At 63.6% G+C, this 56467-nt stretch carries 53 protein-coding genes, 1 tRNA gene and 1 riboswitch (2 of these 55 cut by a window edge); of the genes, 25 read left to right on the top strand and 29 right to left on the bottom strand.

Annotated features, from left to right (window positions below):
* A protein-coding gene (locus tag RCO31_RS21840) for a MarR family winged helix-turn-helix transcriptional regulator (protein ID WP_308970611.1) crosses the window boundary here: on the bottom strand, positions 1-442 show its 5' portion. It extends 38 nt beyond the left edge of the window; 442 of the gene's 480 nt are visible here — the first part of the coding sequence; its start codon is at positions 440-442; its stop codon lies off the left edge, out of view.
* Positions 443-582: 140 nt separating this feature from the next.
* Here RCO31_RS21840 and gstA point away from each other — a divergent pair, with 140 nt between their 5' ends.
* Positions 583-1197 carry a glutathione transferase GstA gene (gene gstA, locus RCO31_RS21835; RefSeq protein ID WP_308970610.1) on the top strand — a complete coding sequence of 205 codons (615 nt, stop codon included), beginning with the start codon at positions 583-585 and terminating at the stop codon, positions 1195-1197.
* Positions 1198-1415: 218 nt separating this feature from the next.
* Here gstA and RCO31_RS21830 read toward each other — a convergent pair whose 3' ends face one another.
* Genes RCO31_RS21830 through RCO31_RS21810 form a run of 5 tightly spaced genes read right to left on the bottom strand, consistent with a single transcriptional unit; the run spans position 1416 to position 8328 of the window.
* Positions 1416-3629, bottom strand: coding sequence for a 3-hydroxyacyl-CoA dehydrogenase NAD-binding domain-containing protein (locus tag RCO31_RS21830; RefSeq protein WP_308970609.1), 2214 nt, complete (start codon positions 3627-3629; stop codon positions 1416-1418).
* A gap of 10 nt (positions 3630-3639) precedes the next feature.
* Positions 3640-4848, bottom strand: coding sequence for an acetyl-CoA C-acetyltransferase (locus RCO31_RS21825; protein ID WP_308970608.1), 1209 nt, complete (start codon positions 4846-4848; stop codon positions 3640-3642).
* A gap of 24 nt (positions 4849-4872) precedes the next feature.
* Positions 4873-6030 (bottom strand): acyl-CoA dehydrogenase family protein, encoded by a 1158-nt coding sequence (locus RCO31_RS21820; RefSeq protein ID WP_308970607.1) that lies wholly within the window; start codon positions 6028-6030, stop codon positions 4873-4875.
* 39 nt (positions 6031-6069) lie between these two features.
* Positions 6070-6534 carry a GFA family protein gene (locus RCO31_RS21815; protein ID WP_308970606.1) on the bottom strand — a complete coding sequence of 155 codons (465 nt, stop codon included), beginning with the start codon at positions 6532-6534 and terminating at the stop codon, positions 6070-6072.
* Between the two features lie 3 nt (positions 6535-6537).
* Positions 6538-8328 carry an acyl-CoA dehydrogenase C-terminal domain-containing protein gene (locus RCO31_RS21810; RefSeq protein WP_308970605.1) on the bottom strand — a complete coding sequence of 597 codons (1791 nt, stop codon included), beginning with the start codon at positions 8326-8328 and terminating at the stop codon, positions 6538-6540.
* A gap of 354 nt (positions 8329-8682) precedes the next feature.
* On the opposite strand from RCO31_RS21810, the gene RCO31_RS21805 reads away from it, so the two are divergent.
* The 3 genes from RCO31_RS21805 (at position 8683) to RCO31_RS21795 (ending at position 13959) form a co-directional block, all read left to right on the top strand.
* Complete coding sequence (locus tag RCO31_RS21805) at positions 8683-11910, top strand: hypothetical protein (RefSeq protein ID WP_308970604.1); 3228 nt, start codon at positions 8683-8685, stop codon at positions 11908-11910.
* Between the two features lie 343 nt (positions 11911-12253).
* Complete coding sequence (locus RCO31_RS21800) at positions 12254-13180, top strand: sulfite exporter TauE/SafE family protein (RefSeq protein ID WP_308970603.1); 927 nt, start codon at positions 12254-12256, stop codon at positions 13178-13180.
* Entirely contained in the window at positions 13177-13959 is a 783-nt protein-coding gene (locus tag RCO31_RS21795; protein ID WP_308970602.1) for a TIGR02186 family protein, read from the top strand. Before RCO31_RS21800 ends, RCO31_RS21795 begins: the two co-directional genes overlap by 4 nt.
* Before the next feature lie 12 nt (positions 13960-13971).
* Here RCO31_RS21795 and pdeM read toward each other — a convergent pair whose 3' ends face one another.
* From pdeM to RCO31_RS21780, 3 genes are all read right to left on the bottom strand, one after another.
* Positions 13972-14679 (bottom strand): ligase-associated DNA damage response endonuclease PdeM, encoded by a 708-nt coding sequence (pdeM, locus tag RCO31_RS21790; RefSeq protein ID WP_308970601.1) that lies wholly within the window; start codon positions 14677-14679, stop codon positions 13972-13974.
* Positions 14680-14803: 124 nt separating this feature from the next.
* Positions 14804-17335, bottom strand: coding sequence for a ligase-associated DNA damage response DEXH box helicase (locus tag RCO31_RS21785; RefSeq protein WP_308970600.1), 2532 nt, complete (start codon positions 17333-17335; stop codon positions 14804-14806).
* The gene (locus tag RCO31_RS21780; RefSeq protein ID WP_308970599.1) at positions 17329-18267 is read right to left on the bottom strand and encodes a methyltransferase domain-containing protein; all 939 of its coding nucleotides are present in this window, start codon (positions 18265-18267) and stop codon (positions 17329-17331) included. Before RCO31_RS21780 ends, RCO31_RS21785 begins: the two co-directional genes overlap by 7 nt.
* An 84-nt stretch (positions 18268-18351) precedes the next feature.
* Here RCO31_RS21780 and RCO31_RS21775 point away from each other — a divergent pair, with 84 nt between their 5' ends.
* From RCO31_RS21775 to RCO31_RS21760, 4 genes are all read left to right on the top strand, one after another.
* Complete coding sequence (locus tag RCO31_RS21775; RefSeq protein ID WP_308970657.1) at positions 18352-19392, top strand: ligase-associated DNA damage response exonuclease; 1041 nt, start codon at positions 18352-18354, stop codon at positions 19390-19392.
* The gene (locus RCO31_RS21770) at positions 19389-21026 is read left to right on the top strand and encodes a cisplatin damage response ATP-dependent DNA ligase (RefSeq protein WP_308970598.1); all 1638 of its coding nucleotides are present in this window, start codon (positions 19389-19391) and stop codon (positions 21024-21026) included. Before RCO31_RS21775 ends, RCO31_RS21770 begins: the two co-directional genes overlap by 4 nt.
* Positions 21027-21103: 77 nt before the next feature.
* Entirely contained in the window at positions 21104-21406 is a 303-nt protein-coding gene (locus RCO31_RS21765; protein ID WP_308970597.1) for a DUF6460 domain-containing protein, read from the top strand.
* A gap of 6 nt (positions 21407-21412) precedes the next feature.
* On the top strand, positions 21413-22147 hold the full coding sequence (locus tag RCO31_RS21760; RefSeq protein WP_308970596.1) for an MBL fold metallo-hydrolase: 735 nt from the start codon (positions 21413-21415) through the stop codon (positions 22145-22147).
* A 33-nt stretch (positions 22148-22180) separates the two neighbouring features.
* Here RCO31_RS21760 and RCO31_RS21755 read toward each other — a convergent pair whose 3' ends face one another.
* Together RCO31_RS21755 and RCO31_RS21750 are read right to left on the bottom strand one after the other, a co-directional pair.
* Positions 22181-23278 (bottom strand): quinone-dependent dihydroorotate dehydrogenase, encoded by a 1098-nt coding sequence (locus RCO31_RS21755; RefSeq protein WP_308970595.1) that lies wholly within the window; start codon positions 23276-23278, stop codon positions 22181-22183.
* Positions 23275-23619, bottom strand: coding sequence for a DUF952 domain-containing protein (locus tag RCO31_RS21750; protein WP_308970594.1), 345 nt, complete (start codon positions 23617-23619; stop codon positions 23275-23277). The genes RCO31_RS21755 and RCO31_RS21750 overlap by 4 nt, the downstream gene beginning before the upstream one ends.
* Before the next feature lie 213 nt (positions 23620-23832).
* On the opposite strand from RCO31_RS21750, the gene RCO31_RS21745 reads away from it, so the two are divergent.
* Positions 23833-24459 (top strand): helix-turn-helix transcriptional regulator, encoded by a 627-nt coding sequence (locus RCO31_RS21745; protein ID WP_308970656.1) that lies wholly within the window; start codon positions 23833-23835, stop codon positions 24457-24459.
* Positions 24460-24487: 28 nt separating this feature from the next.
* On the opposite strand, the gene RCO31_RS21740 is transcribed toward RCO31_RS21745, so the two are convergent.
* The 5 genes from RCO31_RS21740 to RCO31_RS21720 all read right to left on the bottom strand — a co-directional run bounded on the left by RCO31_RS21740 (position 24488) and on the right by RCO31_RS21720 (position 28586).
* Positions 24488-26125 carry a lysine--tRNA ligase gene (locus RCO31_RS21740; RefSeq protein WP_308970593.1) on the bottom strand — a complete coding sequence of 546 codons (1638 nt, stop codon included), beginning with the start codon at positions 26123-26125 and terminating at the stop codon, positions 24488-24490.
* A gap of 139 nt (positions 26126-26264) precedes the next feature.
* A complete protein-coding gene (locus RCO31_RS21735; protein ID WP_308970592.1) occupies positions 26265-27146 on the bottom strand; it encodes a transporter substrate-binding domain-containing protein in 882 nt (293 codons plus the stop codon).
* 42 nt (positions 27147-27188) lie between these two features.
* Positions 27189-27782 (bottom strand): SCO family protein, encoded by a 594-nt coding sequence (locus tag RCO31_RS21730; protein WP_308970591.1) that lies wholly within the window; start codon positions 27780-27782, stop codon positions 27189-27191.
* 19 nt (positions 27783-27801) lie between these two features.
* Positions 27802-27996, bottom strand: a complete 195-nt coding sequence (locus tag RCO31_RS21725; protein WP_308970660.1) for a hypothetical protein — start codon at positions 27994-27996, stop codon at positions 27802-27804.
* A 125-nt stretch (positions 27997-28121) separates the two neighbouring features.
* On the bottom strand, positions 28122-28586 hold the full coding sequence (locus RCO31_RS21720) for a hypothetical protein (RefSeq protein WP_308970590.1): 465 nt from the start codon (positions 28584-28586) through the stop codon (positions 28122-28124).
* Positions 28587-28844: 258 nt separating this feature from the next.
* On the opposite strand from RCO31_RS21720, the gene RCO31_RS21715 reads away from it, so the two are divergent.
* Positions 28845-30503, top strand: coding sequence for an FAD-binding dehydrogenase (locus RCO31_RS21715; protein WP_308970589.1), 1659 nt, complete (start codon positions 28845-28847; stop codon positions 30501-30503).
* Between the two features lie 93 nt (positions 30504-30596).
* A complete protein-coding gene (locus RCO31_RS21710) occupies positions 30597-30962 on the top strand; it encodes a nuclear transport factor 2 family protein (protein WP_308970588.1) in 366 nt (121 codons plus the stop codon).
* A gap of 144 nt (positions 30963-31106) precedes the next feature.
* Here RCO31_RS21710 and RCO31_RS21705 read toward each other — a convergent pair whose 3' ends face one another.
* A complete protein-coding gene (locus tag RCO31_RS21705; protein ID WP_308970587.1) occupies positions 31107-32366 on the bottom strand; it encodes a Glu/Leu/Phe/Val dehydrogenase in 1260 nt (419 codons plus the stop codon).
* 304 nt (positions 32367-32670) lie between these two features.
* On the opposite strand from RCO31_RS21705, the gene RCO31_RS21700 reads away from it, so the two are divergent.
* The gene (locus RCO31_RS21700; RefSeq protein WP_308970586.1) at positions 32671-32871 is read left to right on the top strand and encodes a hypothetical protein; all 201 of its coding nucleotides are present in this window, start codon (positions 32671-32673) and stop codon (positions 32869-32871) included.
* Positions 32868-33032, top strand: a complete 165-nt coding sequence (locus tag RCO31_RS21695; RefSeq protein WP_308970585.1) for a hypothetical protein — start codon at positions 32868-32870, stop codon at positions 33030-33032. Before RCO31_RS21700 ends, RCO31_RS21695 begins: the two co-directional genes overlap by 4 nt.
* A 106-nt stretch (positions 33033-33138) precedes the next feature.
* Here the strand turns inward: RCO31_RS21695 and RCO31_RS21690 are convergent, their stop codons facing one another.
* Positions 33139-33444: a hypothetical protein gene (locus RCO31_RS21690; RefSeq protein WP_308970584.1), complete on the bottom strand. Its 306-nt coding sequence runs from the start codon at positions 33442-33444 to the stop codon at positions 33139-33141.
* A gap of 246 nt (positions 33445-33690) precedes the next feature.
* Between RCO31_RS21690 and RCO31_RS21685 the strand changes: the two genes are divergently transcribed.
* Complete coding sequence (locus RCO31_RS21685) at positions 33691-34686, top strand: tripartite tricarboxylate transporter substrate binding protein (protein ID WP_308970583.1); 996 nt, start codon at positions 33691-33693, stop codon at positions 34684-34686.
* 39 nt (positions 34687-34725) lie between these two features.
* Here the strand turns inward: RCO31_RS21685 and RCO31_RS21680 are convergent, their stop codons facing one another.
* From RCO31_RS21680 to RCO31_RS21655, 6 genes are all read right to left on the bottom strand, one after another.
* The gene (locus tag RCO31_RS21680; protein ID WP_308970582.1) at positions 34726-35673 is read right to left on the bottom strand and encodes a cupin domain-containing protein; all 948 of its coding nucleotides are present in this window, start codon (positions 35671-35673) and stop codon (positions 34726-34728) included.
* 16 nt (positions 35674-35689) lie between these two features.
* Entirely contained in the window at positions 35690-36949 is a 1260-nt protein-coding gene (locus tag RCO31_RS21675; protein ID WP_308970581.1) for a Zn-dependent hydrolase, read from the bottom strand.
* A 6-nt stretch (positions 36950-36955) separates the two neighbouring features.
* Positions 36956-37834, bottom strand: a complete 879-nt coding sequence (locus RCO31_RS21670) for an alpha/beta hydrolase (RefSeq protein ID WP_308970580.1) — start codon at positions 37832-37834, stop codon at positions 36956-36958.
* A gap of 17 nt (positions 37835-37851) precedes the next feature.
* On the bottom strand, positions 37852-38982 hold the full coding sequence (locus tag RCO31_RS21665; RefSeq protein ID WP_308970579.1) for a pyridoxal phosphate-dependent aminotransferase: 1131 nt from the start codon (positions 38980-38982) through the stop codon (positions 37852-37854).
* Positions 38983-38994: 12 nt separating this feature from the next.
* Entirely contained in the window at positions 38995-39774 is a 780-nt protein-coding gene (locus tag RCO31_RS21660; protein WP_308970578.1) for an SDR family oxidoreductase, read from the bottom strand.
* A gap of 68 nt (positions 39775-39842) precedes the next feature.
* The gene (locus RCO31_RS21655) at positions 39843-40556 is read right to left on the bottom strand and encodes a GntR family transcriptional regulator (protein ID WP_308970577.1); all 714 of its coding nucleotides are present in this window, start codon (positions 40554-40556) and stop codon (positions 39843-39845) included.
* Between the two features lie 243 nt (positions 40557-40799).
* On the opposite strand from RCO31_RS21655, the gene RCO31_RS21650 reads away from it, so the two are divergent.
* The 8 genes from RCO31_RS21650 to RCO31_RS21615 all read left to right on the top strand — a co-directional run bounded on the left by RCO31_RS21650 (position 40800) and on the right by RCO31_RS21615 (position 48621).
* Positions 40800-41657: an ABC transporter ATP-binding protein gene (locus RCO31_RS21650; protein WP_308970576.1), complete on the top strand. Its 858-nt coding sequence runs from the start codon at positions 40800-40802 to the stop codon at positions 41655-41657.
* 38 nt (positions 41658-41695) lie between these two features.
* On the top strand, positions 41696-42463 hold the full coding sequence (locus RCO31_RS21645) for a class II aldolase/adducin family protein (protein WP_374991524.1): 768 nt from the start codon (positions 41696-41698) through the stop codon (positions 42461-42463).
* Positions 42464-42487: 24 nt separating this feature from the next.
* On the top strand, positions 42488-43504 hold the full coding sequence (locus tag RCO31_RS21640; RefSeq protein WP_308970575.1) for an ABC transporter substrate-binding protein: 1017 nt from the start codon (positions 42488-42490) through the stop codon (positions 43502-43504).
* Positions 43501-44319: an ABC transporter permease gene (locus tag RCO31_RS21635; protein ID WP_308970574.1), complete on the top strand. Its 819-nt coding sequence runs from the start codon at positions 43501-43503 to the stop codon at positions 44317-44319. Before RCO31_RS21640 ends, RCO31_RS21635 begins: the two co-directional genes overlap by 4 nt.
* Positions 44316-45077: an ABC transporter permease gene (locus tag RCO31_RS21630; protein WP_308970573.1), complete on the top strand. Its 762-nt coding sequence runs from the start codon at positions 44316-44318 to the stop codon at positions 45075-45077. Before RCO31_RS21635 ends, RCO31_RS21630 begins: the two co-directional genes overlap by 4 nt.
* 4 nt (positions 45078-45081) lie before the next feature.
* Entirely contained in the window at positions 45082-46386 is a 1305-nt protein-coding gene (locus RCO31_RS21625; protein ID WP_308970572.1) for an LLM class flavin-dependent oxidoreductase, read from the top strand.
* A gap of 76 nt (positions 46387-46462) precedes the next feature.
* Entirely contained in the window at positions 46463-47470 is a 1008-nt protein-coding gene (locus RCO31_RS21620; protein ID WP_308970571.1) for an ABC transporter substrate-binding protein, read from the top strand.
* A gap of 89 nt (positions 47471-47559) precedes the next feature.
* Complete coding sequence (locus RCO31_RS21615; RefSeq protein WP_308970570.1) at positions 47560-48621, top strand: 2-oxoglutarate and iron-dependent oxygenase domain-containing protein; 1062 nt, start codon at positions 47560-47562, stop codon at positions 48619-48621.
* Between the two features lie 88 nt (positions 48622-48709).
* Here RCO31_RS21615 and RCO31_RS21610 read toward each other — a convergent pair.
* Positions 48710-48783, bottom strand: a tRNA-Gly gene (locus RCO31_RS21610).
* Between the two features lie 525 nt (positions 48784-49308).
* Between RCO31_RS21610 and RCO31_RS21605 the strand changes: the two genes are divergently transcribed.
* Positions 49309-50466, top strand: a complete 1158-nt coding sequence (locus tag RCO31_RS21605) for a serine hydrolase domain-containing protein (RefSeq protein WP_308970569.1) — start codon at positions 49309-49311, stop codon at positions 50464-50466.
* 69 nt (positions 50467-50535) lie between these two features.
* On the opposite strand, the gene RCO31_RS21600 is transcribed toward RCO31_RS21605, so the two are convergent.
* Positions 50536-51642 carry a 2'-deoxycytidine 5'-triphosphate deaminase gene (locus tag RCO31_RS21600; protein WP_308970568.1) on the bottom strand — a complete coding sequence of 369 codons (1107 nt, stop codon included), beginning with the start codon at positions 51640-51642 and terminating at the stop codon, positions 50536-50538.
* A gap of 98 nt (positions 51643-51740) precedes the next feature.
* Positions 51741-51820: riboswitch (SAM riboswitch) on the top strand.
* A 66-nt stretch (positions 51821-51886) separates the two neighbouring features.
* Here RCO31_RS21600 and RCO31_RS21595 point away from each other — a divergent pair.
* Positions 51887-53095: an O-succinylhomoserine sulfhydrylase gene (locus RCO31_RS21595; RefSeq protein ID WP_308970567.1), complete on the top strand. Its 1209-nt coding sequence runs from the start codon at positions 51887-51889 to the stop codon at positions 53093-53095.
* A gap of 12 nt (positions 53096-53107) precedes the next feature.
* On the opposite strand, the gene RCO31_RS21590 is transcribed toward RCO31_RS21595, so the two are convergent.
* The 3 genes from RCO31_RS21590 to RCO31_RS21580 are packed head-to-tail and all read right to left on the bottom strand — an operon-like array spanning position 53108 to position 56054.
* Complete coding sequence (locus RCO31_RS21590; protein ID WP_308970566.1) at positions 53108-54070, bottom strand: SGNH/GDSL hydrolase family protein; 963 nt, start codon at positions 54068-54070, stop codon at positions 53108-53110.
* A complete protein-coding gene (locus RCO31_RS21585) occupies positions 54070-54858 on the bottom strand; it encodes an SGNH/GDSL hydrolase family protein (RefSeq protein WP_308970565.1) in 789 nt (262 codons plus the stop codon). Before RCO31_RS21585 ends, RCO31_RS21590 begins: the two co-directional genes overlap by 1 nt.
* Positions 54855-56054, bottom strand: a complete 1200-nt coding sequence (locus tag RCO31_RS21580; RefSeq protein WP_308970564.1) for an OpgC domain-containing protein — start codon at positions 56052-56054, stop codon at positions 54855-54857. Before RCO31_RS21580 ends, RCO31_RS21585 begins: the two co-directional genes overlap by 4 nt.
* A gap of 173 nt (positions 56055-56227) precedes the next feature.
* Between RCO31_RS21580 and apaG the strand changes: the two genes are divergently transcribed.
* A protein-coding gene (gene apaG, locus RCO31_RS21575; protein WP_308970563.1) for a Co2+/Mg2+ efflux protein ApaG crosses the window boundary here: on the top strand, positions 56228-56467 show its 5' portion. It continues 153 nt past the right edge of the window; the window shows 240 of its 393 coding nt (coding positions 1-240); it begins with the start codon at positions 56228-56230; its stop codon lies beyond the right edge, outside the window.

Genomic DNA, 56467 nt, shown 5'->3' with positions numbered 1-56467 from the left:
CGCACGACACGCCGAGCTGATCCAGCAGCGCTGACAGCTTTACGGCATCGGCGTCGGAAATCTTCGAACCGATGTGTCGCTCGATCGCAGCCGAATACGAATTCCACATTTTCTTTTGCAACTCGCGCCCCTTTTCTGTGATCTCGACAACCAGGCCGCGCTTGTCAACCTCACAGACCTTGCGCGCAACGAGCCCATTGTCGACAAGCCGGTCGATCAACCGCGACAGGCCGTATTGCGGCAACAGCATCTGCTTCTCGAGCTCGACCGGTCGCAACGCACCGCACGGCGCACGCGACAGCTCAAGCAACGCATCATACCATGACAGCGGTGGAAAACCGGCCTTCTTCAAGTCCTGCTCGACCGCGCCCAGCACCTGCGACTGGATGCGCACCAGGCGGATCCAGGCGGCGGTCGCTTCTGCCGACGGCTTGCGCTTCATATGACGGTTCACATCTCGTTGCAGGGCGGCGGCGCCATTGCCTGCTTGACAAAGCCGGCGCACGCGCCAACTGTATGCAACTGCATATAATATGTCCGCACCCTTGTGCAAGCCGTATCGCAACGAGAGGGAAATCGCCCATGAAACTCTACTATGCTCCCGGCGCCTGTTCGCTGTCGCCACATATCGCGCTCGCAGAAGCGGGCCTGCCGGCGGACTATGTGAAGGTGAATTTGCGGGACAAGAAAACGGAAGCCGGCGACGACTATCTCAAGGTGAGCCCGAAGGGACAGGTGCCGGTGCTCAGCCTCGATGGTGGCGGCGTGCTGACCGAAGGCCCTGCGATCGTGCAATACATCGCCGATCAGGCGCCGAACGCGAAGCTCGCTCCGGCCAACGGAACGATCGAACGTTATCAATTGCAGGAGTGGCTCAATCTGCTGACGAGCGAACTGCACAAGTCCTTCAGCCCGCTCTTCAACCCCACCATGCCGGAGGAAGCGAAGACTATCTTCCGCGACAAGATCGGTAAGACGTTCAGCTATATCGACGGCAAGCTCGCGGGCAGAGACTATCTGATGGGCAGCCAGTTCACCGTCGCGGACGGCTATCTGTTCACCATGCTGCGCTGGGCAATCGGCTTGAAGTTCGACCTCGCCCAGTATCCGAACCTGAAGGCTTACTTCGACCGCGTCGGCGCCCGGCCGAAGGTGAAGGAAGCGATGCTCGCGGAAGGCCTGATCAAGGCGGCGTAACCGTCATTGCGAGGCATAGTCGTTCGAAGAACGGCGTCGCCACGCTCGCCCCGTAGCCGTTCGAAGAACGGCGTCGCTTCGCTCGTCCCATAGCCGTTCGAAGAACGGCATCGCTTCGCTCGCCTATGGGGCGACGAAGCGATCCAGAGCGGCATCTGTGGCAGATTCAGACTGGATTGCTTCGCTTCGCTCGCAATGACGGATGAACGACCGTCGGCCTACGCCGCCGCAGCTTTCTTCGGGGCGAAGCGGCTGTAGAAGGTTTCGCCTTTCGCAGCCATCTCTTCGAGCAGCTTCGGCGGCGTGAAACGTGAGCCGTATTTCGCTTCCAGCTTGTGGCAGAGCGCAACGAAGTTCTTCGGGCCCATGAAGTCGATGTAGGACAGCGTCCCGCCGGTAAAGGGCGCGAAGCCGAAGCCTAAGATCGAGCCCACGTCCGCCTCGCGTGGATCGGTGATGACGTGATCCTCCACAGTGCGCGCGGCCTCGACCGCCTGCACCACGAGGAATCGCTGCTTCAGCTCCTCGACATCGAGTTCATCGGCGTCGAGATGCTTCGGCTGGAGCGAGGACACGCCCGGCCACAGCAGCTTCTTGCCCTTGCCCTTTTCCGGATAGTCGTAGAAACCCTTGCCGTTCTTGCGGCCGAAACGGCCCTGCTTTTCGACCATTTCGACCAGAAGCTTCTTCTGCTCCTGATCGATCGCGTTCGGGCCGAGGTCTGCTTCCGTGGCCTTCATGATCTTGAGAACCAGATCGAGCGCCACTTCGTCGGATAGCGACAGCGGCCCGACCGGCATCCCGGCCATCCGCGCCGTGTTCTCGATCATCGCCGGCGGCACGCCTTCCTTCAGCATCTCGAGCCCTTCTGCGGTGAAACGCAGCACGCATCGGTTCGCGAAGAAGCCACGCGAGTCGTTGACGACGATGGGCGTCTTCCTGATCTGCCGCACATAATCGAGCGCGGTCGCGAGCGCCACGTCACCGGTGTTCTTGCCGACGATGATCTCCACCAGCATCATCTTCTCGACCGGCGAGAAGAAATGGATGCCGATGAACTTCGACTGATCCTTCCACTCCTCCGCCAGCGAGTTGATCGGCAGCGTCGAGGTGTTGGACGCGAAGATCGCGCCCTGCTTCAGCAGCGGCTGCGCCTTGGCAAAGGTCTCGGCCTTCACCTTGCGATCTTCAAACACCGCTTCGATGATCAGGTCGCAATCCTCGATCGCGGCATAGTCTGCAGTCGCGGTAATACGCGACAGCACTGCGTCGCGCTCCGCTTCGGTCGCGCGGCCACGGGCGATGTTGGCGTCGATCACGTTTTTCGCGTGCGCCTTGCCCTTGTCGGCGCTGGCCTGATCGCGGTCAATCAGCACCACCTCGATGCCGGCCTGTGCCGAGACGAAGCCGATGCTCGCCCCCATGAAGCCGGCGCCAATGACGCCGAGCTTCTTGACTTTCGTCGGCGGCACATTCTGCGGTCGCCGTGCCCCCTTGTTCAGCTCCTGCATCGACACGAACAGGCTGCGGATCATCGCCGCGGCTTCCTTCGTCTGCAGGATATGCGTGAAATAGCGCGTCTCGACACGCAACGCCGCATCCATGGGCAGTTGCAGGCCCTCATACACGCTTTGCATGATCGCACGCGCCGCCGGATAATTGTCGTAGGTCTCCTTGCGGTAAAGTGCGTTCGCCGCCGGGAACGTCATCATACCCGCCTTCGAATAGACCGGCATCGGCAGCTTGAAGCCCTTCTCATCCCATGGCGCGACAGCCTTGCCGCCGCCCTTGATCCAATCCTTCGCAGACTTGATCAGGTCGGCTGCGGGCACGATGGCGTCGATCAGCTTGAGCGATTTTGCACGATCAAGCTTAAGCTGCTCGCCCTTCAGCATGATGGTCAACGCATCGGTCGGCGGCAACATCCGTGCCAGACGCTGGGTGCCACCCGCACCCGGAAACAGGCCGACCTGGATTTCCGGCAGGCCGAGACGCGTCTTCGGATTGTCGGAGGCGACGCGATAGTGGCAGGCGAGTGTCAGTTCGAACGCGCCGCCGACCGCAAGGCCGTTGATGGCGGCGATCCACGGCTTGCCGCTCGTCTCGATCCGGCGGAAGATCAGCGACAGCCGGCCCGCCTCCTTGTACAGCGCCTCGGTCGCAGCCTCCTTGCCCTTGCTCTTCAGCAAGTCTGCGAACACCGTGCGCATCGAATCCAGCATCGTCAGGTCGGCGCCGCCGGAAAACGCGTCCTTGCCCGAGGTGATGACGACGCCTTTCACATTTGCGTCGGTGGTTGTGTCGGTAACGATCCTGTCGAGATCGTCCATCACGCTCTGATCGAAGACGTTCATCGACTTGCCGGGATTGTCCCAGGTGACGAGCGCGATGCCGTCGGCGTCGGTCTCAAGCTTGAAGTTTTTGTAGCTCATTTGCTCTGCCTCACACCCGCTCGATGATCGTCGCCGTGCCCATGCCGCCGCCGATGCACAGCGTGACCAGCGCGGTCGTCAGTTTGCGGCGCTCCAGTTCGTCGAGGACCGTGCCGAGGATCATCGCACCGGTCGCACCGAGCGGATGACCGAGCGCGATGGCGCCGCCATTGACGTTGATTTTTGAACTGTCGATGTCGAACGCCTGCTGATAGCGCAGCACGACGGACGCGAATGCCTCGTTCAGCTCGAACAGATCGATGTCTTGAAGCGTCATGCCGGAGCGTTCGAGCACTTTCTTCGTCACGTCGACCGGTCCGGTCAGCATGATCCCGGGCTCGGAACCGATATTGGCAAATGCGCGGATCTTCGCGCGCGGCTTCATGCCCGCTTTCGCGCCGGCCTCCTTCGAGCCGATCAGCACGGCCGCCGCGCCATCGACGATGCCGGACGAGTTGCCGGCGTGATGGACGTGCTGGACGCTCTCGACCTCCGGATAGTCCTGCACGGCGACGGCGTCGAAGCCGCCCATTTCGCCGATCTGAATGAACGAAGGCTGCAGTTGCGCCAACGACTGCATGGTCGTGCCGGGGCGCATATGCTCGTCCTTGTCGAGGATCGTCAGCCCGTTGATGTCCTTCACCGGTATGACGGAATTTTTGAAGTAACCTTCGCTCCACGATTTTGCCGCGCGATTCTGACTTTCGACAGCGTACGCATCGACATCGTCACGCGAGAAGCCGTACTTGGTAGCGATCAGGTCGGCGGAAATGCCCTGGGGCATGAAGTAGGACGGTACCGCGATCGAGGGATCCATCGGCCAGGCAGCGCCCGACGACAGCATGCCGACCCGGCTCATCGACTCGGCGCCGCCGCCGATCGTCAGCGAATGCTGCCCCGACATCACCTGCGCCGCGGCGAAATTCACCGCATCGAGCCCTGAGGCGCAGAAGCGGTTGATCTGCACGCCCGGCACCGTGTTGCCATAGCCTGCGCTGAGCGCGGCCATGCGCGCGATGTCGCCGCCTGCCTCGCCGACCGGATCAACACAGCCCAAAACCACGTCGTCGACATCGCCGACATTGAGATTGTTGCGCTCCTTCAACGCCTTCAGCGGCGTCGCCGCCAGCGCCAGCGCAGTCACTTCATGCAGCGAGCCGTCGGCTTTGCCGCGCCCGCGCGGCGTGCGCACGTGATCGTAGATGAATGCATCAGCCATTGGACTTCTCCTTGTGCCGCAACGTCAGAGGCTGCGGGCAATGACCACTTTCATGATTTCGTTGGTGCCGGCGTAGATGCGCTGTACGCGTGCGTCGCGGTACATGCGCGAAATCGGGTACTCGTCCATAAAGCCGTAGCCGCCGAACAGCTGCAGGCAGCGGTCGACGATCTTGTTCTGCAGGTCGCTGAGCCAGTACTTCGCCATCGAGGCTGTCGTCGTGTCGAGCTCGCGCTTCAAGTGACGCTCGATGCAGTGGTCGTGGAAGACACGGCCAATGGTCGCCTCGGTCTTGCACTCCGCAAGCTCGAATTGCGTGTTCTGGTATTCCGCGATCGCCTTGCCGAAGGCCTTGCGTTGCTTGACATAGTCGATGGTCAGTGCAAGCGCGCGCTCGATCATGCCGACGGCGCTGGTGGCGACGATCATCCGCTCCTGCGGCAGGTCGCGCATCAACTGCACGAAGCCCTGTCCTTCCTCGGCGCCCAGCAGCGCCTCCGCCGGCAGCTTGGCGTCGTCGAAGAACAGCTCCGAGGTATCGGCCCAATCCATGCCGAGCTTCTTAAGCTTGCGGCCGCGACGGAATCCAGGCGTCTCCTCGGTCTCGACCACCAACAACGACGTGCCCTTGGCGCCCTGGCTGGGATCGGTCTTGGCAACGACGATGATCAGGTTGGCATGCTGGCCGTTGGTGATGAAGGTCTTGGAGCCGTTCAGCACGTAGCCGTTGCCCGACTTTGCTGCGGTTGTGCGGACGCTCTGCAGGTCAGAACCCGCGCCCGGCTCGCTCATGGCGATGGCGCCGACCAGCTCGCCGGTCGCCAACCGCGGCAGCCACTTCTTCTTTTGCTCTTCCGTGCCGTAATTGAGGATGTAGGGCGCGACGATGCCCGAATGCAGCGGCGCTCCGATCGAATCGAGGCCGGCGAGCGCAAATTCGCGGTTGATGATCGTCTCGTGGGCAAACGTGCCACCGGCGCCGCCGTACTCTTCCGGGATGCCCGCACACAGGAGGCCGGCCTCGCCCAGCTTGGTCCAGGCCGAACGGTCCATGATCCCCTTTTCGTGCCACTCTTCGAGATGCGGCACGAGCTCGCCCGCAAGAAACTTGCGCGTCTGCTCCTGCAGTAGCGTCAGGTCTTCGGTCATCCATGAAGGCGGCGGAACGGACAGCGATTCCATCGATCTGTTTCCTTCCCTGGTCGTCGGCGCGAAAGCGGATCAGGCGCCTGTTTTGTCAGGATGCTGGTTGCTTTGAACCACCACACCGTTCTTCTTCAACCATTCATCCGCCGTCTCAGTCGGCAATTCGTGCAAGCGATGCATCCATGAGACCTTTCCCTCGATACCGAACTGCAGGGTCGGCGGCATCGCTTCGGGGTCGTCGAGACTGTTGATAGTCACGCTGACGTTGCCGGTGCCCGCGAACGCGTAGGTGAGAGGCGTCCCGCATTCTCTGCAGAAGCCGCGCTCCGCCACGTTCGAGCTCTTGAACATCGACGGCGCGCCCCTGATCCAGCGCAGATGCTCGCACTTGCCGCCGGTAAGCCCCATGAAAGGTTGGCCGCTCGCTTTCTGACACATGCGGCAATAGCAGACGCTGGAGAAGTCCGGCCTCTGCAGCCATTCATAACGGACCGCGCCGCACTGGCAGCCACCGGTGAGAGATCTGGTTGCGCTCGCCATGGCTCAGAACGCTTCGGCGGCAAGCGCCATCGTCGTATCGGAGCCGCTCTGGATCCGTGCCAGATGCACCGCCGTCTCCGGCAGCATCCGCTCCATGAAGAACTTGCCGGTGATCAGCTTGGTCTTGTGCTGGTCCGTGCCGCTGCCGTCCGCGAGCTTGCCCAGGGCGACCTTGACCATCCGCGCCCACATATAGCCGAGCACGACGAGGCCGAAGAGATGCATGTAGTCGGTCGAAGCCGCAGCCGCGTTATCGGGCTTCTGTAGTCCGTTCTGCATCAGCCACATGGTTGCCTGCTGCAGGTGCTGCAGCGACGCAGACAGCGGGACAATGTAGGGCTTCATCGCCTCGTTTGCGGCATTTTCCTTTGCGAAGCTGGACACTTCGCCGAAGAAGGCAGTGATTGCCCGCCCGCCGTCGCGACCAAGCTTGCGACCGACCAGGTCGAGCGCCTGGATGCCGTTCGCGCCCTCGTAGATCATCGCGATCCGCGCGTCGCGCACGAACTGCTCCATGCCATGCTCGGCGATGTAGCCGTGGCCGCCGAACGTCTGCTGGGCGGAGACGGCATTGGCGAAGCCGACGTCGGTCAGCACACCCTTCAGCACCGGCGTCATCAGCCCCATGTGGTCGTCGGCGGCCTGTCGTTCCTTCTCGTCGCCCGATCGATGTGCAACATCGCTCTTCAGCGACGTCCACACCACGAAAGCGCGTGCCGCCTCGTTGAACGCCTTGATGGTCAGGAGCGTCCGGCGCACATCCGGATGAACGATGATCGGATCGGCGGGCTTGTCCTTTTCTTTTACGCCGGAGATCGCGCGGCCCTGCAACCGCTCCCTCGCATAGGCAACTGCGTTCTGATAGGCGACCTCCGACTGCGCGAGCCCTTGAACGCCGACGCCGAGCCGCGCCTCGTTCATCATCACGAACATGGCGTTGAGGCCCTTGTTCTCCTCGCCGAGCAGCCAACCGGTGGCGTTGTCGTAATTCATCACGCAGGTGGAATTGCCGTGGATGCCCATCTTGTGCTCGATCGAACCGCACGAGACGCCGTTGCGGCTGCCGAGCGAGCCGTCACCATTGATCAGCACCTTCGGCACTACGAACAACGAAATTCCCTTCACGCCGGCCGGCGCGCCTTCGATCCTGGCCAGCACCAGATGCACGATGTTCTCGGTCAGGTCCTGCTCACCACCAGAGATGAAGATCTTGGTGCCGGTGATTTTGTAGCTGCCGTCCGCCTGCTTGACCGCCTTGGTGCGCAACAGTCCCAGGTCCGTGCCGCAATGCGGCTCGGTCAAGTTCATGGTGCCGGCCCATTCCCCGGTCACCATCTTCGGGACGAACGTCTTCTTCTGCTCGGGCGTGCCGTGCACCAGCAACGCCGCCATCGCGCCCTGCGTCAAGCCGGAATACATCGAGAAGGCCATGTTCGACGAGATCAGAAACTCGCCCACCACCTGCGACAGCGTGATCGGCAGGCCCTGCCCGCCATACTCCGCGGGCGCTGCGAGACTGAGCCACCCGCCCTCGCCAAGCTGTCTGAACGCCTCCTTGAAACCGGTCGGCGTGGTCACGCGGCCGTCGTCGTGCCGTTTGCAGCCTTCGAGGTCGCCGCTGCGATTCAGCGGTTGAACGACGTTCTCCGCGAACTTCGCCGCCTCGTCGAATATCGCTTCGCGGACGTCGGCCGACGCATCACTGAAGCCCGGCAGATTGTTGTAGTTATCGAATTGGAAGACCTCATTGAGGAGAAAGCTGACTTCCTCCACAGGGGCTCGGTAGGTCGGCATCACGGTCTCCCGGCGGGGTCGATTCCGTCGTCTAACTAGGGGCAATTTTGCTGCGCAGCAATCGACTTTGAAAGAACTTTCGTCGACAAGCGAGCTCGCTTTTTATGACGGCCGACATGTCATGTGAAAGCGGCGCGCGTGACCTCCCGGACACGTACGTTGAGGAAGGGCGAGGCCCGCCAATCATTTGAGGCCCCGGCGTCCACAATTCTTAACCAGTTATTTACCGTAACACTGAAAAGTCGGTGGTGAAAGCAGCCCGCTGTCGCACAAATTTGCTTGGTTGTTCAAGGAGGCGCGGGCGGGGCTTGAGGCGCGATGCATGACGCAATCGCATCGGACATCGGATCAGGCATGAAATCGCGCGGACCTTCGAGCGGACCTTCCAATGGAAGTGCAGAGGCGTCAGCCGGTCCGGCCCGGCCCGCCGGCATGTCGCTTGGCCAGTGGCTGAACACGAAAGTCGTCCAGCCAGCGCCTGCGCAGCAGCCCGCTCCACCGCCGGTCCAGCCGTCTTATGCGGCCCCGCCGATGCCCGGACAAACCGCCGACAGCCTCGCGGAAATTCACCAGCGGCTCGATGGGATTACGCGGCAGATCAACCAGATGTCGCAGCGTCGCGCGGGCATGACGACCGCTCCGACGCCGACCGGGCTCGCCAGTCAGCTCAACGACGCGATCTCCCGCCTCGACATGCGGCTGAGCAACCTGACGCAATCCTCCCGGCCGGCTCGACCTCCGGCGGAAGGCTACATGCCGCAGGGCCAGCCGCCGCAAGGCTACCCTTCGCAGGGCTATGCCGCACCAGGCTATGACGTCGAACGTGCGGCCGCGGAAATCCGTCAGAGCGCTGGCTATCACGCCTCCCCGCCGCTCAGCCCGAGCCTCGACACGGCGATCGCCGAGATCACCGCGCGCCGGCAGTCGCTGAACGGCACCGCCTCCCCCATGCCCGCGCCGAACCCGTTCATGCACGCGCCGGCGCCGCCGCTGGCACCCGCGGTCGACCTTTCGAACATTGAGCGGCAGCTCAGCCACCTCACAAGCCAGATGGAGGCGCTGCGTCGCCCGGACCATCTCGATCAGTCGATCGCGGCGTTCCGCGAGGAGTTGGCCGAAATCCGCCACTCGCTCACCGAGGCGCTGCCGCGTCAGGCGATCGAGTCGCTTGAAAACGAAATTCGCGCGCTGGGCCAGAAGATCGAACGCAGCCGCGACAATGTCGGCGACCAGGAAACGCTGGGCAGCATCGAGCGCGCGTTGAGCGAAATCTACGGCGCGGTGCGCACGCTGACGCCGGCGGAGCAGCTTCAAGGCTACGACAGCGCCATACAGAATCTATCCAACAAGATCGACGTGCTGGTCCGCGCCAACCCGGATTCCAATATCGTCCAGCAGCTTGAGGACGCAATCGCCGCGCTGCGCAATATCGCGGCCAATGTGGCCTCCAACGACGCCATCACGCATCTGAGCGACCACATTCGCGCGCTCGGCGAGAAGGTCGACCATCTCGCGCAGAGCGGCGGCCACGACATGCTGGCCGCGCTGGAGCAGCGCATCGCCCTGCTGACTGCAGCGATGGAAGGCCGGCCGGTTGCTCCTGCATCCGAATCCAGTCAGCTCGAAAGCGCGATCCATGCGTTGTCGGAGCGCATCGACCGGATCTCGGTGGGCGGCGACAGCTCGGGGGCGATGGCCCATATCGAGCAGCGCATCGCCTATCTGCTCGAACGCCTCGAAAGCTCGCAAGTCCCCTCGCAAGGCAATCTCGGCCGCATCGAGGAAGGCCTGTCCGACATCCTGCGGCAGCTCGAACATCAGCGGGTGAGCTTTGCCCCGACGGGTGACGGCGACACACTCGGCATCGTCGATACGATCAAGCGCGAGCTCTCCGACGTGCGCCACAGCCAATCGGCGACCGAGCGGCGGACGCAGGATACGCTGGAAGCGATGCATTCGACGCTGAGCCACGTGGTCGATCGCCTTGCGATGATCGAGACCGACCTGCGCGGCGTGCAATCGGAGCCTGCCGCGGGCCGGCAGCCGCATTTATCTCCGATGGCTGCCGCCGAGATCCGGCCGGAGCTGCCGAACCCAGTGCTGCCGCTGACGAGCGAGGCGCGGACTCCCCCTGCTCCGCCGTCGGCGCTTTATCGCGATGAACGTCCGGCAGCCGCGCCCGCCTGGCAGCAGCCCGCGCAACGTACGCCAATCGATCCGAACCTCCCTCCGGACTTCCCGCTGGAGCCCGGTGGAGCCCGCAATCGCGCAGACGCCAATGCCGCAACCGACATTGGCCTGCATGAGAACGGCGTTCCACAGACCGAGACCTTCATCGCCGCGGCCCGTCGGGCAGCACAGGCGGCCGCCGCCTCGGCCCACGAGAAGCCCAGCCGCGTCAGTGCGCTCACCGAGGCCGCCAGGAGCGCCGCCGCGAAGGCGACCGCCAAGGTCGCGGCCGCCGGCGAGGCGTCTGCCAAGGCCTCCCGCATCCGGTCGATCCTGGTCGGCTTCGGCGTCGTCATGATCGTCATCGGCGCATTCAAGGTGACGCTCATGTTTCTCGACAACATGAACGGCGCGCCTGCCCAGGCGATCGAGAAAACGGCGGCACCGAGCTCGACCGCGCCACCGCCGGTCGAGCCGGCGCTGCCCCCGAAGGCGGAAGCGCCAGCGTCCGAGCCGCTGCTCACATCGCCCACCGCCGTTGAGCGTCATTCGTTCGTCGCCCCCGTCGCTCCAACGCCGGCGCCCACCAGCGAGACTGCCGCGGACAGGACGGCGGACGTCACCGGCTCGGTCGCGTCGCCAACGAGCGCGTCCAGCACGACGGGACTGCGGAGCCATGCGGGCGAGGTCGCAGCCGTCGCGCTCGACGACAAGCTTCCGGACGCGGTCGCGGGCCCGCAGTTGCGCGCCGCGGCACTGGCCGGCGACCCGGCTGCCGCCTACGAAGTCGGCGCGCGTTTCGCCGAGGGGCGCGGCACGGAGGTGAATTACGAGGAAGCGATCAAGTGGTACGGGCGCGCGGCCGACAAAGGCGTCGTGCCGGCGATGTTCCGCTTCGGCACCTTGCTGGAAAAGGGCCTCGGCACCAAGAAGGACGCCGACGCTGCCCGCCGCTACTACGTGCAGGCGGCCGAGCGCGGCAATGCCAAGGCCATGCACAATCTGGCCGTGCTCGACGCGGACGGCGGCGGCAAGGGCCCGAACTACAAGGCCGCGGCCGATTGGTTCAAGAAGGCGGCCGAGCGCGGCGTCGCCGACAGCCAGTACAATCTCGGCATCCTGTACGCCCGCGGCATCGGCCTGGAGCAGAACCTCGCCGAGTCGTTCAAGTGGTTCAGCCTCGCCGCATCCCAGGGCGACGCCGATGCCGCCCGCAAGCGCGACGATGTCGCCAAGCGCCTCGACCCGCAATCGCTTGCCGCCGCCAAGCTCGCCATCCAGACCTTCACGCCGGAGCGACAGCCGAACGACGCGATCAGCGTGACAGCCCCGAACGGCGGCTGGGACGCTGCACCGGCGGCGCCCGCCAAACGCCCCGCGAAGTCGCCAGGCAAAAGCGCATCCGCGCGCTAGTGTCCCTGATCCGACGTTCGCCATACTTTGCAGCGAGCTCAGAGCGAACTTCGGATTCGATCAGGACACTAGCAAGTTTATGATTCTAGTGTCGTTTATGGGGCAGAAATTCGCACGATGCACTCGCGGCAACGATGGTGCGAATTTCTGATCCACGACACTAGACCACTCGCAAAAGTCGAAAAGTTAACACGCGCCGCGGCCGGACATGGGCGCGGCGCCTTGTTTTCGTGAAGATCGCGAAGATTCGGTGTCGCCTCCGGCGATCGATTTGGGTAAGCAAAGATCGGCACGGGCTTGAGCCTAAGCCGTAATTAAGACCCATCAAGCCGAACGGACACCCGTGCAGATCTTCTTGCCGATCGCCGACATTCCGGTGAACATCTTCCTCATTCTCGCGATGGGGATGGCGGTCGGATTCGTCTCCGGCATGTTCGGCATCGGCGGCGGCTTCCTGTTGACGCCGCTCCTGATCTTCATCGGCATCTCGCCGGCCGTCGCCGTGGCCTCGGTCGCAGGCCATATCGCCGCTTCATCGTTCTCGGGCGCACTGTCCTACTGGCGGCGGCGGGCGATCGATCCGGCGCTGGCGCTTGTGCTGCTGATCGGCGGCATGCTCGGAACGATCGCGGGCGTCTCGCTGTTCACCCTTTTGCGCTCCTACGGGCAGCTCGACCTGACCATCGCCCTCTCCTATGTGGTGCTGCTCTCGGGCGTCGGCGGCGCGATGCTGTGGGAAAGCATCGGCGCGTTCGTCCGCGCCCGTCGCGGCGAGCAGCCGACGTTGCGGCGGCCCGGCGCCCACAACTGGGTGCATGGCCTGCCGCTGAAGCTGCGCTTCAAGAAATCGAAGATCTATCTCTCGATCTTCCCGGTCATTGCCATCGGCATTTTCATCGGATTCGTCGGAGCGGTGCTGGGCATCGGCGGCGGCTTCATCCTGGTGCCGCTGCTGATCTATGTGCTGCGGGTGCCCACCAGCACGGTGATCGGCACCTCGATGGTGCTGACGCTGGTAACGATGACCTTCGCCACGCTGCTGCACGCCGTCACCAATCACCTGGTTGACGCCGTGCTGGCGCTGATCCTGATGGTCGGCGGCGTGATCGGCGCGCAGTTCGGCGCCCGCGCCGGCCAGCGCATCTCCTCTGAACAGCTGCGCCTGCTGCTCGGGCTGCTGATCCTTGCGGTCGGCGTCCGTTTCGCGGTTGAGCTCACCATTCGCCCCACAGAACTCTTCACGATCCGGGCGCTGGAGCCGGGCGCATGAAGGGCCTGGTCGCGATCGCCTTCATGGCCTTCCTGCTGACCGGCGCACCGGTCATGGAAGCCCGCGCGGAGCGGTTGATCGCGTCCGTATCCAACCATCGCGTGACCATCACTCCCGACTACTCCGGCGAGGAGCTGGTGCTGTTCGGCTCGATCGAACGCGACGCGGACACGCCGCCGAATCGCAGCTACGACCTCGTCGTCACCGTCTCCGGGCCCCGGGCTACCATGGTGACGCGACGCAAGGAAAAGCGGCTTGGCATCTGGATCAACGCCGACTCGCGCGAGTTCATTAACGTCCCGAGCTATCTGGCCGTGTTCTCCAACCGGCCGATTAATACGATTGCCTCCGCCGAGCTCCAGCGCCGGCAGCAGCTCGGGCTGAACAACATCATCCTGACCCAGCGGGTAGCTTCCGGCGATTTCGCGGACGTCGTGCCGGGCGATCCGTTCCGCGCCGCGTTCATCCGCCTGCGCCTGCAGCACGGCCTCTATCGCGAGGCATCGAATGCGGTGACCTTCCTGACGCCGACGCTGTTCCGCACCGGCATTCCGTTGCCTCCCGAAGTGCCGACCGGCACTTACGACATCGACATCAAGCTGTTTGCGGACGGCGCATTGATCACCCGCACGCAAACCGCATTCGAAATCGTCAAGGTCGGATTCGAACAGTTTGTCGCCGACGCGGCGCGCCGCAACGGCCTGTTGTACGGACTGGCGACGGCGCTGATGGCGATGGCCACTGGCTGGCTCGCGTCGGTGATCTTCCGGAAGGATTGATCGAGACGACCGCTAGCAACACCTTGCGGCGGGCATAGCGTGCAGCCGGTTGTCGCCGAGCAGGTGCACGGTGAAGGCAAGCGTCGCAAAGATTTTCGCAAATGCGCGGTCGCGGATGCTCAACCCGCCGGTGTAGGCGCCAAATGACGGCATCACCGCCCGCACGCCGTCAGAGGCAATGCAGCGCCGCTCGATCGAACGGCCGCGGGTCGCAACCCGCGCCTTCGGATGCAGATGGCCGGCGATCTCGCCCGCTTCCCCGGTCGGCTCGTGCCGGAAGCAGATCGGCCCGATGGCGATTTCGCTGGCGACCGATCCAGACAGACTTGCCGGCGGCAGCGGATCATGGTTGCCGGCGATCCAGATCCAGTCGCGCCCTGCCTGCATCGCGGCGATCGCGTCGCGATCGGCGCCTGCAAGGCGCCCATGCGCCTTCGCGTCATGGAAGCTGTCGCCGAGCGCGATGACGCAGCGCGGATCATAGCGCGCGATCACGGTCGTCAGCCGCGCGAGCGTCGCCGCAGTGTCGTAAGGCGGCAGCAGGATGCCGCGCGTCGCGAAACTGGAGCCCTTTTCCAGGTGCAGGTCGGAGACGATCAAGAGCTGCTCGGCGTCCCAGAACAGCGCGCCCGAGGCATCGGCCACAAACTGCACGCCGGCGACATCGAGTAAGGCAACCGCAGACCGGCTCTCGTCAGCAGTGGCCAGTCTTGCGTGCATCGAATCGGTCCTTCCCCTGCGGTCTCGGCGCTTGTCGCACGCGAAGCCGCGACGGAAAAGTGCTCCGCGCACACGGAGCCATCCGCGCATAAAAAGGGGGAGGAACCGGAAAACCGCGATGGAACTAACCCATCGCCTCCCTGACGAGCTCTTCGGCGGTTTCCGCCAGCAGTTCGTCGGACGCCTCGCCGTAAACCGTTTCCACGCCGATTTCGAGCAGCACGGGCACCGCCAGCGGCGACACCCGCTCCAGGTCCTTGTGGATGATGTGCCCGTGGATGCGGGCCAGCATGTCGCTCAAGCGGCGGATATCGAGCAGCCCGGTCGCCGCATCGGAACGCGCCGCGCGCAGCAGCACATGGTCGGGTTGATGCTTGCTCAGCACGTCGTAGACAAGGTCGGTCGAGAACAGCATCTGCCGCCGCGACTTTTCCTCGCCGGCGAACCGGCGCGGAATGAGGCCTGAGATGAGCGCGCAGTTTCGGAAGGTGCGCTTCATCAGCGCCGATTCGGCGAGCCAGGCCTCGAGATCGTCGCCGAGCATGTCGGGTGCGAACAGTTGCGCCAGGTCGAGCCTGCCTTGCCGGATCATCGCCGAGAGGTCGCCGACTGCCCACACCGCCAGCGCATACTCGTTGGCGACGAAGCCGAGCGGCCGCGCACGCGCGCGCTCCAGCCGCCGCGTCACCAGCATGCCGAGCGTCTGGTGCGCGAGCCGGCCCTCGAACGGGTAGCAGACGAGGTAGGTCTTCCCGCCGCGCGGAAACGTCTCGACCACCAGTTCGCGCGGACCCGGCACGCGCGACAGCAGGATCTGCATCGACAGCCATTCACGCACCTGCTCCGGCAGGCCGTTCCAGGCGCTCTTGTCGGCAAGCAGCTGCCGCACCCGCTCGGCGAGATAGGTGGACAGCGGAAACTTGCCGCCTGCGTAGGACGGCACCTTGGCGTCCTTGTCGCTGGCGCGCGAGACGTACACCTCGTCGTTCGCCAGCGCCTCGTAGCGCACGACCTCGCCGCCGAACACGAAAGTGTCGCCCGCGACCAGTCCCTCGATGAAATACTCCTCGATCTCACCGAGCACCCGCCCGCCGCGAGCGATGACGCCGGTCGACCCCGCGCCGCCGCGCCGCGACCGCACCAGTCGCACCTTCAGCATCTGCTCCTCGACGATGGTGCCGACATTGAGCCGGTACATCTGCCGCACCCGCGGATTGGTGACCCGCCATTTGCCGTCCGGCCCCTGCCGGATACGGGCAAAGCGCTCATAGGACTTCAGCGCATAGCCGCCGGTCGCGACGAAGTCGACCACGTCGTCGAAGTCCTTGCGTGACAGGTCGGCGTAGGGCGCGGCGGAGCGGACCTCGTCGTAAAGCGCGTCGGCGAGAAAAGGCTCGCCGCAGGCACAGCCGAGCACGTGCTGCGCCAGCACGTCGAGCGAGCCGGTGCGGAGCGGCGGCGTGTCCTGTGCATTCTCGGCGATCGCGTCGATGGCGACGCGACACTCCAAAACCTCGAAGCGGTTCGCCGGCACCATGATCGCCCGCGACGGCTCGTCGAGCCGGTGATTGGCGCGGCCGATCCGCTGCATCAGCCGCGATGCGCCTTTCGGCGCGCCGACATTGATGACGAGATCGATGTCGCCCCAGTCGATGCCGAGATCGAGCGAGGAGGTGCACACAACGCCACGCAAGCGGCCGGCCGCCATGGCGTCCTCGACCTTGCGGCGCTGCGCGACGTCGAGTGAGCCGTGATGCAGGGCGATGGCAAGGCCATCGTCGTTCATCGCCCACAGCTCCTGAAACAGCATCTCGGCCTGGCTGCGCGTGTTCACGAACATCAGCGAGGTCTTGTGCCGCTTGATCAGGTCGTAGATTTCGCCGAGCGCGTGCCGGGCGGAGTGTCCTGCCCATGGCAGGCGTTCGCGCGTGTCGAGCATCTCCACAATCGGCGCTGCGCCGCCCGTGGCGACGACGAGATCGGCGCTGGCGATTGCGCCCGGCGTCTGGGGGACGAGAAAGCGGCTCAGCTGCTCGGGCTCGGCGACGGTCGCCGACAGGCCGATGGCGGTGATGTCCGGCGCCATCCTGAACAGCCGCGCAAGCCCAAGCGACAGCAGGTCGCCGCGCTTGGAGGTGACGAGCGCATGCAGTTCGTCGAGCACGATCCGCTTCAGCGACTTGAACAGGAACGGCGCATCCGCCGAAGCCAGAAGCAGCGCCAGCTGTTCCGGCGTCGTCAGCAGGATGTCCGGCGGATAGCGCCGCTGCCGCTGCCGGCGCGAGACCGGCGTATCGCCGGTGCGGGTCTCGACCTTGATCGGCAACTGCATCTCGGCGACCGGACGTTCGAGGTTGCGGGCGATGTCGACGGCAAGCGCCTTGAGCGGCGAAATGTAGAGCGTGTGGAGGCCGGTCGAACGCTGGACGCCGCGTCCCGTGGAGGCCGTGCGACTCGCTCCGCCACTCAACTCCACGAGCGTCGGCAGGAAGCCGGCGAGCGTCTTGCCGGCGCCGGTGGGCGCGATCAGCAAGGCCGAGCGCTGTGCGCGCGCCTTCTGCAGCAATGCCAGCTGGTGCTCGCGCGGTGACCATCCGCGCGCCGCGAACCAGCGGAGGAATTTGTCAGGCAGCAGCTCAGGCGCGGGCGTCAGCACGTATCGGGTCCTGCGCGCATTGCCACCACGACAATCCCCGGAACGGGCACCCCGCTCTCGTCCCGGGTCGAGATTATCGCGAGATGCAGCGCACGGAGGCCTGCGTCCTGCAGAGTTTGGCGCAGATACACGCCGTTATGCTGGTAGCGCAACCCGACGCCGAGGATCACCCCGTCGCCCTCGTGGGTCTCCAGCGTGCATGCGAACAAGCCATCGGACGACAGAACACGTGCGACCTCGCAGAACAGCGGCGCAAGATCCGCCAGATAAACAACGGCATCGGCGGAAAAGATCAGGTCGGCGCTGCCGTCCGCCTCACCCTGCAGCGCTTTCACCATGTCGGCGACCTCGAGCCGGTCGTAAAGACCGGTCTGGCGCGCTTCGCCGACCATGCCCGGCGAGAGATCGTAGCCGATGATCTCGACTGCGCTGCGAGCGAAGGCACGGGCGGCAAGGCCGGTACCGCAGCCGAGGTCGATGGCGCGACGAAACTGCTCGCTGCGGCCTGCAGCCCTCAACACCTCGCGCACCGCGTCGCGGACAATCCGCGGCCCGCGATAGTTCAAGGTCTCGAGCAGAGCCCTGTTGAACTCGGGCGCATACTGGTCGAACAGCGTGCGCACATAGGCTTCCGGCATCGCGCCCATCTGCTCAGCGCCGAGCCGCATCAGGTGCAGCGCCGCGCCGTGCCGGTCCTCAACGTCGTGCTCGCGCGCCTTGCGGAAGGCGGTGATCGCCTGCTCGCGCTGACCGCGCGCGTCGTGAATCTCACCCAGCGCGAACCATGCGGCGGCGAAGTCCGGGGCCAGTTCCACCGCCTGCGCCATCACGTCGGCGGCAGCATCGAGGTCGCCACGCCTGAAATACTGCTGCGCGAACTCGTAGCGCCTGTCCGCGGTCACGTTTCCGGAGGTGACGAAAAACGGCTGCATGACGACTTGAAACAGCTCCTGACTCTTTCTGGCTTCATGGCGGGCAAGCTCGCACCCATGAAGTCACCGCCTTATATAACGACGATGCGCCCGCAAGACATCCTCGTCCCGCAGCCGCACGGCCTCTGCTGCCGCCCAGGCGAATTCTACATCGATCCGGTGCGACCGGTGGCGCGCGCACTGATCACCCACGGCCATTCCGACCATGCACGCGCAGGCCACGGCGCGGTGCTGGCGACGCAGGAAACGCTCGATATGATGCGTCTGCGCTATGGCGACGATTTCGCCGGATCGACCCAGGCGATCACCTATGGCGAGGAGATCAGGTTCGGGACCTGCCAGGTGAAGTTTCATCCGGCCGGCCATGTGCTCGGCTCGGCGCAGATTTCAGTGACCTGCGGCGGCGTCCGCGTCGTCGCCTCCGGCGACTACAAGGACGTGGCCGATCCGACCTGCGCGCCGTTCGAGGTGGTTCCTTGCGACGTGTTCATCACCGAGGCCACCTTCGGCCTGCCGGTGTTCCGCCACGGCAATCCGCAGGCGGAGATCGCCAAGCTGTTGAACTCGGTCGCCCTGTTTCCAGAACGCGCGCACCTGGTTGGCGCCTACTCGCTCGGCAAGGCGCAGCGTGTGATCGCGATGCTGCGTCAGGCCGGCTACGACGCGCCGATCTATCTGCACGGCGCAATGGAAACGATCACGCGCTACTACGAAAGCCGTGGTATCGCCCTTGGCGAACTTCGGCCGGCAAGGGACGCGAAGAAGGTCGAGCTCGCCGGCACCATCACGCTTGCACCGCCAACCGCGATCCAGGATCTCTGGACGCGTCGCTTTCCCGATCCGTTGGCTGCCTTCGCATCGGGCTGGATGCGCGTGCGCGCCCGCGCACGGCAGAGAGGCATCGAGCTGCCGCTGGTGATCTCCGACCACGCCGACTGGGATGGCCTGTGTGCGACGATCGAAGCCACCGGCGCGCATGAGATCTGGGTGACGCACGGGCAGGAAGATGCACTGGTGCACTGGGCCACGACCAAGGGCCTGACGGCACGGCCGCTGGCGCTGGTCGGCTACGGCGAGGAGGACGAGGAGACCGCACTGCCGACAAGCGACGGGACGAAGGCATGAACCGCTTTGCCGCGTTGCTCGATCGTCTCTCCTATGAGCCCGGCCGCAACAACAAGCTGCGGCTGATCACCGCCTACTTCCGCGACACCCCCGATCCTGACCGCGGCTACGCGCTCGCCGCCATGACCGGCGCGCTGTCGTTCAAGCATGCCAAGTCGGGGCTCATCCGCGACCTGATCGTTGCGCGGAGCGACCCGGCGCTGTTTGCGCTGTCCTATGACTATGTCGGCGACCTGTCGGAGACGGTGGCGCTGATGTGGCCGCGCCCGGATCGATTGACGAACTCGCCGCCGCCACCGTCGCTTGGCGAGGTCGTCACCACGCTGGACAGCCTTCCAAAGAAGGAGCTGCCTGCCCAACTTGCGCAGTGGCTGGACGAACTCGACGAAACCGGCCGCTGGGCGCTGTTGAAGCTCGTCACCGGCGCGCTGCGTATCGGCGTCTCGGCCCGGCTGGCGAAGACCGCGGCGGCGGCGCTTGGCGACAAAGACCCCCACGATATCGAGCTGATCTGGCCGGGTCTCGCGCCGCCTTACGCCGAGCTGTTTGCGTGGCTGGAAGGCCGTGCGGCGATACCGGTCACCCATGATCCTGCACCGTTCCGCCCGGTGATGCTCGCGCACGCCATCGAGGACAGCGATTTCGCCAACCTCGATCCGAACGACTTTGCGGCCGAGTGGAAGTGGGACGGCATCCGCGTGCAGGCGGTCAGCGGCCGCGCCGAGGACCGCACTATTGTCACCCGCCTCTATTCGCGGACGGGCGAGGATATCACCGGCGCCTTTCCCGACCTTCTGCCGGCGCTGCATCTGCCGGGCGCGGTCGACGGCGAGCTCCTGGTATTGCGCGACAAGCGCGTGCAGACCTTCAATGTACTGCAGCAACGGCTGAACCGGAAGTCGGTGACGCCGAAGCTGATGAAGGATTATCCGATCCACCTGCGGGCCTACGACCTCTTGGGCGACGGCGAGAACGACCTGCGCGAATTGCCGTTCGAGGAACGGCGCGACCGGCTGGAAGCCTTCATCGCGAAGCTCAACAACCCGCGTGTCGACCTTTCGGTGCAGGTGCCTTTCAGATCGTGGGACGAACTCGCAGCCGCGCGCGCCGACCCGGCAAGCGCCAATGCCGGCGAGGACGCGGAGGCGGTCGAAGGCGTGATGCTGAAGCGGCGAGACGCGGCCTATGTGCCGGGACGGCCGAAGGGCCAGTGGTGGAAGTGGAAGCGCGACCCGCACGTGATCGACGCCGTGTTGATGTATGCCCAGCGCGGCCACGGCAAGCGCTCGTCCTACTATTCCGACTACACCTTCGGCGTCTGGACCACGGGCGACGCCGGCGAGGAGCTGGTGCCGGTCGGCAAGGCCTATTTCGGCTTCACCGACGAGGAGCTGATCCAGATCGACAAGTTCGTCCGCCGCTACACGACCGAGCGCTTCGGCCCCGTCCGGCAAGTGGTACATGAACCGGACCAGGGACTGGTGCTGGAAGTGGCGTTTGAAGGATTGCAGCGCTCGACGCGGCACAAGTCCGGCGTCGCCATGCGCTTTCCCCGCATCAACCGCCTGCGCTGGGACAAGCCGCCACGCGAGGCCGACCGGTTGGAAACGTTGGAGAAAATGCTATCCCCGTGATTGACGCAGGCGAATCCGTGCCCCATCTGCTGTGCTAGAATGCGCCGCGTCACGCAGGCGCTTCAAGGAGAACAGCGATGCCAGATGACGTCAGGGAATTGCCGGCGGCCCGGTCCGACAATTTGACGCGCCTCCTCGGCGGCACGCCGCTCAGCGTGGCAGTGCGCCTGATCCTCTTGTCGATCCTGGTCGGCGTGGTGCTGTCGGCGGTCGGTTTCGACCCGTGGAACATCATCGAGAGCATCCGCCGCCTGTTTTTGAGCATCTGGAATCTCGGCTTCGACGCAGTCAACTGGGTGTGGCGCTACTTCCTGCTCGGCGCGGTGATCGTCATTCCGATCTGGCTGATCACGCGGATCATGAACTCGCCGAAGCGATGATATGCCATGCAGCTCCAGTTCGTCGGCTGCGGTGATGCGTTTGGCTCGGGCGGACGTTTCAACACCTGCTTTCATGTGAAAGGCGCACGCGCCAATTTCCTCATCGATTGCGGCGCGTCGTCGTTGATCGCGCTGAAGCGCTACAACATCGTGCGCGACGACATCGACGTGATCCTGATCACCCACTTCCACGGCGATCACTTTGCCGGCCTGCCCTTTCTCATGCTCGATGCGCAGTTCAGCCGCCGCACGCGGCCGCTGATCATCGCAGGCCCCGAAGGGGTCGAGCTGCGCCTGACCCAGGCAATGGAGGCGCTGTACGAGAACTCGTCGAAAACGAAGCAGAAGTTCGAATTGTCGGTCGTCACGCTCAGGCCGGAAGAGAGCAAGGACCTCGGCGCCCTGAAGGTCACCCCGTTTCCGGTGGTGCACGGCGAATCCGGCGGGCCATTTCTTGCCTACCGCATCGAGACGGAAGGACGCACGATCACCTACAGCGCCGACACCGAATGGACCGAGACGCTGGTCCCGGCCGCGCAGGGCGCCGATCTGTTCATCTGCGAGGCCTATTCCTACGACCGCGCCGTCAAGAACCATCTCAGCCTGAAGACACTGGAAGAGCATCTGCCGCGGATCGCGCCGAAGAAGCTCGTGCTGACGCATATGAGCGACGACATGCTGGCGCGCCTCGACACGCTGCCTTACACGGCGGCAAGCGATGGAATGGTCGTGGAGCTGTAGCCATTCGCAGCCGCCGACGCGCACTTGGCGACATCACACCGGCCAGTCTTCCGCCGTGATCTGCGCGGCGTCGGCCCCGACGATTTCCGACAGTTGCTCGCGATTGGTCCGGCGCAGGACCGAAAGCAGGTCCGCCTTGATCTCGTCGACAAGACCAAGCCCCTTGTAGACCAGCGCCGAGTAGATCTGGATCAGGCTCGCGCCGGCCCGGATCTTCATCAGTGCCGAGCCGCCGGAATCGATGCCGCCGACGCCGATCAGCGGAAACGCGCCCTCGACGCGTACATAGGTCTCCGCCAGCATGCGGGTGGAGAGCCTGAACAGGGGGCGGCCGGACAGGCCGCCCTGCTCCTCGGCGCGAAGCTGCTCGCGCAAGGCCGGCGGGCGCGAGAGCGTCGTGTTGGCGACGATCATGCCGTCCACCTTCCGCCGGCGCGCGATATGCACCACGTCGTCGAGCTCGTCGAGCGTGAGGTCGGGCGCGATCTTGAGCAGAACCGGCGTCTCGCCGGCATTCCGGCGCACCCGCTCGCGCGCCTCGATCACCTGCGCCAGCAGATCGTCCAGCGCGGAGGCCTTCTGCAGGTTGCGCAGCCCCGGCGTGTTGGGCGACGAAATATTGATCGTGAAATAGCTCGCGACCGGCGCGAAGATTTCGATCAGCTTCACATAGTCGGCCGTCCGGTTCGGCGAATCCTTGTTGGCGCCGACATTGACGCCGACGATGCCACCGTGATGCGCACGCGCTGCCAGCCGCCGCAGCACGATCTCGGCCCCTTCATTATTGAAGCCCATGCGGTTGACGATGCCCTGATCGCGCTCCAGCCGGAACAGTCGCGGACGCGGGTTTCCGACCTGCGGCAGTGGCGTGACCGAGCCGACTTCGACAAAACCGAAGCCGAGCCGCAGCAAGGCGTCGGTTGCTTCCGCATTCTTGTCAAAGCCGGCGGCCATGCCGACCGGGTTCGGGAAATTCAGGCCGAAGGCGCGCACTTGAAGGCGCGGGCTGTCGGGCCTGCGCAGCCGCGGCGGCGGCAGAAACCTCAGGCCCCGAATGGCCAAACCATGCGCGTATTCTGCGTCGAGTTTACGCAGCAGCGGCAGTGTCAGGGCGTCGAAGGCGCGGATCACGGGGCAAGTTCCGGAATGACGTGCGAACCGTCGGCGCGCAACGGCAGGTCCGTCACCAAAATTACCGCGTCGAAATCAAGCTCGCCATAGAGGTGCGGGAACAGCTCGCCGCCGCGCGCCGGCTCCCATTTCAAACTGTCGCCGAGGGCATCGGCATCAACTGCGATCAGAAAAAGCCCCTGCTGCCCGGTGAAATACTTCGCAGCGGTGCCAGGCACCTGGGCGGCCGTGGAAAAGTGGATATAGCCGTCCCGGGCGTCGTCCGCGCTGCCGCGATAGGCACCCTGCCGCTCGGCTTCACGCCAGGCCGAGGCCGGACAAATTTTGTAGATCGTGGGCACCGCTACACGTTTTGATTGTCGCTGGAAGTCGCGTTCGCGCGCCGACCGTAACGGTGGCCGGCGTTGCGTTCAAGTGCGTACCAAATTTGCGGCAATCTACCCTCGTTTTTCCGCGTTCGGGTTGCGCTCGCCCCCACTATAAGGTTAGAATTCCTAGCAGAACCAGCAAAAACAGCCCCAAACTCGAGTTCTGTCGTGCCGACCAAAGCTCGTATCTTGACGCATGAACAAGTCTGGACCGCCATAGATCGTCTCGCGGCGCGCGCCGGCCTGTCCGCATCCGGCCTCGCCAAGCGCGCGGGGCTCGATCCAACCACGTTCAACAAGTCGAAGCGCATCACCCCTGATGGACGTGCACGCTGGCCTTCGACCGAGTCGGTCTCCAAGTCGCTTTCCGCCGCCAACGCGTCGATCGACACGTTCGTCGATTTGATCGAACCCGGAAAGACGACGGTGCGTTCGGTGCCGCTGATCGGCTTTGCACAGGCGGGCACCGGCGGCTATTTCGACGATGCAGGGTTTCCTGTCGGCAAGGGATGGGAAGAGATTGCGACGCTTTCCGTCGGCGACGAGCACGCCTATGCCCTGCAGATTTCCGGCGACTCGATGCGGCCTGCCTATCGAAACGGCGACACCATCATCGTCTCGCCCGGCACAGCGGTGCGCAAGGGCGACCGCGTGGTGGTGAAGACCAAGGCCGGCGAAGTCATGGCCAAGGAGCTGCGCCGCCGCACCGCAAAATCGGTCGAGCTCGCCTCGCTCAATCCCAGCCACCGCGACCGTACGATCGCCAACAAGGACATCGAGTGGATCGCGCGGATCGTCTGGGCGAGCCAGTAAAGGGAAGTAAGTAGTAAGAACCTAGTTACTACTCACCCCTCTTCAACGCTCCGTCGATCATCGCCACGGCATTGCCGACGCCATAGACGGCCACGAACGAGCCGAAGCGCGGCCCCTTCTCCTGGCCGAGCAGCACCTGATAGAGCATGTTGAACCAGTCGAGCGAGACGCCGGGACGGCCGTCCTTGCCCTTCTTGGCCTGATCGAGGAACGGCTCCCTGCGGCCGATTTCGTAAACGACGTTCTGGATATCCTCGGCGCTCGCATCCTGCGGCAGTTGCGCCAGCGCATTGCGCAGATCCTCAAGCGCCGCGCGTTCGCCGGCCGTGGGCTCGCGGAACTTCTTTTCAGGCAGGACGAAATCACGGAAATAGTTGATCGCGTAGCCGACCAACGCATCGAGCTTCGGATGCGTCTGCGGCGTCACGCCCGGACGGTAGCGGCCAATGAAGCCCCACAGCGTTTCGGCGTTCTCCGCGTTCGATGACGACACCAGCGTCAGAAGCATCTGGAACGTCACCGGCATGTCGATCTTGGGCGGATTGCCGGAATGAATGTGCCAGACCGGATTGGCGAGACGCTGCTTTGTCTCCTGCTTCGGATAGCTGTCCAGGAACTGCTGATAATCATCGACGTTGCGCGGAATCACGTCGAAATACAGCCGCTTCGCCGACTTCGGCTCGCGATACATGAAGAGCGACAGCGATTCCGGCGAGGCGTAGCGAAGCCACTCCTCCATCGTCAGGCCGTTGCCCTTCGACTTGGAGATCTTCTGGCCCTTTTCGTCGAGGAATAGCTCGTAGTTGAAGCCGTCCGGCGGGATCCCGCCGAGCGCCGAGCAGATCTTGGCCGAAAGCTTCACTGAATCGATCAGGTCCTTGCCGGACATCTCGTAGTCGACGCCGAGCGCCGTCCAGCGCATCGCCCAGTCCGGCTTCCACTGCAGCTTGCAGTGGCCGCCCGTTACCGGAACGGTGATGCGTTCCTTGGTCTCCGGATCGTCGTAGGAGATCGTACCGTTCTTGGCGTCGTGGGCGACGACAGGCACGTACAACACGGCGCCGGTACGCGGACAGATCGGCAGGAACGGCGAGTAGGTCGCGGCACGTTCCTCGCGCAATGACGGCAACATGATCGCCATCACCTTGTCGAGGTGCTCCAGCATCTTCAAGAGCGTCGCGTCGAACTTTCCGGACTTGTAATAGTCGGTCGCGCTCGCAAACTCGTAGTCGAAGCCGAATTGATCGAGAAACGCACGCAGCCGCGCGTTGTTGTGATGCCCGAACGACGGGTATTCGTTCGAGAACGGATCCGGCACGCTGGTCAGCGGCTTGTTCAGGTGCGCCGCCAGCATCTCCTTGTTCGGCACGTTGTCCGGCACCTTGCGCAGGCCGTCCATATCGTCGGAGAACGCCAGAAGCCGGGTCTTGATCTTGTCGTCGGTCAGCACGCGAAAGGCATGGCGCACCATGGTCGTGCGCGCGACCTCGCCGAACGTGCCGATGTGCGGCAGACCAGACGGGCCATAGCCGGTTTCGAACAGCACCTCGTCTTTCGGCTTCCGCTTCAGCCGCGCAACGATCTTCTTGGCCTCCTCGAACGGCCAGGCGTTCGACTGTTCGGCAAGCTTTCGCAGGTCAGCCGGCGGGCTCAACGTCTCGGTCATAAATCTCTCCGGATGCGACCTGCTCTATGGTCTCGGACGGCATCCGTCAAACAGGTTGGCCGCAATTTGAGGCGCTTTTGCGCGATCGGATCGGCTCACGCCTCGCAAGCAGACGGCGGACAGCGCGACCCGCGGATGGCTAAAACGGGCTTACCGAAAAATAGCGCAGCCACAGGTCGGTGTACTGACCCTTTTCCCAGATGCGGAACATGGCCCAGTTGAGGGCCTGGCGCAGCACGTCGTTGCCGCGGCGGACGGCAATGCCGATGCCCTCGCCGAAATACCGGCTCTCGGTGAAGGGGCCGCCGCTGAAGGCGCAGCAGTCATCGGAATCGGTGCCATTGATCCAGAACGCGAGCGAGATGGCGTCGCCGAAAATAAGATCGACCTCGCTGCGGCGCAGCGCCTGGCGCAACGCTTCGTCGTTCGGCAGGCTGACGATCACCGCGTCGGTGAAGAAGGCCTTCAGGTAGGCCTCGTGCGAGGAGCCGGCGATCACCCCGACCTTTTTCGCCTCGAGATACTCGGGACGTATCTCCGGCAGCACGGTGTCCTTGCGGGCGACGAAGCGCGCCGGCGCGCGGTAATAGGGGTCGGTGAAATCGACCCGCTGGCGGATCGACGGCGTCGGCGCCATCGACGCGATCGCCGCGTCGCCGCGGTTTGCGGCAAGCGAATCCAGAAGCGTTTCGAAGCGCCGCATCTGGATCGTGCACGTCACCTTGATCTCGGCGCAGAGAAGCCGCGCAAGATCGACGTTGAAGCCCGCAGGGTTGCCGTCCGGCCCGGTGAAATTGAAAGGCGGATAATCCGTCTCGGTCAGGAAGCGGATCACCGTAATGCGCGTCAGGTCGGGCCGGTCGGGGCGCCGGCGCGGATCCCAGAAGCCCGGCACGGCCTGAACCGCGGTCGGGGCACTGGGCGCAACCGCCGGCGCTGGCGCCTGGGCAAGCGCAGGGGGAGAAGCCAGCGACACAAGTGCCAGGGCAACGGCGAAAATGATCGTGAAAACCTGAGGCATCAAATCTTGCCGGCGCAGCGGGTGACTTTGCGCTTATACCCTCTAAAGATAACGCTTCAAATCGCTGGCCGCCTCTTCCGGACGGCGCTTGATGTTAAACGGCGCGACGAACTTGCCGTCGCGATCCATCAGGTAGATCAGCGAAGTGTGGTCCATCGTGTAGTCGCCATCCTTCAGCGGAACCTTCTTCGCGTAGACCCGATAGGCCGACACGATCTCGGCGACGGCCTCCGGGCTGCCGGTGAGCCCCTTCAGGTTGGCATCGAAGCTCGACAGGTAATCCTTCATGGCCGCCGGCGTGTCGCGTTCCGGATCGACCGAGACGAAGTATGCGTTGACGCGCTTGGCGTCGTCACCCATCGCTCGCAGGATCTCCGACATCTCGAACAGCGCAGTTGGGCAAACGTCAGGACAATGCGTGAAGCCGAAGAAGATGATGGTCGGCTTTCCTTGCAGGTTTTTGTCCGTAACCACCTGACCCGCCTGGTCGACGAGCTGGAACGGACCGCCGATCGCCGACGCGGCCGTCACGGCCCGCGGCCCGCCGAGCAGCCAAAGCGTCAGCGCAAGTCCGATCGCGAGGCTTGCGGCAAACGCAGCCACGATAATGAGCGGGCGGGAGAGGCGTTCGTTCATGGGGCGGTCCAGACTGGCTTCAGAAGCACGCGGCGATGCCGGCCGCAATCATCTCGAAAAATACGGCCGTTCCGTAGTGCGCCCACAGCAGCACCGCAGCGACCAGCAAGGCGGCGGCTGCCGCAAGCGCGGCGACGAGCGCGACCGGCACGCGTCGCGCGGGCGCGCGAGGCGCCGACGATTGTCGCTCCGCGTCGGTGCGGGATACGTCCACGCGTGCTCTCCTGCGATCGGGCCGATCCGTCGCTCTCGCCTATTCAAATAGGCCGCGCGCGAATGCCGGGCAAGCGGACAGACCGCCCCAGCATTCCCTAATCCTCGATGGGATAGCAGTTGGAACTAGTTTCGGCCGCGCGAGGACGCCTGGGCGTCCATGTAGCAGGGGCGATACATGCCCGCGAGCTGACGGCCCGACAGGAAGATCATCCGCGGCTTCAACCCGCCGCGCTGGTTGATCCAACGGCGAATGTGCGGAGGGTACATCGAAAACAGCATCCGCGTCGCTTCCGGATTTGTCACCGCCTGCCCACGTGCGCCGAAATCCCAAGCGGCATGAAAGCCGAAGTTAGCGCGCGATGTCACGCAAATCCGGTCCGGCGACACGGCGCCGAGCACGATGGTGCAGGCCGAAGCGCACAGGCCGTCGATCATGATGGGTTCATTGGAATTGCGGAGGCTTTGGTACTTGTCGATGTAGGTGCCTATCCGGCCGCCGCGGTCATCGGCAATGCGCATCATCGCGTGGCTCGAAGCGACACCTGCCAGAAGGAGAACCGCCGCGAGCAAACCCGTTACGATCTTCATGTCCTGCCCTATGGCCCCGGATTCGTGATGCGCGGGGCGTTTCCAAACTTCTTGCGAGTACTGACAATTGTCTAGATCGGCGCGATCGATCGAACAAGATTCAAATTCAGTGTTGCGCAGAAGATGCACCAAATTCCCAATTTGGTACGACTATGGACACATCTTTTGCGGCATCGCTGATGGTTCCGAACTCGAACGGCAGGCCTTGACCGGGTTCCCGACCGGGAGCTTCATTCCTGCGCGACGCAGGGGAACACAATGGCATACGATACCGACGTGATCGTCGTAGGCGCGGGCCTTGCTGGACTTGTCGCTGCCACCGAAATCGCAGACACCGGCAAACGCGTCATTCTGCTCGACCAGGAAGGCGAGCAGAACCTCGGCGGACAGGCGTTCTGGTCGTTCGGCGGATTATTCCTGGTGAACTCACCCGAGCAGCGGCGCCTCCGCATTAAGGATTCCTTCGAGCTCGCCCTGCAGGACTGGTACGGCGCGGCAGGTTTCGACCGCGCAGAGGACTACTGGCCGAAGCGCTGGGCTGAGGCCTATGTCGCGTTCGCGGCCGGAGAAAAACGTGGCTGGTTGCGAGCCATGGGACACCGGATCTTCCCGGTGGTCGGCTGGGCCGAGCGCGGCGGCTACGACGCCATGGGCCATGGCAACTCAGTTCCGCGCTTTCACGTAAGCTGGGGAACCGGTCCTGGCGTCGTCGAACCCTTCATTCGTCGCGCGCGCGACGCCGCGGCTCGCGGCCTGCTCACATTCAGGTTCCGCCATCGCGTCGATGCGCTCTCCGTAACCAACGGCGTCGTCGATGGCGTCAGCGGCGCCATTCTTGAACCCTCCGCAGAACCACGCGGCGTCAGCTCATCGCGCAACGTCGTCGGCGAGTTCGCCCTCGGCGCACAAGCCGTGATCATCGCCTCGGGCGGCATCGGCGGCAATCACGATCTGGTTCGGCAGAATTGGCCGAAGCGACTCGGCGAGCCGCCGAAACACATGGTGTCCGGCGTGCCGGCGCATGTGGACGGGCGGATGATCGGTATCGCCGAACGCACCGGCGCCCGCGTCATCAATCGCGACCGCATGTGGCATTACGTTGAAGGCCTGCACAACTGGAACCCGATCTGGCCTGGCCACGGGATCCGCATCCTGCCCGGTCCATCGTCGATGTGGTTCGACGCAACCGGCAAGCGGCTGCCGGCGCCGCTCTATCCCGGCTACGACACCCTCGGTCAGCTCCAGCACATCATGGCGACCGGCCACGACTATTCCTGGTTCATACTGACGCAGAGCATCATCAAGAAGGAATTCGCGCTCTCCGGCTCGGAGCAGAACCCGGACCTCACTTCGAAGAGCTGGCGCATGACGGCGCAGCGCGCGACCAACAAGGGCGCGCCGGCACCAGTCGAAGCCTTCAAGACCAGCGGAGCGGACTTCATCGTCCGCGACACGCTGCCGGAGCTGGTCGACGCGATGAACGCGCTCGTGCCCGGCAAACTTCTCAAGCTCGAGGACATCCGGCGTCAGATCGAGGCGCGCGACCGAGAGATCGACAATCCGTTTGCCAAGGATTCCCAGGTCATCGGCATTCACAACGCGCGTCGCTACATCGGCGACCGGCTGATCCGCACCGCGAAGCTGCATCGCATTCTCGATCCCGCCCATGGGCCGCTCATCGCCGTGAAGCTGAACATCCTCACGCGCAAGACGCTCGGAGGTCTCGAGACGGATCTGGAGTCGCGCGTCTTCGGCAGCAATGGTGAGATCATGCTAGGCTTCTATGCCGCCGGCGAAGCGGCGGGCTTTGGCGGTGGCGGCATGCACGGCTATCGCTCACTCGAAGGCACCTTCCTCGGTGGCTGCCTGTTTTCGGGCCGCAGCGCCGGCCGTGCAGCGGCAAAGGCGGTGGCCTGAGCGTCGTTGCGATTACCTCGCGGGTAATCGCTTTCCCTCTTTCGTTGACCGATGCTGTGCGCATTGAGGCAATCGAACTGAAGGAGAAAGTAAATGACCGACGCCCAAGCCATCGCACAGCGCTACATCGACCTCTGGAACGAGCGCGACGGAGCTCGCCGGGCGGACATTCTCGCCGCAACCTGGTCAAGCGACGCGCGCTACACCGATCCGCTTGCGACGGCGAGCGGGCATGCGGACATCAGCAAGCTGATCGGCGGTGTGCAGCAGCGCTTTCCTAAATTCAGCTTTGCGCTGATCGGCAAGGCCGACGGGTTCGGCGACCACGTGCGCTTCTCGTGGGCACTGGGTCCAAAAGGCGCCGATGCGCCGATCAAAGGCACCGACTTTGCGTTTGTCGAAGGCGGCAAGTTCAAGAGCGTGACCGGCTTCCTCGATCAGGTGCCGCAGGCGGCGTGAAGCCAATCGCCGTCATTGCGAGCCATAGCCGTTCGAAGAACGGCGTCGCTTCGCTCGCCTATGGCGAAGCAATCCAGTCTGAGTCCGCCGCAAGCACCGCGCTGGATTGCTTCGTCGCTGCGCTCCTCGCAATGACGCCTGCTCTCACGGAAAAAGCCCGCGCGTATTCTTCGCCGCACGAACGCGCTCGACGCCGGTCGCCATCGCTGCGGTCCGATTATAGATATCGTCGCGGCGGGCGCGTTCGATCATGTTGCTGAAGGCCGTGTCGAGGATCTGATATTCGCGCCGCATGACCTCGTCTTCACCCCAGAAGAACTGGGCCAGGTCCTGCACCCATTCAAAATAGCTGACGACCACGCCGCCTGCGTTGCAGATGATGTCGGGGATCACGAAAATCTCATCCTTGCGCCGCTCCAGGATCAGGTCGGCGTCCGGCGTCGTCGGACCGTTCGCGGCTTCCGCCAGAATTCGGCAGCGCAGATTATTGGCGACATTCGCGTCGATCACCCGCTCCACCGCTGCCGGCACCAGCACGTCACAAGGCATGGTCAGAATGCTCTTCGGGTCGGACGCGAGCTCATTGGAATAGCCGGCGAGGCTGCCGCGCTGCGCCGTATGCGCGATCAGGCCCGGCACATCGAGACCGGCTGGCCGGTGCAACGCAGTGGTATGATCGCTGACAGCGATGATCTTCACGCCGGCCTTGTGCAATTCCGACGCCGCGATCGAGCCGACATTGCCGAACCCCTGCACGACGGCGGTCGCGCCATTCGCTTCGATCGACAGGTCCTGCATCACGCGCCGCGCCAGATGGGCGACGCCCCGCCCGGTCGCTTCCCTGCGGCCGAGTGTTCCGCCCGCGCTCACCGGTTTGCCGGTGACGATCTCAGTTACAGTGCGCCCTTGGTGCATGGAGTAGGTGTCCATGAACCACGCCATCACCTGCTCATCGGTGCCCATATCCGGCGCCATCACATCGATGTGCGGCCCGACGAACGGGATCAGTTCCTGCATATAACGCCGCGCCAACACCTCGAGCTCCCGCCGCGAGATCTTCTTCGTATCGACGGCGATGCCGCCCTTCGCGCCGCCGTAAGGCAGTCCGGTGACCGCGCACTTCCAACTCATCCAGACCGCGAGCGCCGCGACCTCGCCGAGGTCAACATTGGAGGCAAAGCGCGTGCCGCCCTTGGTGGGCCCGAGCGTGAGGTGATGCTGCACGCGGTAGCCTTCGAACACCGCAATGGTGCCGTCGTCACGTCGGATCGGACAAGCAACGGTCACGGCGCGTTTCGGTAGCAACAGACGGTCACGCTGATCGACTGGGATTTCGAGATAATCGGCGATGACGCCGAACTGCTTCGCCGCCATGTCGAAGACCGGACCGCTGTAGATTGTCATCGGCTGCTCCTTTGAGGGAACTCTCAATGTCGACGAAACGGCGCGCGTTGACTAGGGTGGTGCTTCTAACGTTGGCATCACGTTGCGGCGACTTTGTCGGCGAACCTTAGAACCGGGAGGGACACTAGCAACTTTATGAAGTGAGTGGCTTTTTTGGGATTTGATGTTCTTACTGAGAACTGGACGGTCGCCCTCAGAACGATCGCTGGGCAGGAATCCAACACATCTGTTGCGTGACGCGCGGGACACCCCGCGGAACGCGATCCTATGCGGTGCGTTTGCCCTCGCAAGGATGGAGATGCAGATGGCAGGTAAGGATTTTGAAACCGACCGGGGCAGCGGCGCGGTCATTACGGCGCTCGCTGTGCTTGCGCTCGTGGCAATGGCCACGCTCTACATGCTGTTTCCGGTGGACCGCGGCGGAGGCAAGGACACGCCGCAAGCGAAGATAGGTCAGACGGCCACCGAATCCGGCACCACGGGCCAGAGCAGGCCGCAGCCGTGAAACACGACGAGCAAAAGCCCGCGCGCAAGAACGATCACGCTGCGATCATACTCGTGGGGCTCGTGGTGCTGAGCCTTCTGACAACGTTCAGCCTTCTTTACGCCCTGACACCGCCGACCGTCGCCACCGTCGAGTCTCAATATAGCTTGAAGCAGGAATAGGCCCAGCGTTCGTTGCCAACTCGGTTCGGAGACGGGAGAGCCGATCACAACGCAAAGAAATTGAAGCGGCCGCGGCATTGCCGCGGCCGCTTCGTTTGGGTGTCCCTTACCAGTGTCGATGTCCGCCGCCGATGCCGATGCTGACACCCGGCGCATCGAAATGCACACCCGGTCCACGGCGGTAGTGGCGATCCCGATAGCGCGGCCCGTAGTAGTTGTACGAGTCTCGCTCGATGATCGTGCGCCGCGAACCGCGGTCGCGCCAGCAACGGCCGTATTCGTCACAAACCGTACGGACGTTTTCGATGCCATTGTCGAACCCAGGCGCCGTCGGGCTGAGCGGCGCCGCCTGCGCACTACCAGCCACCAGCGCGGCCGCGCCGGCGAGAATCGGAACTGCAAACTTCATCATGATCGACGTCCCTTGTGGTTGTCGGTGCTGGCTAACCGCGCGAAACATCCAAACGTTCCGCAAATTTAATAGAATCGTCACGGAACGAATGCGGCGCACAGATGGCCGGTCAGGAAAAGTCTCCCAGACTTGCGGAGTCTGATGCATGCTCGGGTCGGCAGTTGATTTCGCTGTCGTCGCCCCTACAGTGAACCTCACGCGGGCCTAACACCGCGGAATGACAAAACGACAGAGGGGGATCGTTCAATGAAGCGCTTGAGCAGGCTTGTCGGCTCGACCCTTTTCGCACTCACCTTTCACTCACTTGCGTCTTCCCTGGCACCGGCCCTTGCGCAACAGGATTATCCGAACCGGCCCATCACCTGGGTCGTGCCGTTCTCGCCCGGTGGCGTGACCGACAACGCCGCGCGCTTCACGGCAAAGTCGCTTGGCGAGCGGCTCGGCCAGCCGGTGGTGGTGGAGAACAAGCCGGGCGCCGGCGGAATCGTCGGTTCGGAATACGTCGCCAATTCGAAGCCCGATGGCTACACGTTCCTGTACGCATCCTCCGGACCAATGTCGACCATCCCGGCGACGCGCAAGAGCATGTCCTACGATCCGATCAAATCGTTTACGCCGCTCTACGGCATGGCCGCCTCGCCACTGGTCATGGTGATCGCTGCCGACAAGCCGTACAAGACGTTCGCCGAATTCGTCGAACATGCGAAGAAGAATCCCGGCAAGCTCAATTTCGCATCGATCGGCACGGCGGCCGCCCAGCACCTCACCGGTGAGCTGTTCGCCATGGGCACGAAGACCGACGTTGTGCACATTCCCTACAAGGCGACGCCGCCTGCGCTCGCGGACATCATGTCGGGCACGATCGACTTCATGTGGGAGTTCTCGGTCGTTCTGAAACCCATGATCGATGCGGGCAAGCTGCGGCCGCTCGCAATCAGCGGCGCGAAGCGGCTCCCGAGCCTGCCCGATGTGCCGACGACCGCCGAACTCGGCTATCCGCAGATCGTCTTCAATCCCTGGTCGACGGTGGTGATGCCGAAAGGCGTGCCCAAGGACGTCGCCGACAAGTTCATCGCTGCCTTCGCCGAGGTGATGAAGGAGCCCGCCACGATCAAGTACTACGATGATAACGGCTCGACGATTTTGCCGCCCATGCCGGGCGAGAAACTCACCGAGTTCCTGGTGAGTGAAAGCGCGAAGATGAAAGCCATCATCGAGAAGGCGAAGATCCCGGTAGAGTGAGGCATGTGCTTCGGCTGCGGAACCAGTCGGCCGCCTCGCTCACTCAAGGAACGAAAAGCCCATGGTGCGTGCGTGGTAGTGCAGGCCGCCGTCCTGAACGATCAGAAACAGCGCCCGGCTGTTTCCGTTGTTGTGATGTGAATGCGGCGCGCCCGGCGGTGTCACGAGCGTAGCCCAAGGCTGCCAGTCACAGCGGCGTCCGTCGACCATCGAAAAGCAATCGTCACCGTGCAGCACAAGCGTGATCGCCGCGGAATTGTGTCGGTGGGCGCGCTGATGTTCGCCGGTCGGCAGGGTATTCAGCGACAACGTCAATGTCGGCATGATGTTGCGGTTCTCCGCCATGCGGTCGGATGAGAAGATCAGCGCCAGTCCGGAAATGGTTTCATCGGCACGCGTCGCGGACATGATGGCGATCTGTCGTTCGATCTCGACAGCCGGATAGTGCACCGGCTCGATCGGACCGGTCACCGGCGAAGCGGGCGCGACGGAATCGACAGCAAGCTGCGGCTCGTTGCTGACGAGCCAAAGCACGGCACGCTCGGCAGCGTGATGGACCGCGGCGATGCCGCCCGGCAGCACGAACACATCGCCCGCGCCCCAGCGCAACAGCTCGCCGTTGCATTCCGTGGTTCCGCCCCCTTTGATCACATACCAGACCGAGCCCGTGGCCGCGAAATCCGAAACAAGCGTGCCGCCCGCTTCGATCGTGGCATAGCGCGCAAGCATCAACGGCGTGGTCGCCGGAAACGCACAGGCCATGGCGCCGGCCTGGTCGCAGGCGACAAAGCCGGTCGCAGTGTTCTCCGCCAGCGCCATTGTCGGCTCATCAACGAATACGCGGGACGGCACCGGCGGCAACTTGATGTTGAACGCGTTGCCGGAATTGAAGAAACGCGCCCGCGCGCCGGCCGCATCTGTCGGCTCGTTCGGTAGTTGCATCGGAAGGTCGGCCATATGGATTGTCTTGTCGACAGATTTCAGCATCTCGCTCTCCTCAAGACTAAGCAGCCGTCGCATGATCCCTGATGGCCAGCTCGCGCAGCACCTGCGCCAGCACCGACGCGCCAGCCGCAACATGTGCCGGCTCGGCCCATTCATGCTCGACATGGCTTGCGCCGTTCCGGCACGGAATGAAGATCATGGCGGCCGGACAGACCTTCGCCAGATGGCGCGCATCATGGCCGGCGGCCGACGCGATCGCCATCGCCGGCTGGTGCTGCTCTCGCGCTGCGCGCGCGATGCGTTCGCGCAAAGCGGCGTCGAACGTATTGGACGGCGCGTCGACCAGTGGCACGACGGTGACAGCACACGGTGATGAATGATCGCGGCAGAGAACGGCAACGCGGTTACCGGCGGCATCAAGCACGGCGTTGTCCGGATGCCGCAGGTCGATGCTGAAGGTGACGCGCGAAGGCACCACCGAGGGCGCGTTGGGCTCAACTGCAGCGTAGCCGATGGTGAACTTGATGGCCGGGTCGATGGTGCCGATCTCGGCATGAAGCGCGCTTGCGATGCGGGCAAACGCGGCGAGCGCATCTCGGCGCTGGTGCTGCACCAGCGTACCGGCGTGACCTTCGGCACCTTCGATCGCGACTTTGAACGTCTTCTTTCCTTGGATGCCGGTGACGACGCCGATCACATGTCCCGTGGATTCAAGGACGGGCCCCTGCTCGATGTGCAATTCGATATAGGCTGCCACAGGGAAGCCGAGCGGCTTGCGTGGCAATGCCGGAAATGCCGCGTGCAGCCGGTCGAGCGCGGCGCCGACGCTGATGCCGCCTGTATCGCGCACCGCGCGGATCACATCGAGGCTGCGTTCGCCGGTGAAAGCCTCCGAACCCATCATGCCGGGTGCAAACCTGCTGCCCTCCTCGTTCATCCAGCCGACGATGATCAGGTCGCGCTGTGGCGTCTCACCTCGCTCCGCGAGCGCGGCAACCGCTTCGAAGGCAGCCAGCACGCCCGCGGCGCCGTCGAACTTGCCGCCCGTCGGCTGACTGTCGAGATGGCTGCCAAGAAGGATGGGCAGCGCGGCAGGGTCGCGGCCGGCGAGCGTGATGAACAGATTGCCGGCCGCATCGGTGGCAGCGGAGAAGCCGGCCTCCTGCGCCCAGCCAAGCATGAGATGCCAGGCTGCGATCTCGCCATCGCTGAGCGCCTGGCGATTGACGCCGCCGGCCGGCGTGGCGCCGATCTCGGCCAGCGCCATCAGCCGCGACCATAACCGATCAGCGTCGATCAGGGATCCAGAGGCCGGCATCGATGCTCAAGAGGTACGCATGATCTGGCCCGGCAGTGCGCGAGGATCGCGCGGCAGCCAGCGCCCTGCCTCGACCTGCGCAATGAACTCCGCGAGCAACGCGTTGAAAGCCGCCGGCTCCTCGAGATTCAGCGTGTGACCGGTCTTCGGAAACACGGAAAGGCCGCAGGCCGGAATCGTTTTCTTCAGAAAGATGCCCGGCTGCAGGCAGTGATCGTCCTCGTCACCGACGACCACGAGCGTCGGCACGTTCATCTGCTTGAGATCGGCTTCGAGGTCGTAGAACGATGGCCGGCGCGCCTGCACGCCGCGCATGGTGTTGGCGGCACCCCGGTCGGAATGGGTCGCGAGACGATCGGCGAACTCCTGCCAGCCGCGCGGATCCTTGTTCTGGAACTGCACCCGGCTCGCGCCCAGCGCATAGATTTTCGAGAATTCCTTGGCACCCTGCTTTTGGAATTGCTCTGCAACCTCGAGCGATACGCCGCGAAAATACTCTTCGAACTCCTTTTCGCAGCCATAGCCAGCGCCGGCGACGGTCAACGAGAGCGCCCGTTCCGGTGTGCGCAGGCCGAAATGCACGGTACAGAAGCCGCCCATTGACAGTCCGACGACATGGGCCTTGTCGATGCCCAGCCCGTCGAGGACGGCGACCGCATCGTCGGCAGCTTGCGCCTGGGAGTAGGCCTCAATGCTCTCTGGCACATCAGACGGCGGATAGCCGCGCGCAGCATACGTGATGCAGCGGTGGCGGCGGCTGAAATAGCGCAGTTGCGGCTCCCAGCTCGCGTGATTTCCGCCGAACTCATGGATGAAGAGGATCGGCATGCCTTCGCCAGCCTCTTCCACATGCAGCTTCACACCATCGTTTGCGACGACCAACATCTGACGTCTCCTTGAATCTAGAATTGCGGCGGCAGCTCATTCAGCGTTCGTGCCTGCGCCACCATCTCGGGCAGCAGCGCGCAGAACTTCTCAACCCACGCCGAGGGCACCGAGGTGCTCACCTTCACGAAGCGATCGCCAAAGCGCTCGGTATGATAGGTGCCCTGGCGGATCATGATCCCCTTGCGGCGATAGCATTCGACCAATGCCTCGGGACGGATGCCGGCGCCAGCGGTTTCCAGCACCAGGAAATTGCCGTGCGACGGGAAGATCGGCAGATCCAGACCGACCAAGCCGGCCGCGTCGCGAATCATGACTTTATTGGCGGCATCGATCGCTCGGACCTTGCTCATCCATTCCGGCTTGACCGACAACCCGGCCTGGGCCGCCCGTTGCGCCACCACGCTCGCCCCCAGCACGCTGGTGGCGGTGCGGGCAAACTCCTCGAATAAATGCGGCGCAGCGATCAGCGCGCCGATCCGCAAGCCGGCGAGACCGAGCCACTTCGAAAAGCTCATTGACACCACCGCCCCCTCCGGCGCGGCATGAAGCGCAGGGTGGTGACCGTCAGCAAAATCACGATAGGTGCAATCGTGCACGAGCAGCGCGTCGCAATCGCGGGCAATCGCTGCGAAGCTCTCGATCTCCGCAGCCGTGTAGCGAATGCCTAGCGGATTGTTGGGATCCACCAGGTAGATGATCGCCGTGCGCTCATCGACATGAGCCTTCAGCGCCGCGGGCGTCAGCCTGTAATCGCAGGCGGGATCGTAGATCGGGATCTCGATCACCTCGGCGCCCTGCTGTCGTGCGAACAGGCATGGCCACTTCCAGGTCGGATCGGTGGTGACAAAGGTCGTCCCTGGCCGGCAGCGTGCGCGGCAGATCATCGCCAGCGCGTTCACACCGCCCTCGGTCACCAGCGCCTCGGCGCCGGCGACGCCGAGGTCCTCGACGATGGCCCGGCGCAATGCTTCGAAACCAAGCGGCGGCGCGTAGGCATTGAACTCGCCGGCCTCGATCGAACGCACCATCGCTTCCGTGACCGCGGGATGGCTTTCGATGTGGTTGGTGTTCTGGCCTAACCAGTAAAGGCCCGGCGTCGAGGCAAGCTCGTCAAAATAGCGATTGCGGATGAGAGCGGTGGACATCGGTACCGGTCTTCAGATCACGGAGCCGCGCGCGGCGATGCCGCCGTCGATCGTTACGACGGTGCCGGTAATGTAGCCGGCCCTCGGTGACGACAGGAAGGCGACCAGATCGGCGACCTCTTCCGACGAGGCCGGGCGCTTGCCGGGATATTTGTCGAACAGCTCTTCCCAGCGGTCTTCGTCACCGAGCATGTCGATCGCCTTGCGCTTCATGATCTTCAGCATGCGATCGGTGGCGACCGGGCCGGGATTGACCGCAATCACGCGGACCCCATGGTTGAGACTCGCGCCACCGAGCGCCTTTGTGAAGGACATCAGCGCCGCATTGCCGGTACTTCCCGCGATGTAGCTCGCGTCCCAGTTCTCACCGGAATTGCCGATGATGTTGAGAATGACCCCGTCCTTGCCCTTCATGCGCGGATAGTAGAGGCGCGACAGGGTGATGTAGCCGAACACTTTCAGGTCGAAGCCACGCCGCCAGTCCGCGTCGCCGAGGACCTCGAGCGAGCCGGCCGGGATGTCGCCCGCATTGTTGATCAGGATATCGATGTCGCCGACCTGGGCCGCGAGCTTCTCCATCGCCGCGGTGCTCGACAGGTCGAGACCGTGGACGGTCACCTTCACACCATGCGCGGCTTCGAGCTTTGTCTTGGCCTGGACCATGGCTTCCGTGTTGCGGGCAGCCAGATGCAGGTGACATCCCTCGGCAGCAAAGACCTCCGCGACCGCGAGCCCGATTCCTTTCGAGGCGCCGGTGATCAAAGCCGTCTTGTTTGTCAGGTTGAGTAGCACGCCAAATCTCCGAGAATGCAAATCGATATACAAGCGAAAGCAATTTGCATACCAAGGAAGGCGAAGCCTCATTCGAAGGCGGCAAGAAAGTCCAGAAGGTTGTAGCCGAGCAGGTTGACGTGATCGCGCATGGCGCTGTGCGCGCGCTCGGCGTCATGGGCCAGAATGGCCTGCATAATCGCCTCGTGCTCGCGGATCGTATCCGCAATCCGGTTCGGCATATGTGTGACGCGCCGGCGATAGCCTGCCACCTGGTTGCGCAGCTTGCGCGTCTGTTCGGCCAGGAAGGCGTTGCGGGAGGCCTCGTAGATCGCCTCGTGGAATTCCTGATTGATGTCGTAAAAGGCGTCGATGTCGCCTCGCTCACCAGCCGCAATAAGCCGCTGATGAACCGCGGAAATTTCGCCACCCCAGGCCTTCGACACCCGACGCGCGGCGAGCCTTGCGCACAGCCCTTCGAGCTCGGCCATCACCTGAAACATCTCGATGAGCGCCGGCGCCCTGATGGTTCGCACGGTCGCGCCCTGGCGCCCGCGCAGCTCGATCAGCTGATTGGCGGCCATCAGCCGGAACGCCTCGCGCACAGGCGTCCGCGAGACGCCGAAGCGCAGGGCAATCTCCTGCTCGTCGAGGCGGCTGCCAGGTTCTAGCCGGCCGGACGCGATCGCTTCTTCGAGCGTCCGGCGCAGCCGCTCCGCCAGGGTCTCACCTGGGGTCAGCGGGAGACTCTCGTGCCCATTTTGAGCGCGCTTGCCGCCATTTTGTGCACCGAGCTCAGTCACTTTGTCTCTCCAATGCGCATCTGAGTATACATTGAGGTTGCATCATCCGCTGCGAAGACCGTGCAAGTACGCGACTCGGCCGCAGTCGCCGCAGCTTCAGCAACCTCTTTGCTGAAGTTCATCGCAAATTCCATGCCTGAATTCGCAAGACCGGCTCTGGCACACGAGTTGCTAAGAGATTTCGGCGGGCAGCCGCTCGTATGCGCGAATTGGTCTTCATAATACAAACGCGAAGGATGCCGGGTGCAGGCTGGATTGCAAACCAAGGAGACCGGGCCCGTCGGATCGCTCGAGGACGCCGCTGAACCTCTGCTCGAATTGCGCGCAGTCACCAAGACGTTCGGCGAGGTCACGGCGCTGGCGCGGCTGGATGCGACAATCGCTCGTGGAGAGTTCGTCACGGTCGTGGGTCCGAGCGGCTGCGGCAAGAGCACATTGTTCAATATCGTCGCCGGCCTTGAAGAGCCGGACACAGGCGGCGTGCTGCGCTTCGAGGGCCGAAGCTGCCATGCGGCGGACCTGCTCGGCCAGGTTTCCTTCATGCCGCAGCGGGATCTGCTGCTGCCCTGGCGCAACGTAGTCGACAACGCCATCCTCGCCCTCGAGGTGGAAGGCGTGCCGCGCCAGCAGGCCCGCGCCCAAGCGCTCCGCATGCTTCCGGAGTTCGGCCTCGCCGGCTTCGAGAACCAGTATCCGCATCAGCTGTCGGGCGGCATGCGCCAGCGCGTTGCTCTGATGCGGACCTTTCTGTTCGAACGCGGCCTGATGCTGCTGGACGAGCCGTTCGGCGCACTCGATGCGCTGACGCGAGCGATGATGCAGCGATGGCTGCTGGACGTCTGGCAGAAATACCGACGCACCATTCTGTTCATCACCCATGACGTCGATGAAGCCATCTTTCTCGGCGATCGCGTGCTGGTGATGACCGCCCGCCCCGGCTCGGTCAAGCTCGAGCAGGTCGTCGACCTGCCGCGTCCGCGCCGCCCCGAGATCGTCACCGCTCCCGAATTCATCCGCCTGAAGCGCATCCTCCTCGAAGCGATCGAGGAGGAAAGCATCAAGTCGTTTCAATCGGCTACCGTCCGGGAGCAAACATCGTGACCGCCGCATCAAACAACCAGCCCAAATCGCTCGAACCGATATCGCTCCACGCACGCAGCATCGATCCTGCCGAATGGGATGCGCGGATCAAGCTCGCCGCCTGCTATCGCATGGTGGCGAAGCTCGGCATGGACGACCTGATCTACAACCATATCTCAGCGCGCGTTCCCGGCCATGAGGATCAGTTTCTGATCAACCCTTACGGCCTTCTGTTCGACGAGATCACTGCCTCGAGCCTCGTGAAGATCAATGTCGACGGCGAGAAGCTCGACGACACGCCTTACAGCGTCAATGTTGCGGCCTTCGTCATCCATGCCGCGATCCACAAGTCGAGCCCGGACGCCGCCTGCGTGCTGCATACCCATTCAGATGCCAGCGTTGCCGTGTCCGGTCAGGAAAAAGGGCTTCTGCCGCTCAGCCAGTTCGCGATGCGCTTCTATGACCGCCAGGCTTTCCACGACTACGAAGGCGTCGCCATCGATCTGGACGAGCAGACCCGGCTGGTCCGCGATCTCGGACCGCACAAGGTGATGCTGATGCGCAATCACGGCATCCTCACGGTCGGCCGTACGCCCGGTGAAGCCTTCATGCTGCTCTACTATTTCGAACGCGCCGCGCGCATCCAGCTGCAGATGCAGGCAGCGGCAGCCGCCGGCGTCACGCTCGTCATGCCGCCGCACGAGGTCTGCGAGAAGGCCGCGCGGCAGTTCTGGGAGCTGCAGGGCGACATCCTCATCCCCGGCGAGCGCGAATGGCCGGCGCTGATGCGCCAGCTCGACCGTATCGATCCGTCCTATCGCAACTGACCGATATCGACATCAGGAGTGACCATGCTGACCAGACGCCACGCCCTCGCTGCGGTCACCGCAGTTGCACTTGCTGCCGGCCTGCCTGCGCCTCACGCTTCGGCCGACGCGCTCACCAAGGCCACCCTGCGCCTGAAGTGGCTGCCGCAAGCCCAGTTTGCGGGCTTCTATGTTGCGCTCGCCAAAGGCTACTACAAGGCGGAGGGCATCGAGCTCACGATCAACCCCGGCGGCCCCAATCTCTTGACCGAGAACCTGGTTGCGACCGGCGCCGATACGTTCGGATTGTCGGGCGGCACCGACAGCGTGTTCGCCGCGCGAGATAAAGGCCTGCCGATCGTCTGCATCGGCGTTTCGCACCAGATCACCCCGTTCATCTTCGTCACGCGCAAGGACGGCGCGGTGAAGACCCTGCAAGACTTCAAGGGCAAGACCGTCACAACATGGTTCACCGGCGCCAATCATGTGCTGAACGGTATGCTGGCCAAGGAAGGCATCAAGGCCGACGAGCTGAAGATCCAGCCGCAGCAGGTCTCGGTGACGCCGTTCGTCGATGGCAGCGTCGATGTTGCGACCGCGACCTACTACAACGAGCTCTACGCTATCCAGACGCGAATGCCGAAGGACAGCCTGAAATCGTTCGTGGCCGAGGATTACGGCATCACTTTTCCACGCGACACGCTGATCGTTTCCGAGACCACCGCCCGCGAGAAGCCCGAGCTCGTCAAGGCGTTCCTGCGCGCCTCGATCAAGGGCTGGAAGGATGCGTTCGCTGATCCGAAGGCGGGCGTCGATGCAGTCATGGCGGTGGCGCCGACGCTCGACCGGGCGCATCAGGACTTCATGCTGACGGAGGTGAAGCGACTGATGACCGCCGGCAACGCCGCGCAGAGCGGCCTGTTCTCGATCGACCCGAATGCGATCAAGACCGCGCACGACTTCTTCCTCAAATACAGCGTAATCTCCAAGCCGGTCGACCTCGCTGCCGCCTATAATGCGAGCTTCATCGACAGCGTGCCGGCGGCGGATCGGCGGCCGTGAGCATCGACTCTGCGGCATTGTCCCTATCCAGCCGCGGCGCAGCCGGCCGGCCTGCGCCTTGGCACGATTGGATGCGCAAGGCGGTCCGGCTGCTGCTCGGGCTCGTCATCGCCGCAGTTGTCTGGGAAGGCGCCGTCGTCCTGTTCGGCATCAAGCCGCACTATCTTCCACGCCTGAGTGCAATTCTCGCGGCGATCGCCGCCACGCCGCAGGCTTACGTCGACGGCTTCCTGAGAACGCTTGCGGAAACGCTGATCGGTTTCGTCGCCGGCGGCGCCTTCGGCGTCCTGATCGGCATCGCCTTCTTCCGTCTGCGTGCTTTGCGCGAGATGGCGTTCCCCATTTTCGTCGTCTCGCAGACCATTCCCGTGATCGCTTTCGGCGCCCTGGTGGTTCTGTGGTTCGGCAACACCCTGCTCGCCAAGGCCGTGATCGCCTTCTACCTCACGTTCTTCCCGGTGACGGTCAATACCCTGCTCGGCCTTGAAACAGTCGATCCGAGGCAAGTGGCAATGATGCGGAGTTTCGGCGCATCGCGCCGGCAGCTTCTGCTGCGCCTGCAGCTTCCCACGGCGCTGCCGCAGATCTTCGTGGCGCTGCGGCTTGCGTCGTCTCTCAGCCTCGTCGGCGCGATCGTCGGCGAATGGTTCGGCGACACCACCGGCCTCGGCGTGCTGCTGTTGCAGGCGATGTACACCGAGAACGTCGTCGCAATCTGGGGCGCCTTGCTGGCGTCGGCGTTGCTCGGCACCGGCTTCTATGCATGCGTCGCCGCAGCAGAGCGTCGGCTGGTGTTCTGGAGTGCGGAGCAATGAGCGCCGCGGTCATGGCATCCCCATCGCTTGCGGCCCAGCGCGGCATCCTCGGTGCGGTCCTGCTCGTTGCGGCCTGGGAAGGGCTCGCGCGCGGGCTCGATCTGCCATCCTATGTGCTTCCCGCCGTCAGCGACATCCTGGCCAGCATCTGGTCGAACCGCATGCTGCTCACCCAAGCGGCCGGCTATACCTTGTTCGAGGCGCTGGCCGGCTATGGCGTCGGCTGCCTGATCGGCATAGCTCTCGCGGTCGTCATCACCATGTTGCCCCCCGTGCGCAGCGTGATGTTGCCGATTGCGACCGCGATCAATTCGGTGCCGGTGGTCGGTTATTCGCCGCTGATCCTGCTGTGGTTCGGCATCGGTGTCGCGTCGAAGGTCGTGATGGTCGCGATGGCGGTGAGCTTCACCGTATTCCTGTCGACGCTTGCCGGTTTCGACCGCGTCGACCGCCGCGCCGTCGATCTGCTGCGCAGCTTCGGCGCGGGCCGTTTCAAGATCCTCTTCCGCCTCCGCCTGCCGACGGCGTTGCCACTGATGCTGACCGCCATGCGCGTCTCGACCGTGCGCAGCGTCATCGTCGCGATCGTCACCGAGATGCTCGGCGCCTACGGCGGCCTCGGCTGGATCATCTACCAGGCCGTGCTGCAGATCGATTTCGTGCAGGTCTGGTCGGCGATCTTCGTCGCATCGGCAATCAGCCTGACCTTCTTCGGCCTGATCGGCGCCATCGAGCGCAGGATCCTGTTTTGGACGTGATCTCGTGAAACGACAAATGCATCTTGGCCTGTTCATTCTCGGAACGGGCAGTCATGTCGCAGGCTGGCGCTATCCCGGCGCTGTCGACAGCTTTCAGGATTTCTCGGCCATTCAGCGGATCGGACAGACCGCCGAACGCGGCAGGTTCGACCTGATCTTCATGGGCGACAATCTCTACGCCGATGCTGAGGCGCATCCCTCCTACACGCTGCGGCTGGAGCCGTTGACGATGCTCGCGGCGCTCGCGACGACGACCCGCCACATCGGGCTCGGCGCCACCGTCTCGACCACCTACAGCGATCCGTTCTCGGTCGCGCGCGTGTTCGCCTCGCTCGACCACATCAGCAACGGCCGTGCCGCCTGGAATGCGGTCACCACCGCGAATGCGGCAACCGCCGCCAATTTCGGCACGACTCATCCTGATCATGCCCGACGCTACGAGATGGCCGACGAATTCCTCACCGTCGTCAAAGGCCTCTGGGACGGCTGGTCGGATGACGCGATCGTCGCCGATCGTGCGAGCGGACTTTACATCGATCCGGCAAAGTTACGCGCGATCGACCACACCGGCACCTTCTTCAAGGTGAAGGGGCCGCTCAACATCGGTCGCAGCCCGCAAGGCCATCCGATCGTGCTGCAGGCCGGCGGATCCGAGGCGGGCCAGGAGCTCGCCGCACGCACCGCCGACATCGTCTTTTCGGTCGTGCAGGATATCGAGGAAGCGAAGGCCGGCTACGCCTCGCTCAAGAACCGCCTGCCTGCATTCGGCCGCGCACGCGAGGACGTCACCGTGCTGCCGGGCGTGATGCCGATTGTCGGCCGCACCGACAAACAGGCTTTCGAGAAGCTCGCCACCCTGCAGAGCTTCGTCAGCGGCTCCAACGCGCTCGCGATCCTGTCCGACAGGTTCGGCCAGGACATATCGGCTTATGATCTCGACGGCCCGATCCCGGACATCGCCCTGCCCGACAGCTATCACAGCTTCGCCCGGGTCATGCTCGCCAAAGCGCGGCGCGAGAACATGACGCTGCGCGACCTCTACAATCTCACCGCGGCGGCGCGCGGTCACTGGGTGCTGTGCGGCTCGGCGGAAAACATTGCCGATACGCTGCAGCAGTGGTTCGAGAGCTACGCGGCTGACGGCTTCAACGTCATGCCGCCCTACTTCCACGAAGGCTTTGAGGATTTCATCGACCTCGTGGTCCCGATCCTGCAGGAGCGCGGTCTGTTCCGGGCCGACTATGAGGGGATGACACTACGTGATCACCTTGGATTGCTGCGACCCAAGAATACCCGGTTCGAGCCATGATTTGAGTTTTGCGAAAACGTGGACGCCACATGGACGATGCTTGTGCACATGAGTGATCAGCGAGGAGAAGAACACGATGATTACGCGACGCACCGTGGTTGCTGCAGCATGTACAACGGCGGTGTGGTCCTTCACACCAGCTATCGTCCGCGCAGCCACCAAGGCGACCCTTCGCATGAAGTGGCTGCCACAAGCTTCCTTTGCCGGTTACTACCGGGCCCAGGAAAAGGGCTACTACCGCGACGAAGGTCTCGATCTTGACATTATTCCTGGCGGGCCCAACGTCCTGACTGAGAATTTGGTAGCCACGGACGCGGACATCTTCGGGCTGTCGGGAGGCACCGACAGTGTCCTGGTCGCGCGCGACAAGGGGCTTCCGGTGGTGTGCTTCGGTCTTGCTCATCAAGTGACACCCTTTGTTTTCGTTGCGCGCAGGGACGGGCCGGTCAAGACGGTGCGCGACATGAAAGGTAAGCGCGTCGTTGCCTGGTTCACCGGAGCCAACTACGTCCTTGCCAGCATGCTCGCAAAAGCGGGACTTGGTCCGGACGATGTCACGATACAGCCACAGCAGGTGAGCGTGACACCGTTCACGAAGGGCGAAGTCGATGTCTGTGCGGCGACCGTATACAACGAGCTCTACACAATCGAGCAGCGGCTCGGACGCGAAAATCTCCGAACCTTCGTCGCAGAGGATTCGGGCATCACGGTTCCGCGCGACACCTTGATTACCTCCGAAAAGATCATGCGGGACAATCCGGCGATTGCCGCAGGATTCCTCAGAGCCTCGATCAAGGGATGGAAGGATGCGTTCGCTAATCCCGCGAGCGCCATAGACACGCTTCTTAGAGTCGCCCCAACGCTCGATCGGACACACCAGGAGTATTCGCTTCGAGAGAACAGACGTCTTCTCACAGCTGGATTAGTGCCTGAGAATGGATTGCTGTGGCTCGATATGAAGGCCATTCAATCGGCGCACGACTTTTTTCTGCAGAGCAAGGTCATCAGCAAGCCAGTTGAGCTCGAAAAGACATTCCGCGTCGGGCCGCTCCAGACAATTCCCGTTACCGAACGGCGTGCCTGACGGCCCGAGCCAATCGTCTTTCCGCGCCAATATCTCAGCTTCAACATTCATCCGGGAATGCCGGAGCTGATGTCAAAGACTGATCAAAGGTGGGAGCAGAATCGCCTCGACCTACGCGACAACCTAAATGGAGCATAAGCATGTCTGACAGAAGAGAGTTGACTGAGGTTCCGGCCATCGATCTTGGACCTTCATTTGCAGCTGGCGAGGCAGGTCGCGATCAGGTGGCAGCCGAAATCCGCCGCGCCTGCGAAGATATCGGTTTTTTTTCGATCGTCGGCCATCGCGTCCCCGACGACATCGTCGAGGCGCTCCGGCGCGAAGCGCGCGCGTACTTTGCACTGCCTCCCGAGGAGAAGCTCAAAACGCCGCAGCCGCCCGAAAAAATCAGCCGCGGCTACAGTCATGTGGGCAGCCGAGGGCTTGCCTTTTCGCTTGGTAAGGAGACACCGCCCGATCTTCAAGAGAGCTTCGCGATGGGCCCCATCAAGTCGGCGCCCCCGGCCATCGCCGGAACCTCAGCGGAAAGGTTGTTCTTCCTCCCAAATTCCTGGCCGGCGGGTCGTCCGCAGTTCCGCGCCGCATTCGAGGCCTACTACAGTGAGATGGACAGGATCGCGGTGCACCTCCTGCGCCTGTTCGCCAGGGCCTTGAATCTCGATGACGACTTCTTCGACAGCAAGGTCAACGAGGCGACCAGCACGATGCGAGCGATTTATTACCCGCCGCAAGATCGCGCACCCGAACCGGGGCAGCTTCGAGCCGGGGAGCATACGGATTACGACACGCTCACCATCCTGAAAGGCGATGACGTTCCAGGCGGCCTGCAGGTTAAACTTCGCCACGGAGGTTGGGTCGACGTGCATCCGCGAGGCGATGCCTTCGTGTGCAACATCGGCGACCTCATGATGCGCTGGACCAATGACGAATGGGTGTCAAATCTTCACCGTGTGGCGAATCCGCCTCCCGAAGCGATGATGCTCGGACGTCTCAGCATTCCGTTCTTTCACAATCCTAACGTCGATGCAGAAATCCGATGCATCACTTCCTTCTATGACAGGGGTGTCGGAGAGAAATATCCGCCGGTGAAATTCGGCGATTTCTATCTATCCAAGCATATGAAGGCGCAGAATATGGCGAAGACAGCGTGACGTGAGCGCCGGAGCCATAGCAGTTCGGCGAAGACGTAGCAGCGGATTCGGCCCGGCTCGCCGACGAACCTGCACTTTCACGAGGAGCTGGAGCGGGCGAAGGGAATCGAACCCTCGTATGCAGCTTGGGAAGCTGCCGTTCTACCATTGAACTACGCCCGCGACGCAGGGCGAACCTAACGAAGCGGCATGCCATCGGCAAGGCCATCGTGTGCCGGCCGCGGACCCGCGTTTTGCAGCGGAAAAGCGTACGTGAACGGGCCGGCCGGCCGTGACGGAGCGGGGAACGTTGCGGTTCGCCGCAACTTAACATTCCATGAGAGTCGGCCTCGTGATCGCAGCCAGCCTTCTCGCCGCGCCCTCCTCCGCGGCCGCGGATCCATGGACGCGCCTGCGGAACGCAACCGCAAACGAGCTCTGCTGGGACACCGTGCGGAGCATTGCCCGGGAAAAATATCCCACCGTGAAGCTGGACGATCCACCGCAGAAACTGGTGAACCTGGGCCGGCCAGCCGAGCCGCCTCCCATCAAGCAGAGCCGCAAGAGCTTCCCTGGCATCCGGACTTGCTAGCCGGCGCCACGTGATCTTGCATTGCTTCATCGACGTTGCGCGCACGCATGCGCAGGCTCTAAATTATTCTTATGCCGGCCTCGCGAAATGAAGCGCCGGATTTGCGAGGAATCCCCATGTCCGGCTTTTCGTCGATCTTCGACCTCCTGCAGCGTGCAACCGATGCCGGCGACGTGCCCGGCGTCGCAGTTTCGGTGGCAACGCCGGACGGCGTCGCCTTTGAAGGCGCCGCCGGTAAACGCGACCTCGCCAACGGCGCGGCGATGACACCCGACACCGTGGTCAGGATCGCCTCGATGACGAAGGCGATCACCGGCGCCTGCGCGATGCAGCTCGTCGAGCAGGGTAAGCTCGATCTCGATGCGCCGATCGGCGCGTTGCTGCCGGAGCTCGGCTCGGCGATGGTGCTGGAAGGCTACGAGGCCGACGGCAAGCCACGCATGCGCACGCCGAAGCGGCCGATCACGCTCCGCCACCTGCTCACGCACACCTCCGGACATACCTACGACTTCTGGAACGCAACGATCGGCGAGTACCGCACCAGGTCGCGCACGCCGCCGCTCGGCTCGGGCCTGCTGTCGTCGCTGTCGATACCGTTGCTGTTCGATCCCGGCGAGCGATGGGAGTACAGCATCAGCATCGACTGGGTAGGCCGCGCGGTCGAAGAGGCGACCGGCGTCAGGCTTGCCGATTACATGCAGAGCAACCTGTTCGGCCCACTCGGCATGGTCGACACGGGCTTTCGCATCAATGACAGCCAGCGCGCGCGGCTGGCAATGCTCTACGCGCGCACGAGCGAGGGCCTGACGCCAGCCACGCGCGAACCACCAGCCAATCCCGAATTCGACGGCGGTGGCGGAGGTCTCTTCTCGACGGTGCAGGATTATACGAAATTCACGCAGATGATCCTATACAAGGGCCGGTTCAACGGCGCGCAGATCCTGAAGCCTGAGACCGTCGCGTTGATGTCACAGAATGCCATGGGCGATATCGACGTGCAGCGGTTGCCGCCAGTCGTGCCGACGCTGACCAATGCCGTCGACTTCATCGACGGCATGAAGTGGGGTCTTACGTTCCTGATCAATCCGACACCGACAGCGACCGGTCGCTCGGCGGGCTCGCTCGCCTGGGCCGGATTGATGAACTCATATTACTGGATCGATCCGGTGAAGCAGGTCACAGGCGTGTATGCGACCCAGATCCTGCCCTTCTGCGATGTCAAATCACTCAAGTTGTTCGAGGATTTCGAGAGAGCCGTGTACGAGGCGATGTAGCCGTCATTGCGAGCGAAGCGACGCCGTTCTTCGAACGGCTATGCCTCGCAATGACGGGTGTTACGTTTGTTACGTCCTGAAATGCTTCGACAGTTTCAGGCCCTGCGCCTGATAGTTTGAGCCGATGCGCTGGCCGTAGAGCGCGTCGGGACGCGAGATCATCTTCTCGTAGACCAGGCGACCGACGATCTGCCCGTGCTCGAGGATGAACGGCACCTCGCGTGAGCGCACCTCCAGCACCGCCCGGGAGCCTTGGCCTCCCGCGCCGGCACAACCGAAACCCGGATCGAAGAAGCCTGCATAGTGCACACGGAATTCACCAACCAAAGGATCGAACGGCACCATCTCGGCGGCGTAGTCCGGCGGCACCTGCACCGCCTCCTTCGAGGCAAGGATATAGAACTCGCCGGGATCGAGGATCAGGCTCTGGTCCTCACGCGCGGTGATCGGCTCCCAGAACTCCTCGACCGGATAGCCGGCGCGGCGGTCGACGTCGACAACGCCGGTATGACGCTTGGCGCGATAGCCGACGAACCCGTTCGAGCCTTTGCCGGAGAGATCGACGCTGAGCGCTAGGCCGTTCGACAAGTCGGCGTCGTCGCTGTCGACCAGCCGCTCCGCCTCATGCAGCTCCGCAAGCGCCGGTCCGTCGAGCGCCGCCTCGCCCTGGCGAAAGCGGATCTGCGACAGCCGCGAGCCTTCGCGCAACAGCACCGGGAACGTCTTCGGGCTGATCTCTGCATAGAGCGGCCCGTGATAGCCGGGATCGATCATGTCGAAGCGGCGCGTGCCGTCGGCGATCACGCGTGTGAACACGTCAAGGCGGCCGGTCGAACTCTTCGGGTTGGCCGCCGCGGCGACGCTCGGAGGCAACGCGAGGCTTTCGATCAGCGGCACAATGTAGACGCAGTTCGTTTCCAGCACCGCTCCGTCCGCAAGCGCGATCTCGTGCAGCTTCAGGTCCTCGATCCGGTCGGCAACGGTGGCGCCCGGCCCCGGAAGGAAGCTCGCGCGCACCCGATAGGCGACGTCGCCCAGGCGCAGGTCGAGGCTCGCCGGCTGGATCTGGCTTTCGATGAAGGGATACGCCGGCAGGATCGCGCCGGCATCTGCCATCGCCGCGATCATGCGGTCGGGCAGAATTCCCTTTGCGTCAGGCGGCAGCGTGAGCGGCACGTCGTCATCCTGCAACAGCTTGGAATTGCATAATCTAGACACGTTTCCGGTTATCTGATGGCCGTCTTGACGGAAAGAGCGCCACCGATTAAGAGCATGACTTATCCCGTGGTGATTTGAGCCGGCCGGCTTGCAGCCACGTTAAATAAATCGCTAAACAGGCCGGGGACACGAGTGATCCCGGCCCATCGGACTTGTCCGAGGCCGGTTTTTTATTGGCCAAACAGGCCCCAAGGAGGTCACCTTGTCCGAATCCCGTACCGGCGCCAAGACCGGCACCCGTCATTACCATCCCGAAACCCGGCTCGTGCACGGCGGCACGCTGCGCTCGCAATTCGGCGAGACGTCCGAAGCCCTGTTCCTGACGCAGGGCTACGTTTACGACAGCGCCGAGCAATGCGCGGCGCGCTTTTCCAATACCGACCCCGGTTTCATCTACTCCCGGTTCGCCAACCCGACCGTCTCCATGTTCGAAGAACGCATGGTCGAGCTCGAAGGCGCGGAGGCCGCGCGCGCGACCGCGACCGGAATGGCCGCGGTGACGACTGCGATCCTGGCGCCGCTGCGCGCCGGCGACCACGTGGTCGCGGCGAAGGCGATGTTCGGCTCTTGCCGCTTCGTGGTCGAGGACCTGCTTCCGCGCTACGGCATCACCTCGACGCTGGTCGACGGCACGGAGCTCGACCAGTGGCAGAAGGCGATGCGGCCGAACACCAGGACGCTGTTTCTCGAAAGCCCGACCAACCCAACGCTCGAGGTGCTCGACATCGCCGAGATCGCCAAGATCGCCCATGCCGGCGGCGCGCGGCTGATCGTCGACAACGTGTTCGCGACACCCCTGTGGCAGAGCCCGCTCGAGCTCGGCGCCGACGTCGTCGTCTATTCGGCGACCAAGCATATCGACGGGCAGGGCCGCTGCCTCGGCGGCGTGATCCTGTCGAGCAACGACTTCATCCAGGAGCACATCCATAATTTCCTGCGCCAGACCGGCCCCTCGATGTCGCCGTTCAACGCCTGGGTGCTGCTGAAGGGCCTCGAGACGCTTGGCGTGCGCGTGCGCCAGCAGACCGAGAGCGCCGCGAAGGTGGCAGACGCGCTGGCGAAGCATCCGAAGATTGCGAAGGTCATTTATCCTGGTCGCGCCGACCATCCGCAGGCGGCGATCGTCAAGAAGCAGATGCGTGCCGGCTCTTCGCTGGTCGCCTTCGAGGTGAAGGGCGAGCGCGCCGCCGCGTTCCGCACGCTGAACGGACTGAAGCTCACGCGCATTTCCAATAACCTCGGCGACGCCAAGAGCCTCGTCACGCATCCGACCACGACGACGCACCAGCGGCTGACGGCGGAAGCGCGCGCCGAACTCGGCATCACCGAAGGCATGATCCGCTTCTCGGCAGGCCTGGAACATGCCGACGACCTGATCGAAGATCTGTACACAGCGCTGGAGAAAGCCTGAGCGCCCTGTCAGCTACATCGGCCGGACCATCATCACGTCCGGCCGAACCTCGATCCCCTGCTGCACACGCGCGACCGTATCGATGATCGTGTCGCCGAGGAGTTGAGCGAAGCAGGCATAACCCCAGTCATTCAGATGCAAACCATCCTTGATGACGAACGTGTCGAACGGCTGCTTCTGGTCGCTGTGCCAGCTGCGCATGACCGCGAAGCGCGGGAAACGGGCGATCTGCTTCGCCTGGGCGACGCGGCCGAGCAAGTCCACCATTTTGCCCGCCTTCTCCTGGTGGTCCTTGCCGGTCGTCGCCGGCACGTATTGCGGATCGATCAGCACGACATCCGCGCCGGTCGCTTTGAGCCGGTCGATGCCGTCGCTGAGCAACGCCTCCGTGCGCACGACTTCCGCGTCATCGCCCTTGATGACGGTGTTGGTGCCGAGCTGCCAGATGACGAGGTCGGGCTTGGCGTCGAGTACTGCGGCCTTGAGGCGCGCCATCATTTGCGGCGTATCCTCGCCGCCGATCCCGCGGTTGAGCACGGTGATATCGGCTGCGGGAAACTTCCGCCGCAACTGGTCGGCCAGACGGTAGGGATAGGAGAAGATCGGCGAGGTGGTGCCGAAGCCCACCGTCGATGACGAGCCGAAAGCAACAATCGTCACCGGCTGGTTTGCGGCGAGCTTTTTCGCGACATGCGGAAGCGAGCCTTCCAGGTAGACGCCCTTGTTCGAGCATGGCACCCGCTTGAAGATGTCGGCGGCGCGCTTGACGAGCTCGTCGAGCTTTTCAGTGGCACCATCGACGCGCTCCTTCGCTCGCTCGCCGAGGCTCTTGCCCGACTCCTGCGGATTCGTGGCGGCCATGTTCGAAGAGCTTTGCGCCGACGCCCGGTGTGGCGGAATGAGCGCTACCAGCGACAGCATCAGCGCCAGAGCCGCGCCTCGCCCCGGCCGGGTCAAAGCAATACGCCTATACATCAGTTCTGAACCTTGGGCTCCGCCGGATCGAGCCTGGCCGCAGAGATCACGAGATTGGCTAGCGCCTGTCCGAGACAATCATGCACGCCTTTTGCCAGCGCGAAACTGCGCGACGAATTCGACAGGTCGAACTCGCCGGTCTCGTTCCAGTTTTGCATGATCGCATACCGGTCGAACAAGGGTACGTCCTGCTGTTGCGCCACGGCGCGAATATTGTCGAGATACGGCGACGTAGGGATCATGGTCTCCATGCGCGGGCTGTACTGCAGGTTCATCAGCACGACATCCGTCCCCGCAGCCTTCACCGCGGCGGTGCCCTCGTCGAGAGCATTGCGAAAATCGTCCAAATGGATCGCGCGTATCGCATCGACCGTGCCCGTCTGCCAGACGAGCAGGTTCGGCTTGCGTTCAATAACGAGCGCCGACAGCGTTTCGACGACGTCCTCCGCCGTTCGCTTCGGCTGCAACTTTGTCGTCACTGTCACGGCAACGCCGGGCAGCTTTTCGCGCAAGCTCGCCTCGAGACGGGCCGGGTATGCTGTCAACGCGCCGTCGGGGCTCGCCAGGCTCGACGAGCCCGAGCCGACAACCAGCACGTCCAGCGCCCTTGTGTCCTTCACCGCTCTCGCAACCTTCTCCAAAGTGATGTCACCGACTGCAAGCAGATCGGCGGGCACGTCGCATGCCCGGTCGGCCGGCTTCGGCTCGGCGCCCTTGAGCTCCTGCGCGCAGGCGGGTGCGGCGGCGAAAAAGCCGGCGATCACCACTGCACTGAAGAAGGCCTTCATGGCGCTCCTCCGGAAGCCCCGGTTGCGGCGCGTGGGCCGCTCTTTTCTGCCACACCCTTGTACCATGCCAGCAGTCCCGCGGCGGCACACATCAGGCCTATGCCGGCGACACTGGTCATGAAATGTATCCACGCGCTGCCGGAAAGTTCCACAATGACGAAATGGCCGGCAAACGCCAGAAACACGCCGACACAGAACACCTCCAGCGAATGCTGGCCGCACACGATCATCGGCCGCAGCCAGATCGACTTCAGGCCCCGCCAGCCCTTGGGGATAAAATGGACGGTCAGGGCCGCGAGGGCAAGAAAATGAGCAAATCTTAATACGTCGAGATCGGTCTTGCTGATCGGATAGATCCAGCGCGCCAGCACGTTCGGCATCAGGAAATCAATCCTCGGAAAGTGCCAGGTCAGCGTCACCGCGAAGCAGAACGCCAGATAGGCGGCGGCAAGCCCGAGGGTGACACGCGAGGTGAGGATCCGCGACATGCGCGCAGCACCGCCGAGCGCGCACCACGCACCGAACACGAACAGCAGCTGCCAGGCGAACGGGTTGAAGAACCACGAACCGTTGGGCCAGGACGGCAACGCCAGCTCCCATTCCCAGGTGATCGCATACAGTCCGACCGACAGCGCCAACGCCAGATCGGCCTTCCTGCGCAGCAGCCACAACACCGGCGGGAAGAACACCATCAGCACGATGTAGAGCGGCAGCACGTCCATGTTGACCGGCCGAAACCGCAGCAAAAGGGCCTGTATGATCGTCACATCGGGCTGCTTCAGGAAATCGAGGATGTTCATTTCCTCGGCATAGAGCGGGTTTTCGAACCGCGTCGCGACGTACGAGATTTCCGCCAGATAGATCGTGAACAGGAAGATGTGCGCGACGTAGATCTGCCAGGCCCGCTTGACGATGCGCGCGCTGGCGACGATGAAGCCGCTGCTCTGCATCGCCCGGCCGTAGACGAAGGCTGCGGTATAGCCGGAGATGAAGATGAATATCTCCGTCGCGTCGCTGAACCCGTAGTTGCGCAGGGTGAACCAGGTCAGCACATTGGCCGGCAGGTGATCGATGAAGATCAACCACAGGGCGAGCCCGCGAAACAGATCGAGCCGCAGTTCGCGCTCGCCGACCGGCGGCGCGACCGTCAGGGCGTCTCGCAGCGGTATCGCATGCTGTGCAGCGGCAAGCGCCATTCGAACGTCCGACCCAACTGATTTGCGGCAAATTCTATCGCGATCCTGCAGGCCATGACAGATCCGCAAGCTTGCGGATCACCGAAAGTTCAAAAATGCCGATGGCCTGGCGGCAGCCTTTCGTTCGCCTGACGTTGTCGGCTATAATAAGGCCAATTCAGGACGGCTCACGAATGTACAAGGCTGTTACCCGCGCCATCGAGGTTACTGTCGAGCCGAGCTTCATGCCCGACCGGTCATCTGCGGAGAAGCATTACTTCTTCTGGGCGTACCGGATCGTCATCGTCAATCACGGCTCCGAAACCGTCCAGTTGAAGACCCGGCACTGGATCATCACCGACGCATCGGGGCGGGAACAGGTGGTGAAAGGCGAAGGCGTAGTCGGCGAGCAGCCAACGCTCAGTCCTGGCGAA

It is taken from the genome of Bradyrhizobium sp. LHD-71, from assembly GCF_031157255.1.
Taxonomy (GTDB): domain Bacteria; phylum Pseudomonadota; class Alphaproteobacteria; order Rhizobiales; family Xanthobacteraceae; genus P52-10.
Note: the sequence above shows the minus strand (reverse complement) of the source record. Positions and strands in the feature narration are given on the sequence as shown.

Excerpts from the sequence above, each read along its gene's own strand:
- RCO31_RS21665 (WP_308970579.1), bottom strand. The coding sequence starts at position 38,982 with ATGTCCACCGCTCTCATCCGCAATCGCTATTTTGACGAGCTTGCCTCG.
- RCO31_RS21765 (WP_308970597.1), top strand. The coding sequence starts at position 21,104 with ATGCCAGATGACGTCAGGGAATTGCCGGCGGCCCGGTCCGACAATTTG.
- RCO31_RS21670 (WP_308970580.1), bottom strand. The coding sequence starts at position 37,834 with ATGTTGGTCGTCGCAAACGATGGTGTGAAGCTGCATGTGGAAGAGGCT.
- RCO31_RS21700 (WP_308970586.1), top strand. The coding sequence starts at position 32,671 with ATGGCAGGTAAGGATTTTGAAACCGACCGGGGCAGCGGCGCGGTCATT.
- RCO31_RS21760 (WP_308970596.1), top strand. The coding sequence starts at position 21,413 with ATGCAGCTCCAGTTCGTCGGCTGCGGTGATGCGTTTGGCTCGGGCGGA.
- RCO31_RS21640 (WP_308970575.1), top strand. The coding sequence starts at position 42,488 with ATGCTGACCAGACGCCACGCCCTCGCTGCGGTCACCGCAGTTGCACTT.
- RCO31_RS21825 (WP_308970608.1), bottom strand. The coding sequence starts at position 4,848 with ATGGCTGATGCATTCATCTACGATCACGTGCGCACGCCGCGCGGGCGC.
- pdeM (WP_308970601.1), bottom strand. The coding sequence starts at position 14,679 with ATGCACGCAAGACTGGCCACTGCTGACGAGAGCCGGTCTGCGGTTGCC.
- RCO31_RS21735 (WP_308970592.1), bottom strand. The coding sequence starts at position 27,146 with ATGCCTCAGGTTTTCACGATCATTTTCGCCGTTGCCCTGGCACTTGTG.
- RCO31_RS21775 (WP_308970657.1), top strand. The coding sequence starts at position 18,352 with ATGCGCCCGCAAGACATCCTCGTCCCGCAGCCGCACGGCCTCTGCTGC.
- RCO31_RS21815 (WP_308970606.1), bottom strand. The coding sequence starts at position 6,534 with ATGGCGAGCGCAACCAGATCTCTCACCGGTGGCTGCCAGTGCGGCGCG.
- RCO31_RS21780 (WP_308970599.1), bottom strand. The coding sequence starts at position 18,267 with ATGCAGCCGTTTTTCGTCACCTCCGGAAACGTGACCGCGGACAGGCGC.
- RCO31_RS21810 (WP_308970605.1), bottom strand. The coding sequence starts at position 8,328 with ATGCCGACCTACCGAGCCCCTGTGGAGGAAGTCAGCTTTCTCCTCAAT.
- RCO31_RS21690 (WP_308970584.1), bottom strand. The coding sequence starts at position 33,444 with ATGATGAAGTTTGCAGTTCCGATTCTCGCCGGCGCGGCCGCGCTGGTG.
- RCO31_RS21805 (WP_308970604.1), top strand. The coding sequence starts at position 8,683 with ATGAAATCGCGCGGACCTTCGAGCGGACCTTCCAATGGAAGTGCAGAG.
- RCO31_RS21830 (WP_308970609.1), bottom strand. The coding sequence starts at position 3,629 with ATGAGCTACAAAAACTTCAAGCTTGAGACCGACGCCGACGGCATCGCG.
- RCO31_RS21820 (WP_308970607.1), bottom strand. The coding sequence starts at position 6,030 with ATGGAATCGCTGTCCGTTCCGCCGCCTTCATGGATGACCGAAGACCTG.
- RCO31_RS21685 (WP_308970583.1), top strand. The coding sequence starts at position 33,691 with ATGAAGCGCTTGAGCAGGCTTGTCGGCTCGACCCTTTTCGCACTCACC.
- RCO31_RS21740 (WP_308970593.1), bottom strand. The coding sequence starts at position 26,125 with ATGACCGAGACGTTGAGCCCGCCGGCTGACCTGCGAAAGCTTGCCGAA.
- RCO31_RS21590 (WP_308970566.1), bottom strand. The coding sequence starts at position 54,070 with ATGTATAGGCGTATTGCTTTGACCCGGCCGGGGCGAGGCGCGGCTCTG.
- RCO31_RS21720 (WP_308970590.1), bottom strand. The coding sequence starts at position 28,586 with ATGAAGATCGTAACGGGTTTGCTCGCGGCGGTTCTCCTTCTGGCAGGT.
- gstA (WP_308970610.1), top strand. The coding sequence starts at position 583 with ATGAAACTCTACTATGCTCCCGGCGCCTGTTCGCTGTCGCCACATATC.
- RCO31_RS21630 (WP_308970573.1), top strand. The coding sequence starts at position 44,316 with ATGAGCGCCGCGGTCATGGCATCCCCATCGCTTGCGGCCCAGCGCGGC.
- RCO31_RS21580 (WP_308970564.1), bottom strand. The coding sequence starts at position 56,054 with ATGGCGCTTGCCGCTGCACAGCATGCGATACCGCTGCGAGACGCCCTG.
- RCO31_RS21675 (WP_308970581.1), bottom strand. The coding sequence starts at position 36,949 with ATGCCGGCCTCTGGATCCCTGATCGACGCTGATCGGTTATGGTCGCGG.
- RCO31_RS21705 (WP_308970587.1), bottom strand. The coding sequence starts at position 32,366 with ATGACAATCTACAGCGGTCCGGTCTTCGACATGGCGGCGAAGCAGTTC.
- RCO31_RS21715 (WP_308970589.1), top strand. The coding sequence starts at position 28,845 with ATGGCATACGATACCGACGTGATCGTCGTAGGCGCGGGCCTTGCTGGA.
- RCO31_RS21605 (WP_308970569.1), top strand. The coding sequence starts at position 49,309 with ATGTCCGGCTTTTCGTCGATCTTCGACCTCCTGCAGCGTGCAACCGAT.
- RCO31_RS21730 (WP_308970591.1), bottom strand. The coding sequence starts at position 27,782 with ATGAACGAACGCCTCTCCCGCCCGCTCATTATCGTGGCTGCGTTTGCC.
- RCO31_RS21585 (WP_308970565.1), bottom strand. The coding sequence starts at position 54,858 with ATGAAGGCCTTCTTCAGTGCAGTGGTGATCGCCGGCTTTTTCGCCGCC.
- RCO31_RS21710 (WP_308970588.1), top strand. The coding sequence starts at position 30,597 with ATGACCGACGCCCAAGCCATCGCACAGCGCTACATCGACCTCTGGAAC.
- RCO31_RS21770 (WP_308970598.1), top strand. The coding sequence starts at position 19,389 with ATGAACCGCTTTGCCGCGTTGCTCGATCGTCTCTCCTATGAGCCCGGC.
- RCO31_RS21680 (WP_308970582.1), bottom strand. The coding sequence starts at position 35,673 with ATGCTGAAATCTGTCGACAAGACAATCCATATGGCCGACCTTCCGATG.
- RCO31_RS21795 (WP_308970602.1), top strand. The coding sequence starts at position 13,177 with ATGAAGGGCCTGGTCGCGATCGCCTTCATGGCCTTCCTGCTGACCGGC.
- RCO31_RS21620 (WP_308970571.1), top strand. The coding sequence starts at position 46,463 with ATGATTACGCGACGCACCGTGGTTGCTGCAGCATGTACAACGGCGGTG.